Origin of the sequence: Amycolatopsis sp. NPDC051373 (assembly GCF_040689465.1) — a bacterium.
Lineage (GTDB): Bacteria > Actinomycetota > Actinomycetes > Mycobacteriales > Pseudonocardiaceae > Amycolatopsis.
This window is the reverse complement of record NZ_JBFBAE010000006.1, coordinates 346,503-400,562: the sequence shown is the minus strand read 5'-3', so window position 1 is coordinate 400,562 and position 54,060 is coordinate 346,503. Positions and strand designations below refer to the sequence as shown.

General features: G+C 69.1%; 50 protein-coding genes and 4 tRNA genes (1 of these 54 cut by a window edge). 37 read left to right on the top strand and 17 right to left on the bottom strand.

Annotated elements, in window-relative coordinates; genetic code table 11:
• Nucleotides 1-93 precede the first annotated feature (93 nt).
• From AB0383_RS14445 to AB0383_RS14435, 3 genes are read right to left on the bottom strand one after another with little or no spacing between them, the layout of a single operon-like run.
• On the bottom strand, nt 94-966 hold the full coding sequence (locus AB0383_RS14445; protein ID WP_364183536.1) for an LLM class F420-dependent oxidoreductase: 873 nt from the start codon (nt 964-966) through the stop codon (nt 94-96).
• Nucleotides 963-1,838: an LLM class F420-dependent oxidoreductase gene (locus AB0383_RS14440; protein WP_364183535.1), complete on the bottom strand. Its 876-nt coding sequence runs from the start codon at nt 1,836-1,838 to the stop codon at nt 963-965. The genes AB0383_RS14445 and AB0383_RS14440 overlap by 4 nt, the downstream gene beginning before the upstream one ends.
• Nucleotides 1,839-1,877: 39 nt before the next feature.
• Nucleotides 1,878-2,846 carry a YncE family protein gene (locus AB0383_RS14435; protein WP_364183532.1) on the bottom strand — a complete coding sequence of 323 codons (969 nt, stop codon included), beginning with the start codon at nt 2,844-2,846 and terminating at the stop codon, nt 1,878-1,880.
• Nucleotides 2,847-2,989: 143 nt separating this feature from the next.
• Here AB0383_RS14435 and htpX point away from each other — a divergent pair, with 143 nt between their 5' ends.
• A complete protein-coding gene (htpX, locus tag AB0383_RS14430; RefSeq protein WP_366187365.1) occupies nt 2,990-3,838 on the top strand; it encodes a zinc metalloprotease HtpX in 849 nt (282 codons plus the stop codon).
• A gap of 12 nt (nt 3,839-3,850) precedes the next feature.
• On the opposite strand, the gene rfbA is transcribed toward htpX, so the two are convergent.
• Nucleotides 3,851-4,735: a glucose-1-phosphate thymidylyltransferase RfbA gene (gene rfbA / locus AB0383_RS14425; RefSeq protein WP_364183526.1), complete on the bottom strand. Its 885-nt coding sequence runs from the start codon at nt 4,733-4,735 to the stop codon at nt 3,851-3,853.
• A gap of 42 nt (nt 4,736-4,777) precedes the next feature.
• Nucleotides 4,778-5,926 carry a sialidase family protein gene (locus AB0383_RS14420; RefSeq protein WP_366187362.1) on the bottom strand — a complete coding sequence of 383 codons (1,149 nt, stop codon included), beginning with the start codon at nt 5,924-5,926 and terminating at the stop codon, nt 4,778-4,780.
• Nucleotides 5,927-6,142: 216 nt separating this feature from the next.
• Between AB0383_RS14420 and AB0383_RS14415 the strand changes: the two genes are divergently transcribed.
• Together AB0383_RS14415 and AB0383_RS14410 are read left to right on the top strand one after the other, a co-directional pair.
• The gene (locus tag AB0383_RS14415; RefSeq protein WP_366187360.1) at nt 6,143-6,841 is read left to right on the top strand and encodes a hypothetical protein; all 699 of its coding nucleotides are present in this window, start codon (nt 6,143-6,145) and stop codon (nt 6,839-6,841) included.
• A 109-nt stretch (nt 6,842-6,950) separates the two neighbouring features.
• On the top strand, nt 6,951-7,202 hold the full coding sequence (locus AB0383_RS14410) for a hypothetical protein (RefSeq protein ID WP_366187358.1): 252 nt from the start codon (nt 6,951-6,953) through the stop codon (nt 7,200-7,202).
• A gap of 279 nt (nt 7,203-7,481) precedes the next feature.
• Here the strand turns inward: AB0383_RS14410 and AB0383_RS14405 are convergent, their stop codons facing one another.
• Nucleotides 7,482-7,973 (bottom strand): YajQ family cyclic di-GMP-binding protein, encoded by a 492-nt coding sequence (locus tag AB0383_RS14405; protein WP_326568029.1) that lies wholly within the window; start codon nt 7,971-7,973, stop codon nt 7,482-7,484.
• Nucleotides 7,974-8,100: 127 nt separating this feature from the next.
• Here AB0383_RS14405 and AB0383_RS14400 point away from each other — a divergent pair.
• Nucleotides 8,101-8,182 (top strand) — tRNA-Tyr (locus AB0383_RS14400).
• A 44-nt stretch (nt 8,183-8,226) separates the two neighbouring features.
• On the opposite strand, the gene AB0383_RS14395 is transcribed toward AB0383_RS14400, so the two are convergent.
• Nucleotides 8,227-8,655, bottom strand: coding sequence for a TIGR03667 family PPOX class F420-dependent oxidoreductase (locus AB0383_RS14395; RefSeq protein ID WP_364183518.1), 429 nt, complete (start codon nt 8,653-8,655; stop codon nt 8,227-8,229).
• 111 nt (nt 8,656-8,766) lie between these two features.
• On the opposite strand from AB0383_RS14395, the gene AB0383_RS14390 reads away from it, so the two are divergent.
• From AB0383_RS14390 to AB0383_RS14380, 3 genes are all read left to right on the top strand, one after another.
• Nucleotides 8,767-9,147, top strand: coding sequence for a hypothetical protein (locus tag AB0383_RS14390; RefSeq protein WP_366187355.1), 381 nt, complete (start codon nt 8,767-8,769; stop codon nt 9,145-9,147).
• 27 nt (nt 9,148-9,174) lie between these two features.
• A complete protein-coding gene (locus AB0383_RS14385; RefSeq protein ID WP_366187353.1) occupies nt 9,175-9,828 on the top strand; it encodes a hypothetical protein in 654 nt (217 codons plus the stop codon).
• Between the two features lie 424 nt (nt 9,829-10,252).
• Nucleotides 10,253-10,537, top strand: coding sequence for an MSMEG_0570 family nitrogen starvation response protein (locus AB0383_RS14380; RefSeq protein WP_366187351.1), 285 nt, complete (start codon nt 10,253-10,255; stop codon nt 10,535-10,537).
• Between the two features lie 51 nt (nt 10,538-10,588).
• On the opposite strand, the gene lon is transcribed toward AB0383_RS14380, so the two are convergent.
• The 4 genes from lon to AB0383_RS14360 form a co-directional block, all read right to left on the bottom strand.
• Nucleotides 10,589-12,991: an endopeptidase La gene (lon, locus tag AB0383_RS14375; protein WP_364183505.1), complete on the bottom strand. Its 2,403-nt coding sequence runs from the start codon at nt 12,989-12,991 to the stop codon at nt 10,589-10,591.
• 121 nt (nt 12,992-13,112) lie between these two features.
• A complete protein-coding gene (locus tag AB0383_RS14370) occupies nt 13,113-13,949 on the bottom strand; it encodes an SAM-dependent methyltransferase (RefSeq protein ID WP_366187348.1) in 837 nt (278 codons plus the stop codon).
• The gene (locus tag AB0383_RS14365; protein ID WP_366187346.1) at nt 13,946-14,794 is read right to left on the bottom strand and encodes an SAM-dependent methyltransferase; all 849 of its coding nucleotides are present in this window, start codon (nt 14,792-14,794) and stop codon (nt 13,946-13,948) included. The genes AB0383_RS14370 and AB0383_RS14365 overlap by 4 nt, the downstream gene beginning before the upstream one ends.
• A 119-nt stretch (nt 14,795-14,913) precedes the next feature.
• Nucleotides 14,914-15,852 (bottom strand): GNAT family N-acetyltransferase, encoded by a 939-nt coding sequence (locus AB0383_RS14360; protein ID WP_364183497.1) that lies wholly within the window; start codon nt 15,850-15,852, stop codon nt 14,914-14,916.
• Nucleotides 15,853-16,104: 252 nt separating this feature from the next.
• Between AB0383_RS14360 and AB0383_RS14355 the strand changes: the two genes are divergently transcribed.
• From AB0383_RS14355 to AB0383_RS14330, 6 genes are all read left to right on the top strand, one after another.
• Complete coding sequence (locus tag AB0383_RS14355) at nt 16,105-18,738, top strand: EAL domain-containing protein (RefSeq protein ID WP_366187344.1); 2,634 nt, start codon at nt 16,105-16,107, stop codon at nt 18,736-18,738.
• A gap of 79 nt (nt 18,739-18,817) precedes the next feature.
• Nucleotides 18,818-18,890 (top strand) — tRNA-Thr (locus AB0383_RS14350).
• A gap of 51 nt (nt 18,891-18,941) precedes the next feature.
• Nucleotides 18,942-19,014 (top strand) — tRNA-Met (locus tag AB0383_RS14345).
• A gap of 48 nt (nt 19,015-19,062) precedes the next feature.
• Nucleotides 19,063-19,227 (top strand): 50S ribosomal protein L33, encoded by a 165-nt coding sequence (gene rpmG, locus AB0383_RS14340; protein WP_091293539.1) that lies wholly within the window; start codon nt 19,063-19,065, stop codon nt 19,225-19,227.
• A 145-nt stretch (nt 19,228-19,372) separates the two neighbouring features.
• Nucleotides 19,373-19,822, top strand: a complete 450-nt coding sequence (locus AB0383_RS14335) for a MaoC family dehydratase N-terminal domain-containing protein (RefSeq protein ID WP_366187341.1) — start codon at nt 19,373-19,375, stop codon at nt 19,820-19,822.
• A complete protein-coding gene (locus AB0383_RS14330) occupies nt 19,819-20,217 on the top strand; it encodes a MaoC family dehydratase (RefSeq protein ID WP_366187339.1) in 399 nt (132 codons plus the stop codon). The genes AB0383_RS14335 and AB0383_RS14330 overlap by 4 nt, the downstream gene beginning before the upstream one ends.
• A gap of 3 nt (nt 20,218-20,220) precedes the next feature.
• Here the strand turns inward: AB0383_RS14330 and AB0383_RS14325 are convergent, their stop codons facing one another.
• Both AB0383_RS14325 and AB0383_RS14320 read right to left on the bottom strand, forming a co-directional pair.
• The gene (locus AB0383_RS14325) at nt 20,221-21,123 is read right to left on the bottom strand and encodes an SGNH/GDSL hydrolase family protein (protein WP_366187337.1); all 903 of its coding nucleotides are present in this window, start codon (nt 21,121-21,123) and stop codon (nt 20,221-20,223) included.
• A gap of 58 nt (nt 21,124-21,181) precedes the next feature.
• Nucleotides 21,182-22,087 (bottom strand): TIGR03619 family F420-dependent LLM class oxidoreductase, encoded by a 906-nt coding sequence (locus tag AB0383_RS14320; RefSeq protein ID WP_364183482.1) that lies wholly within the window; start codon nt 22,085-22,087, stop codon nt 21,182-21,184.
• A 459-nt stretch (nt 22,088-22,546) separates the two neighbouring features.
• Between AB0383_RS14320 and AB0383_RS14315 the strand changes: the two genes are divergently transcribed.
• The 6 genes from AB0383_RS14315 to AB0383_RS14290 all read left to right on the top strand — a co-directional run bounded on the left by AB0383_RS14315 (nt 22,547) and on the right by AB0383_RS14290 (nt 26,376).
• Nucleotides 22,547-22,619 (top strand) — tRNA-Trp (locus AB0383_RS14315).
• Between the two features lie 32 nt (nt 22,620-22,651).
• Entirely contained in the window at nt 22,652-23,086 is a 435-nt protein-coding gene (gene secE, locus AB0383_RS14310) for a preprotein translocase subunit SecE (protein ID WP_220246048.1), read from the top strand.
• A gap of 79 nt (nt 23,087-23,165) precedes the next feature.
• Nucleotides 23,166-24,065 carry a transcription termination/antitermination protein NusG gene (nusG, locus tag AB0383_RS14305; protein ID WP_366187334.1) on the top strand — a complete coding sequence of 300 codons (900 nt, stop codon included), beginning with the start codon at nt 23,166-23,168 and terminating at the stop codon, nt 24,063-24,065.
• Between the two features lie 80 nt (nt 24,066-24,145).
• The gene (gene rplK, locus AB0383_RS14300) at nt 24,146-24,580 is read left to right on the top strand and encodes a 50S ribosomal protein L11 (RefSeq protein WP_366187332.1); all 435 of its coding nucleotides are present in this window, start codon (nt 24,146-24,148) and stop codon (nt 24,578-24,580) included.
• Between the two features lie 193 nt (nt 24,581-24,773).
• Complete coding sequence (gene rplA / locus AB0383_RS14295) at nt 24,774-25,493, top strand: 50S ribosomal protein L1 (protein ID WP_364183473.1); 720 nt, start codon at nt 24,774-24,776, stop codon at nt 25,491-25,493.
• A 70-nt stretch (nt 25,494-25,563) separates the two neighbouring features.
• A complete protein-coding gene (locus AB0383_RS14290; protein WP_364183470.1) occupies nt 25,564-26,376 on the top strand; it encodes an alpha/beta hydrolase in 813 nt (270 codons plus the stop codon).
• On the opposite strand, the gene AB0383_RS14285 is transcribed toward AB0383_RS14290, so the two are convergent.
• A complete protein-coding gene (locus AB0383_RS14285) occupies nt 26,328-27,515 on the bottom strand; it encodes a CoA transferase (protein ID WP_366187329.1) in 1,188 nt (395 codons plus the stop codon). The two genes, AB0383_RS14290 and AB0383_RS14285, sit on opposite strands and share 49 nt — an antisense overlap.
• 82 nt (nt 27,516-27,597) lie before the next feature.
• On the opposite strand from AB0383_RS14285, the gene AB0383_RS14280 reads away from it, so the two are divergent.
• Entirely contained in the window at nt 27,598-28,347 is a 750-nt protein-coding gene (locus AB0383_RS14280) for a helix-turn-helix domain-containing protein (protein WP_366187326.1), read from the top strand.
• Here AB0383_RS14280 and AB0383_RS14275 read toward each other — a convergent pair.
• On the bottom strand, nt 28,274-29,113 hold the full coding sequence (locus AB0383_RS14275; protein ID WP_366187324.1) for a hypothetical protein: 840 nt from the start codon (nt 29,111-29,113) through the stop codon (nt 28,274-28,276). The genes AB0383_RS14280 and AB0383_RS14275 overlap by 74 nt on opposite strands.
• A gap of 630 nt (nt 29,114-29,743) precedes the next feature.
• Here AB0383_RS14275 and rplJ point away from each other — a divergent pair.
• The 14 genes from rplJ (at nt 29,744) to AB0383_RS14205 (ending at nt 42,790) form a co-directional block, all read left to right on the top strand.
• Nucleotides 29,744-30,298 carry a 50S ribosomal protein L10 gene (gene rplJ / locus AB0383_RS14270; protein ID WP_364183458.1) on the top strand — a complete coding sequence of 185 codons (555 nt, stop codon included), beginning with the start codon at nt 29,744-29,746 and terminating at the stop codon, nt 30,296-30,298.
• A 49-nt stretch (nt 30,299-30,347) separates the two neighbouring features.
• Nucleotides 30,348-30,734: a 50S ribosomal protein L7/L12 gene (gene rplL, locus AB0383_RS14265; protein WP_364183455.1), complete on the top strand. Its 387-nt coding sequence runs from the start codon at nt 30,348-30,350 to the stop codon at nt 30,732-30,734.
• Nucleotides 30,735-30,998: 264 nt separating this feature from the next.
• Nucleotides 30,999-31,133 (top strand): hypothetical protein, encoded by a 135-nt coding sequence (locus tag AB0383_RS14260; protein ID WP_255638634.1) that lies wholly within the window; start codon nt 30,999-31,001, stop codon nt 31,131-31,133.
• Complete coding sequence (locus AB0383_RS14255) at nt 31,133-32,338, top strand: ATP-binding cassette domain-containing protein (RefSeq protein ID WP_364183451.1); 1,206 nt, start codon at nt 31,133-31,135, stop codon at nt 32,336-32,338. Before AB0383_RS14260 ends, AB0383_RS14255 begins: the two co-directional genes overlap by 1 nt.
• Before the next feature lie 41 nt (nt 32,339-32,379).
• Complete coding sequence (locus tag AB0383_RS14250) at nt 32,380-33,132, top strand: ABC transporter permease (protein ID WP_326838172.1); 753 nt, start codon at nt 32,380-32,382, stop codon at nt 33,130-33,132.
• A 1-nt stretch (nt 33,133) separates the two neighbouring features.
• Nucleotides 33,134-33,970, top strand: coding sequence for an ABC transporter permease (locus AB0383_RS14245; RefSeq protein ID WP_360597583.1), 837 nt, complete (start codon nt 33,134-33,136; stop codon nt 33,968-33,970).
• A complete protein-coding gene (locus tag AB0383_RS14240) occupies nt 33,967-35,325 on the top strand; it encodes an MCE family protein (RefSeq protein WP_364183449.1) in 1,359 nt (452 codons plus the stop codon). The genes AB0383_RS14245 and AB0383_RS14240 overlap by 4 nt, the downstream gene beginning before the upstream one ends.
• Nucleotides 35,322-36,353, top strand: a complete 1,032-nt coding sequence (locus AB0383_RS14235; RefSeq protein ID WP_366187320.1) for an MCE family protein — start codon at nt 35,322-35,324, stop codon at nt 36,351-36,353. Before AB0383_RS14240 ends, AB0383_RS14235 begins: the two co-directional genes overlap by 4 nt.
• A complete protein-coding gene (locus tag AB0383_RS14230; RefSeq protein ID WP_366187318.1) occupies nt 36,350-37,336 on the top strand; it encodes an MCE family protein in 987 nt (328 codons plus the stop codon). The genes AB0383_RS14235 and AB0383_RS14230 overlap by 4 nt, the downstream gene beginning before the upstream one ends.
• Entirely contained in the window at nt 37,333-38,511 is a 1,179-nt protein-coding gene (locus tag AB0383_RS14225; RefSeq protein WP_366187316.1) for an MCE family protein, read from the top strand. The genes AB0383_RS14230 and AB0383_RS14225 overlap by 4 nt, the downstream gene beginning before the upstream one ends.
• 2 nt (nt 38,512-38,513) lie before the next feature.
• A complete protein-coding gene (locus tag AB0383_RS14220; RefSeq protein ID WP_366187314.1) occupies nt 38,514-39,725 on the top strand; it encodes an MCE family protein in 1,212 nt (403 codons plus the stop codon).
• Complete coding sequence (locus AB0383_RS14215; protein WP_366187312.1) at nt 39,725-40,990, top strand: MlaD family protein; 1,266 nt, start codon at nt 39,725-39,727, stop codon at nt 40,988-40,990. The genes AB0383_RS14220 and AB0383_RS14215 overlap by 1 nt, the downstream gene beginning before the upstream one ends.
• A 46-nt stretch (nt 40,991-41,036) precedes the next feature.
• On the top strand, nt 41,037-41,669 hold the full coding sequence (locus tag AB0383_RS14210; protein WP_364183435.1) for a hypothetical protein: 633 nt from the start codon (nt 41,037-41,039) through the stop codon (nt 41,667-41,669).
• A gap of 26 nt (nt 41,670-41,695) precedes the next feature.
• Nucleotides 41,696-42,790: a hypothetical protein gene (locus tag AB0383_RS14205; RefSeq protein WP_364183432.1), complete on the top strand. Its 1,095-nt coding sequence runs from the start codon at nt 41,696-41,698 to the stop codon at nt 42,788-42,790.
• Between the two features lie 64 nt (nt 42,791-42,854).
• Here the strand turns inward: AB0383_RS14205 and AB0383_RS14200 are convergent, their stop codons facing one another.
• Complete coding sequence (locus AB0383_RS14200; protein ID WP_366187309.1) at nt 42,855-43,439, bottom strand: chorismate mutase; 585 nt, start codon at nt 43,437-43,439, stop codon at nt 42,855-42,857.
• A gap of 1,440 nt (nt 43,440-44,879) precedes the next feature.
• Here AB0383_RS14200 and AB0383_RS14195 point away from each other — a divergent pair.
• The 3 genes from AB0383_RS14195 (at nt 44,880) to AB0383_RS14185 (ending at nt 53,185) form a co-directional block, all read left to right on the top strand.
• Entirely contained in the window at nt 44,880-48,383 is a 3,504-nt protein-coding gene (locus tag AB0383_RS14195) for a DNA-directed RNA polymerase subunit beta (RefSeq protein WP_364183426.1), read from the top strand.
• Between the two features lie 89 nt (nt 48,384-48,472).
• Entirely contained in the window at nt 48,473-52,384 is a 3,912-nt protein-coding gene (locus AB0383_RS14190) for a DNA-directed RNA polymerase subunit beta' (protein WP_364183423.1), read from the top strand.
• A 162-nt stretch (nt 52,385-52,546) separates the two neighbouring features.
• Nucleotides 52,547-53,185: a zinc ribbon domain-containing protein gene (locus AB0383_RS14185; protein WP_366187306.1), complete on the top strand. Its 639-nt coding sequence runs from the start codon at nt 52,547-52,549 to the stop codon at nt 53,183-53,185.
• Nucleotides 53,186-53,196: 11 nt separating this feature from the next.
• On the opposite strand, the gene AB0383_RS14180 is transcribed toward AB0383_RS14185, so the two are convergent.
• Nucleotides 53,197-54,060: the 3' portion of a hypothetical protein gene (locus AB0383_RS14180; protein ID WP_366187304.1), read on the bottom strand. The gene runs 636 nt beyond the window's last position; only the last 864 of its 1,500 coding nucleotides appear in the window; its start codon lies off the right edge, out of view; the stop codon is at nt 53,197-53,199.

The following is a 54,060-nucleotide window of genomic DNA, read 5'->3' as shown; positions in this document are numbered from 1 at the left end:
CGGTCGCGGCGGCGGCCGCCCGAGCCCGGGAGCTTTCATCCCAACCCCCCACCACCCCCGCGCCTCGGCGGAGCCGAGGCCGAAGACACAGCTCTAGAGCTTCTCCGCCACTGGGATGACGTCGGTGCCGAACTTCTCGATCACCCGCGGATCGGGCACACCCGGGATCCACCCCATGGCGGCGTGGACGCCGAGCTCGGCGAGCTGCCCCAGCTCGTCGAGGAGCTGCCCGGTCTTCTCACCGTTCTCGCCGATGTCGAGCCACAGCGCGACGGTTTTGGTGATCTCGTCGTAGTCGCGGCCGACGGCGTCGCAGTGCTGCTTGAGCACGTCGAGCTTGTGCGGCAGGTCCGGGCCGGGGAAGAGGTTGCAGAGGTCGGCGTACTGCGCGACGAACCGCAGCGTCTTCTTCTCGCCGCTTCCGCCGATGAGGATCGGCGGGTGGGGGCGTTGCAGCGACTGCGGCGAGTTGAGCAGGCGCTCGGCCTCGAAGTGCTTGCCGGAGAACGCGGCGTCGCCGTCGGCCCACATCTGCAGGACGTAGCGCAGGGCGTCTTCCAGCTGTTCGAAGCGCTCCTTGAGTGGCGGGAACGGGAAGCCGAGGCCCTTCGCTTCCTCCTCGTTCCAGCCGGCGCCGATGCCGAGGATCGCGCGGCCGCCGGAGAGCACGTCGAGGGTCGTGACGGCTTTCGCGAGCAGGCCCGGGTGTCGGTAGATCACGCCGCTGACCAGCGTGAGCAGCTTGACCCGCGAAGTGTGCGCGGCGAGGAACCCGAGCGTCGTGTATGCCTCCAGCATTTCGCGCTCGGGCGGGCCGTAGCGCGAGATCTGGAAGAAGTGGTCCATGACCGACAGGTACTCGAACCCGGCCTCGTCCACGGCTTCGGCCACCGTGGCGAGGTCGGGCCCGAGTGCCGCCGGACTGTTCGGCCAGGTCAGCTGGGGCAGGTGCAATCCCAGTTTCATGCGAGCTTCTCGACCTCCGGGATGACGTCCTTCGCGAACTTCTCGATCACGGACACGTCCGGCAGCGTCGGGATGCTGCCGATCGCCGCGTGGAAGCCCAGGCCGTGCAGGCGTTCCAGCTCCGCCAGGAGCTCGCCCGTCTTCTCGCCGTCGGGGCCGATGTCGAGGGTGTGGTAGACGGTCTTGGTGATCTCGTCGTAGTCGCGGCCCTCGTTCTCGCAGTGCTGCTTGAGCACGTCGAGCTTGTGCTCCAGGTCGGGGGTGTTGAAGATGTTGCACGCGTCGCCGTACTTGGCGACGAAGCGCAGCGTCTTCTTCTCACCGCCGCCGCCGATCATGATCGGGGGGTGGGGGCGCGTGATCGGCTGGGGCGAGTTGAGCAGGCGCTCGGCCTCGAAGTGCTTGCTGGAGAAAGCGGCGTCGCCCTCGCCCCACATCTGCAGGATGTACTGCAGGTTCTCCTCGAGCAGTTCGAAGCGCTCCGCGGTGGACGGGAACGGGAAGCCGAGGCCCTTCGACTCCTCCTCGTTCCAGCCGGCGCCGATGCCGAGCACCGCGCGGCCGCCGGAGAGCACGTCGAGGGTCGTGATGGCCTTCGCGAGCAGGCCCGGGTGGCGGTAGATCACGCCGGTGATCACCGTGAGCAGCTTCGCGCGCTCGGTGTGCGCCGCGAGGAAGCCCAGCGCGGTGTACGCCTCGAGCATCTCGTTCTCGCTCGGTCCGACGCCGCGGATCTGGAAGAAGTGGTCCATCACCGCGAGGTACTCGAAGCCGGCCTGGTCGGCCGAGCGCGCGACGGAGGCGAGGTCGGTGCCGAGCTTCGAGGGACCTTCTGGCCAGGTGAAATTGGGGATCTGCAGTCCGAGTTTCATATGACCGAACGTATACCTGGAGTTACACCAGGTGCGGCGTCAGAAATTGCGGATGACGGATACGGTTCCGTGCAAGGGATCCGTCACGTAAACAGCGCGCGAACGCTGGTCGACGGCCACGTCGCCCGGGTTCACGCCGAGACTCAGCTCGCCCGTCAGCACGCCGGCTTTGCCGTCCACGCGGGACAGTCCGTTCTGGCCGCCGTTGGTGTAGATCGTGTCGGTGCCTTGGTGCACGGCGATCGCCGAAGCTTCACTTCGCAGCAACACGGTCTTGCTCTGCTTGCGGGTCACGGCGTCCACAATGGACATGTGGTGGATCGCCGAGTTGGCCACGAACACGGTGCCGCTCGCCTCGTGCACCACCACACCCGTGGGCGACGCGCCGACCCCGGCGCTGCTCGTGAACTTGCCGGCGTCGATGTCGTACACCTCGACCGAATCGGTGGTCGGGCTCGTGCAATAGGCGACGCGCCGCCCGGTGTCGAGCGCGATCCCCGCGAGGCTCGGCTTCGGCGCCGCCACGATCCGCTGCGTGGTGAGGCTCAGCGTGTCGAGGATGGCGAGCGTCCCCAAGGTGTCGCTCACCGCGTAGACCTTGTTCGCCGCCGAGTCCACGGCGAGCGACGACGCGCCGGCGCCGGCGCCGACCACGCTCATCGTCTGGTGGCTGAGCGCGTCGAGCGCGATCACCGTGCCGCCCGGCGGGTTGGCCACGTACACGCGGTTGGCAGCCGAGTCCACGGCGACGTCGCTCGGCTTGCCGCCGACCGTGATGATCGTGGTCACGCGCCCCGCGGCCGGGTCGATCACGGCGACGGAGCCGGAGTTCGAGTCGGTCACGTACACCAGGCCCGTGACCGGGTTCACCGCGACGGCCGTGAGCGCCCCGCCGACGTCGACGACGCTCACCTGCTCCGCCCAGGCGGTCCCGGCCAGCGCGGCGGTGGCCACCCCCGCCGTGGCCAGGGCGAACAGCCCTCGTCGGCTCAGTTCGGGACCGTGCATCGCCCACCTCCGCCGAGGATGATCACCTGGGAAAACTTTCCCGACCCTAACCCGCCAATGGATCATGCGAAGGAACTTCGGTTCGCCCGATCGCGTTGTTTCCGGTGAGTAATCACCCCTGAGAGCGGACGGAGGCGAGCCGCGTGCACAAGCACCAGAACGGGCTGAAGACGGCGTTGCTGCTCGGCCTGCTGTCGGCGATCATCATCGCGATCAGCAGCCTCTTCGGCCGCGGCGCGCTGATCATCGGCCTGGTGCTGGCCCTCGCGGTCAACGCGTATGCCTACTTCAACTCCGAGAAGCTTGCTCTGCGTGCGATGCGCGCGCGGCCCGTGTCGGAGGTCGAGCAGCCCGCGATGTACCGCATCGTGCGCGAGCTGGCCACCACCGCGCGCCAGCCGATGCCCGCCCTCTACCTCAGCCCGACGGTCGCGCCCAACGCGTTCGCCACCGGCCGCAGCCCGCAGCACGCCGCCGTGTGCTGCACCACCGGCATCCTCGACCTGCTCAACGAGCGCGAGCTACGAGCGGTCCTCGGCCACGAGCTGTCGCACGTCTACAACCGGGATATTTTGATCTCCTGCGTCGCCGGCGCGCTCGCCAGCGTCATCAGCGTGCTCGCCAACCTGGCCTTCTTCTTCGGTGGCAACAGCCGCGACGGCAACCCGTTCGTGTCCCTGCTGCTCGTCCTCGTCGGTCCCATCGCGGCGTCGGTGATCAAGCTCGCCGTCAGCCGCTCCCGCGAATACCAGGCGGACGCCTCGGGCGCCGAGCTCACGGGCGATCCGCTCGCCCTGGCCTCGGCCCTGCGCAAACTGGAGGCGGGCACGCGCGCGGCGCCTCTGGCCCCCGAACCGGCGGTCGTCTCGCAGTCCCACCTGATGATCGCCAACCCGTTCCGCCCGGGCGCCGGCCTGTCGAAGCTGTTCTCCACGCACCCGCCGATCGAGGACCGCATCCGCCGCCTGGAAGCGATGGCGCGGGGCTTCTGAGCGGCGCGCCCACTACGCCCCGGTCGCGCCCAACGACTGCGCCACACTCATCACATAATCCCCATACCCCGACTTCGCCAGCTTCGTCCCCAGCGCATAACACTCGTCCGCGCTGATGAAGCCCATGCGCGCCGCGATCTCCTCCAGGCAGGCGATGCGCACCCCGGTGCGGTGTTCCAGCACCTGTACGAACTGCCCAGCCTCCAGCAGCGAGTCGTGCGTGCCCGTGTCGAGCCAGGCGAAGCCGCGGCTGAGCTCGATGAGGGTGGCGCGGCCTTCGCTCAGGTAGGTGAGGTTGACGTCCGTGATCTCCAGCTCGCCGCGGTGCGACGGCTTCAGCGCGCGCGAGATGTCGACGACCCCGTTGTCGTAGAAGTACAGCCCGGTGATCGCGTTGTTGGAGCGCGCCTTCACCGGCTTCTCCTCGATCGACACGAGCTTGCCGGACCCGTCGATCTCGCCGACGCCGTAGCGCTCGGGGTCCTTGACGCGGTATCCGAACAGCACGCAGCCGTCGAGGTCGGTCGACGCGTCCTGCAGAGTGCGCGAGAAGCCCTGGCCGTAGAAGATGTTGTCGCCCAGGACGAGGGCAACGGAGTCGTCGCCCACGAAGTCGGCGCCGATGACGAAGGCCTCGGCCAGACCGTTGGGGCTGGGTTGCTCGGCGAAGCTGAACGACAGCCCGAACTGGCTGCCGTCACCCAGCAGGCGCCGGAAGTTCGGCAGGTCGGCGGGCGTGGAGATCACCAGGATCTCGCGGATGCCGGCCAGCATGAGCACCGAGATCGGGTAGTAGATCATCGGCTTGTCGTAGACCGGCAGCAGCTGCTTCGACACGGCCTGCGTGATCGGGTGCAGGCGCGTCCCGCTGCCCCCCGCCAGCACGATGCCCTTCATCCGTCTCCTCACTCGTGGCGTTCACCGTCTCGAGTGAGTGTGTCAGCCCATCGGACCTTTGCCGAAGTAGGCCTTGCAGCCGAGGTTGTACTCGGTCGCGACCTCCAGCACGCCCTTGCCACCGTCGACCGGAAGGAGCGTGGATGAGTAGTTGGGGCAGAAGTTGTTGTAGATGCCGGTGATGAGGATGGGGGCCGGCAACGGGTACCAATTGCCGGCGCCGAGGTTGTCGTTGGCGAGCAGGGTCTGGCCGTTGCCGGCCACGGGCGTGCCCTTGGCGTTGGTGTAGATCTGCCCGACCATCACGAGCCGCACGCCGTTCGGCCCGCCGGGGAAGAGCGTGACGGTCTGCGCGTGCTGGAAGTAGTTGCCGCTGGCCGTGTTCACCCGCGTGCCCGGATCGGCCGGATCGCCCCAGTTCGCGCCGTCCGCGGAGATCTTGTAGTACGGGTCGCAGTAGCGGTCGCCGTAGTTGCAGATCTCGTAGCTGAACCAGTACCGGCCGTCGGGCAGGCGCCGGATGATCGGCATGCCCGGGCGGACGCGGTCGGGCGGGATGGCCAGCGTGAGCTGCTTGGTGCCCCAGTGGATCCCGTCGGTGGACGCGACTCGGTTGAGCACCTGTGCGTACTTCGGGGCTTGAGTCTCGTCGGCGTAGTGCAGCCACAGCGTGCCGCCGGCGTCGACGGTGAACTCGGGTTCCCAGATGCCGTCGTGGTTGTGCGAAACCGCGGCCTCGGACAGGTACGTCCAGCGCTTGCCGCCGTCGGAGCTGGCCCAGACCTTGATGCCGATGCGCCGCTGGGCGCCCGCGTCCTGCCGGTAGCTGGCGGCCCACAGCACGGTGCCCGCCCGCAGCCGGCCGACGCGTTGGGGCAGCTCGTAGAGGGTGCCGCAGCATTCGCCGAGCTTGCCATCGGGGTCGCGGATCTCGCCGATCTTGTGGAAGCTCGCGCCCTCGTCGGTGCTCTCCATGATGGGCGTGAACTTGCCGCCGCCGTCCTCACTCGTGAGCGACGCGAGGATGTGCCCCTTGCCGAACGGCGAGTACTGCAGCCGGATCAGCCGCGCGTACGAGCCGTACCCCGGCACCAGCTGCTGCTTGTCGACCACGGCCGACGCGGGCGTGAGCCCTGCGGCCAGCACCACCAGTGACGTGAGGAAGGCGATCACGGGTGTCCAACGGCGCATCGGCGAACCTCTCTCGCGGGCGGGCCGCGCGATTACACCACGCAACCGCGTGCGTACCGGCCCGCTTTGCGGCGCTTCCGCAGGTCAGCCCGAGGACTCCACCCGGTCGAGGGGTTTGACCCGCCCGATCGGGTGCCAGGTGGAGGTAACGGATCGTCAAAGGGTGACGAAAGATCACATGAGAGCCGCGCGGCGGCTCACGAGGGGGAATGTGTGATGACGCGCGTCCGCGGGCGTGTTGCGGTGCTGCTGCTCGCGGGCCTGGTCACGGCCTCGTGCAGCGTCCAGCCGTCCGGGCGCGGGGTGATCCTCGGGTCGCTGGGTCTCGACGCGCCTTCGTCGACTTCGGTCGCGCCGCCCCCGCCCCCGCCCCCGCCCCCGCGTCGCCTGGAAGCCCCGACGGAAACCCACACCGGCAAGGGCGACGCCACGGTTCAGTTGTCGTGGCCCACCGACGTCCCCGGCTACCTCACCTTCGACTGCCCGCGCTGCGACTCCAACATCTTCGTCCACACCGACGGCGACGAGAATTCGCTCATCAACGCCATCGGCGCGTACCACGGCACGGTCTGGTTCAACGTCACCGAAGGCCGCGACCCCTCCCGCACCCTCACGATCACCGCGAACTACTCGTGGACCGCCACCCTCTCCGACCACCGCACCCTCCCCGCCGTCACGGCGGGCAAGCCCTACGCCGGCAAGGGCGACGCTGTGCTGGTGCTCCCCGCGGGCGTCACCCACGCGACCTTCAAGACCGGCTCACGGGGCAACTCCGCCGTCTGGGTCCAGAGCGGCGGCACCATGGACCTCGCGGTCAACGAGATCGGCGCCACCACGTCGGATTTCCCCGTGCCGGGCCGGACGCTGGTGGAGGTCCAGGCGTACGAGGGCCAGTGGACGTTCACGGCGTCGTGAAGGAGTTGCCACAGCGGGAAGCTGCCGCGGAGATGGCGTGGCTTTCCTCACGCAGCGAGCGAGAGGCGGCCCTCGGTTACCACCCCGACGGCTGGCCGGCCTGCACGCGATGTACGAGCAGCCGGACCTACCCGCCGAACTCTCCGCCGACGACGTGCACCGGCAGCAGATCGCCAACGGCCGCGCCGAGCCCCTCGAACTGCCCGGCATCACCCTCGACGCCGGCGCGGACAGCACCGGCATCCCCTTCGGCTTCACCGAAACACCGCGCGAGGGCTGGACGCGACTCACCTGGCGGACGCTCACCGAGCGCCTCGGCCGTCGGCTGGGGGAGGGGATGACCTACCCAGCAGCCACCTGATCCGCGCGTTCAAATCCCGCTACGGCCAAACTCCGACACAGTTCGTCAGGTCCGCTAAGCGGCAGTGACGTCGGCCGCCGGTCTGGTCGTCCCGGTCACCGCAGAACCCGGCACGACGTCACCGTCCTCGGGCGTCGGCGTAGGGGCGTCTCGCCGCGGCTGCCGGCGGTCCGCACTGGCGATTCCTCAGCGACAGCCCGGAGTCGCTCGCCGTCAACGCGCTACGCCACCAGCGCGGACGTTGAGGCGGGCACCCTGCGACCGGATGCCCGCGGCGCCTCAGCGGTAGTTCGTGAACTGCAACGCGATCTCGAAGTCCTTGCCCTTCAGCAACGCGATCACATCCTGCAGCTGGTCCTTCTTCTTGCCCGACACCCGCAACTGGTCGCCCTGGATCTGGGCCTGGACGCCCTTCGGGCCTTCGTCGCGGATGAACTTGGCGATCTGCTTCGCCTTGTCCGACGCGATGCCCTGCAGGATCTTGCCGCCGATCTTGTAGATCTTGCCGGACAGCGCGGGCTCGCCGGCCTCGAACGCCTTCAGCGAGATGTTGCGCTTGATCAGCTTCTCCTTGAAGACCTCCACAGCGGCGAGCGCCCGCTCCTCGGTCTCCGACTCGATCGTGAGCGCTTCCTCACCGGACCACTCGATGCTCGTGCCGGTGCCCCGGAAGTCGAACCGGGTGCCCAGCTCCTTGCTCGCCTGGTTCAGGGCGTTGTCCACCTCCTGGCGGTCGACCTTGCTCACCACGTCGAAAGAGGGATCCGCCACGTGTCCTCACACCTCGTACTCGCTCGTCAGGGGCCACCAGCCTAGCCCCTGCCACCTGGTGGGGTCCCCGGTTGATCGGCGCGTCGGACCGTTGGGTATCCTTCTACGCGGCCGGTCACCCGGCCATGGCAGGTTACCCAAGCGGCCAAAGGGATCTGACTGTAAATCAGACGGCTCAGCCTTCGGGGGTTCGAATCCCTCACCTGCCACACCGAAAAGCTCTCGCGATTCACTCGCGGGGGCTTCTTTCGTGTCAGGCGGCGCGCACCTTCGTCGGCGTCACCACCAGGGCGACGGAGAACAGCGCTGCGAAATCCTCCGGCGTGCCGAACAGCGCACCGATGCGTTCGGCGTACTTCGCCACGTACGCGGAGTTGCGGTCGGCCGGTGGTTCGTCGGCCGCGAGGCGGGCGGTGCCTTCGACGCGGACGACGTTGCGGCCGATGTCCGTGACGTCCAGGCCCAGGCTGACGCGCGGGTTGGCCGCGACGTTGCGCAGCTTCTGCCCGGTCGGTCGGCTGTACAGCAGTAACGTGCCGTCCTCGCGCGCGAGGAACCACACCGGCACGCTGACCGGCTGTCCGTCCGGACGGACCGTGGTGAGCCAGGCCATCAGGTTCTGCTGCAACCGGGCCTCGACGCGGGTGCGGTCGGCGTCCGGCAGGTGTGACGTGAGTTTCACAGCGATCCTTCCCCAGTGTTGCCGTGACGATAGGGCTCGGGTCCGACAATTTCGGGTGATCAACGGCCGGACCAGCGGATTCGCCGCCACCCGGATGGCAGACTCCCCGACATGGGCGAGGTCATCGGGTTCCACCCGTTCCGCAGCAGCTTCCCCGGACCGCCGCCGGGCTGGCACGAGGCCCACGCCGGCGCCCTGGACGAGTTCGACCACCTCATGATCTACGTGTGCCGCGCGGCGGTGCCGTCCGACGTGGACGTCGAGGACCCCACGTACGAGGCCTGGGACGACTGGGACGTCCAGGCCCTCATCGACGCCCTCGGCGGCCAGGCGCGGCTCGACGAGCTACTCCTCGACCCCGCCACCGCGCCCGCCCTGCTCGCCCGCCTGCCGGAGACGCTGGAGCGCCACCGCCAGGTCGTGATCGACATCGACATCTACTACGCCCTCACCAAGCTCGCTTCGATGCTCGGCCGCGTCGAGGCGACGTAAGCTCGACGCGACTGGGGAGGACTGCTGATGAGTTTCGATCTTGCCGTCTGGTTCGCGCCCGCGGAGGTCACCGCCACCGAGGCGAAGGCACGTTACGACCAGCTCGTCGACGCCGAACCCGGCGACGTGAAGCACCCGCAGGTCGCCGCGTTCTACCGCGAGCTCACGGTGCGCTACCCGGAGCTGGTCGACGACTTCGAGAACTCACCGTGGGCCGCCGGCCTGGACTTGACCGAAGCCGCGGTCGTCATGCCCATCACCTCGCCGCACGCCGAGGTCGCCCGCTTCGTCCTTGCGCTGGCGCGACGCCACGGCCTCGTCGCGTACGACCCGCAAAGCGGCGAAGTGCGCAACCCGGGCGTGCTCACCCTGACCTCGGCTGACGGCTCCCGCGCCGAAAATCCCGACGCCGCCACCATCCGCACCACGCTGCAACGCCTTTCAGCCACCAACTGGCACGCCGTCCTCGAACGCGGCGACGCCTACGTCCAGGTCGGCCAAGGCCAACACGCGGGCGCCTCCGAAGGCCACTACGCCCTCGAACACCGCGACGGCTCCCCGGACCGCCACTACCGCACCGACGTCCCCTCCCTCGAAGACGTCGCCACGGCCTTCCTCGCCTTCGCCACCCACGACGACACCTGGCGCGCCCGCTTCGAGTGGCGCAAGCTCGACTTCTGATGGCCTACGGCCTGGAGGCCGTCATCTCGACGGTCGCCGTCTTTAGCGGACTCCCCGGGGACCGGTGATCGTCCGGCTCGGACAAGGCCTTTCACTCGTCCCGGTCACCAAGGACTACGCCGCCTCGGTCGCGACCCCGAAGCCCCTGAGCTAGCGCCGTTCCTGGAACTCCCTCGCGGTTTCGAATTGGTCCTGGCCCGCTGCTCATCGGCCGGCCCCATCGCCTACGTCGAAGTGGAGCTCTTCGGCGGCGACGGCCCGAGCACCGCCCAGGTGTGGGAATCGGGGGCCGTCGTCTTCGGCCGGCAGCGGTTCACCGAGCATTGGGCTCGCCGAGCGCTATGTCCCTGCTCACACCCCCGCTGTCGCGCAACATCAGCGAAACGTCAGTGGTGTCCACTCGCGGCAACAGCGAGGAGGACCCATGCCCGAGGTCGTGTTCCGAGTGCGCTGGCCGGATTCCTCGGTGCAGCGGTGCTATTCACCGTCCACTGTGGTCGAAGAGCACTTCGCCGCGGGTGAGGGTTACCCGGTCGCCGAGTTCGTCGAGCGCTCGAGGGCGGCGTTGACGCTCGCGTCGGAGCGGGTGCTCGCGCGGTTCGGGTTCGCGTGCTCGCGGGCCGCTGCCCAGCTCGCCGATATCGAGCGGCGCGCCGGTGCCTTCGGAGACGAGAGTGCGCGGGTCGTGGTGGAGGCTTTCGAAAAGTGAAAGGCCCCCGTTCCCGAGGGAACGAGGGCCTTCCGTCTGTCTGCAAGCGACTCATGCAGCCTGCGGAATCTCCGACGAAGCAGGCGTCAACGCCAGCTCCAGCACCTCGCCGACATTCGCCACAGCGTGGACATCCAGCTGCGACAACACCTCGGCGGGCACGTCGTCCAGGTCCGGCTCGTTGCGCTGAGGGATGATCACCGTCTTCATCCCGGCCCGGTGCGCGGCGAGCAGCTTCTGCTTCACCCCACCGATCGGCAGCACGCGGCCGGTCAATGAGACCTCACCGGTCATCGCCACATCCGCGCGAACCACGCGGCCGGACAGGAGCGAAGCCAGAGCCGTCGTCATGGTGACGCCGGCCGAGGGGCCGTCCTTCGGCACCGCGCCCGCGGGGACGTGGACGTGGATGCCGCGGTCCTTCAGGTCGCTGACGGGCAGCTCGAGCTCCGCGCCGTGCGAGCGCAGGTACGACAGGGCGATCTGCACCGACTCCTTCATCACGTCACCGAGCTGGCCGGTGAGCTGAAGGCCCGTCGAGCCGCTCTCCGGGTCGGCCAGCGACGCCTCGATGTAGAGCACGTCACCGCCCGCGCCGGTCACCGCCAGGCCCGTCGCGACGCCCGGGATGGACGTGCGCTGGGTCGAGGTGGGCAGGGACGACTCCGGCACGTGACGCGGGCGGCCCAGGTACGTCTCCAGGTCCGCGGCGTCCAAGGACACCGGCAGCGAAACGGAGTCCAGGGCCACCTTCGTCGCGATCTTGCGCAGCAGCTTGGCGATCGTCCGGTTCACGTCGCGCACGCCCGCCTCGCGGGTGTACTCGGCGGCGATCCGGCTGAACGCCGCGTCGGTGATCACCACGTCGCCGGTCGTGAGGCCGGCGCGCTCCAGCTCGCGCGGGAGCAGGTGGTCACGGGCGATCGTCACCTTCTCGTGCTCGGTGTAGCCGTCGAGCGTGACGAGCTCCATGCGGTCGAGCAGCGGGCCGGGGATGGTCTCCAGCGCGTTGGCCGTCGCGAGGAACACGACGTCGGACAGGTCGAGCTCCACCTCGAGGTAGTGGTCGCGGAACGTGTGGTTCTGTTCCGGGTCCAGCACCTCCAGCAGGGCGGCCGTCGGGTCGCCGCGGTAGTCGGCGCCGACCTTGTCGATCTCGTCGAGCAGCACGACCGGGTTCATCGAGCCGGCCTCCTTGATGGCCCGCACGATGCGGCCCGGCAGCGCGCCGACGTAGGTGCGACGGTGCCCGCGGATCTCCGCCTCGTCCCGGATGCCACCGAGGGCGACGCGCACGAACTTGCGTCCCATGGCCTTCGCCACGGATTCGCCGAGCGACGTCTTGCCGACCCCGGGAGGGCCCGCGAGGGCGAGCACGGCACCCGAACGGCGTCCGCCGACCGGGCCGAGCCCCGACTCCGCGCGACGCTTGCGCACGGCCAAGTACTCGATGATGCGTTCCTTGACGTCGTCGAGGCCCGCGTGGTCCGCGTCGAGCACGGCGCGCGCGGCGGCGATGTCGTAGACGTCCTCGGTGCGCTCGTTCCACGGCAGCTCCAGCACCGTGTCGAGCCAGGTCCGGATCCAGCCGCCCTCGGGCGACTGCTCGGAGGTGCGCTCCAGCTTGTCGACCTCGGCCAGCGCGGCCTTCTTCACGTTGTCGGGCAGGTCGGCGGCCTCGACGCGGGCGCGGTAGTCGTCGTCCTTGTCGGAACCGTCGAGCTCACCGAGCTCCTTGCGGATCGCCTCGAGCTGGCGGCGCAGCAGGAATTCCTTCTGCTGCTTGTCCATGCCCTCCTGGACGTCCTTGCGGATGGTGTCGGTCACCTCCAGCTCGGCGAGGTACTCCTTGCTCCACTCCATGGCCTTCTCGAGCCGCTTGCTCACGTCGAGCGTGGTCAGCAGTTCGAGCTTCTGCTCCGTGGCCAGGTACGGCGCGTTGCCGGACAGGTCGGCGACCGCGGAGGGCTCCTCGACCTGCTGGACGGCGTCGATCATCTGCCAGCCACCGCGCTGCTGGAGCAGCGAGATGACCACGGCCTTGTACTCCGACGCGAGCTGCGTCGAGCGGTCGTCGGTGAACTCGGTGGCCTCGTCGGCGTGGATCCAGCGCGCGGCGCCGGGACCGTCCGCGATGCGGCCCACCACGGCGCGGCCGGTGCCGCGCAGCAGAACGGCGGCCTTGCCGCCGGGAACCCGGCCGATGCGCTCGACGGTGGCGACCGTGCCGATCTCGGCGTACTCGCCGTGGATGCGGGGGACGATCAGCACTTCGGCCTTGGTGGCCGCGCCGGAGCGGATGCCGGGGAACGACGCCGTCGCGGGCGTCTTGGCCTGAGCGGACTCCACTGCGCCCCGGGTCTCGGCGTCGGTGAGGTCGAGCGGGACCACCATGCCCGGCAGCACGACGTCGTCATCGAGCGGGAGAACGGGCAGGAGGCGGGGATCTGACATGTGCACTCCTCGATTAGTTGAGTCTGCCTTGCTCAACTATCCGTGGGGCGGGTTTGTTTCCCGGGGAGTGTTCGCTGGCAGCGATCACGCTCCCGCGCTGGTCAGAGCACTGTGGGCCCCGTCACGGCTTCCCCGCGACCCCGCTCCAGGCGAACGGCCGCGTCTCCGCTTCCAGCGCCGACACCGGCCGGTCCGGCCGCCAGTCCGGCAGCGCGGACAGCCCCGGCACCAGCAGGGGCCAGCCGCCGAACCACGGCAGGATCTCGGCGTCGGAGCGGAGGTAGGCGGGGTTGGACGTGTCGCGGTAGGCGTCGATGAACGCCTTCACCTCGGCCGCGCGCTCCGGCGGCGCATCGTCGCGGCACGTGCCGTGCGTCACGGCCAGCCACGAGCCGGGGGCGAGCTTCGCGGGGTAGGCCGCCATGAGCCCGTCAGGGTCGTCGTCGGGGCCGATGAAGTGCAGCACAGTGATCCTCAGCAGACACACCGGTTCGGACCAGTCCACGAGCCGCCGCGTGGTCTCGTCGGCGAAGAGGGCCTTCGGATCGCGGATGTCGCGCTGCACTAGGCCGGCCCAGTCGCCCGCGTGCTCGCGTTCGAGGATCACGCGCGAGTGCGCGGCGGCCACCGGCTCGTAGTCCACGTACACCACGGTCGCGTGCTCGTCCTCGGGTAGCCGCTCGCGCACGATCTCGTGGACGTTCCCCGCCGTCGGCACGCCCGAGCCGAGGTCCACGAACTGCCGGATCCCGGCGTCGAGCGCCGCCCGCACCACGCGGTTCATGAACGCCCGGTTCTGCCGCGAGATGGGCCGGATCAGCGGCCACACCTTCTCCACGCGCCGGCCGAACTCGCGGTCGACGGCCCAGTTCTGCGAACCACCGAGGTACCAGTCGTAGACGCGCGCGGCCGACGGCTTCTCGACGTCCACCCCGGCCGGCGCGTCCGGCGCGGTCACGGCTTCTCCGCGACCCCGCACCACGCGAACGGTCTGGCCTCGGCCTCCACCGCGTTCAGCTCACGCTCCGGCCGCCAGTCCGGCAGGTGCACGATCCCGGGCTCCAGCAACGGCCAGCCACCGAAGAACGGCACGATGTCGTCGCGATCGCGCATCCAGACGGGGTTGCTGGTCTTGCGGTACTGCTCTACGAACCAGCGCAGGCCTTCGAGCGCCGGGCCGTCGCCGTCGCCCTCGCTCATCTGCGAGATGGACAGCCAGCTGCCCGGCGCGAGCGCGTCGCGGTAGGCCTTGACGAGGCCCTCGGGGTCGTCGTCCGGGCCGACGAAGTGCAGCACCGCCATCATCAGCAGGCACACGGGTTTGCCGAAGTCGATGAACTCGCGCGTGGTCGGCGAGTGCAGCACGGCCTTGGGATCGCGCATGTCGGCCTGCAGGATGCCGGCCCAGTCGGTGGCGGCTTCTTCCTCGAGGATCAGCGTCGCGTGGGCCACGGCCACCGGCTCGTAGTCCACGTACAACACGGTCGCGCGGTCGTCGTCGCCCAGCTCGGCCTCGATGACCTCGTGGACGTTTCCGGCCGTCGGCACCCCCGAGCCGAGATCGATGAACTGCCGGATCCCCGCCTTGAGCGCGGCGCGCACCGTGCGGTTCATGAACTCGCGATTCTGCTTCGCGCCCGGCCGCACCAGCGGCCACTGCTGCTCCACACGCCGGCCGAACTCGCGGTCGACGGCCCAGTTCTGCGTGCCGCCGAGGTACCAGTCGTAGATCCGCGCCGCCGAGGGCTTCTCGGTGTCCACGCCCTCGGGTGCCTTCGGCGCGGCCGCCGGATGCTCGCTCACGTCGGAACTCCCCTCGTCGCGGAACGCCAAGCCTAGCGATCAACGACGACGATCTTCGAACGCACCGAGGCGGCCGAAGTCCGCGCCTCGGCGGGCACGGCTCGGCGACCAACGTCAGATCAGCGCACCGCCGGCCTCCGCTGCCACCCCGTCCACAACGGCCGGTACCCCTGCGTGTACCAAAATGGCGTGGACCGCGGGTTCGTCACCGCCGTGTGCAGCAGCACGACATCCGCTCCGGCCTCGTCGAAAACCTGGTGTGCGTGCGCCGCGAGCGCCGTACCCACACCGGCCGACCGCGCCGCCTCCGCGACCGCCAGCGAAGACAGGTATCCGATCCGCGAAGCGGCCACGCGGTGCTGGATCCACGCCGTCTCGTCGGGCATCTGCAGCACGGCCAGGCCGAGCGCCTGCCCGTACAGCTCGGCGATCCACACCTGCGGCTCCGGCCGCTCCAGCAACCTCAGGAGCTCCTTGCCCACGAGCTCGTCGATGCCCGGTCGCACGGTCACGCGGCCGAACTGCGCGTCGTAGCGCTGGAGCTCGAGCATGAGGTGCACGGCGGTGTCGAGGTCGTCCGGCGTGGCGTGGCGGATGCAGACGCCGGGGGTCGTCGTGGGGCCCGAGGCGGCCATGCGCTGGGCCGGGCGGACGGCGATCACGCCGACGGGGGCGAAGCCGTGGCGCAGCATTTCGGTCACGCCGGCGGTGTCACGGCTGGGCCGGGAGACCACGGCCGCGCACTCGGGATCCCCCGGACGGGCGATGGTCGACAGGTGTTCATCCCATCGAGTGAGCAACGCGTCGAGGCCGGCGGCGGGGTCCGGACCAGTGAGCTGGACCTCGAGCCGGTGCTCGGTCAGGGCCCGCCAGATGGACTGGGAGCTGTCGGGGCCGAGCTCGGTGCTGGTGGCCAGACCGGCGGCCCTCGAGTCCCCGACCTGCGCTGACAGGAGGGTGGCGTCGTCGTGGACTTCGAAGGGGAGGGGCGCGGGGAGCAGCGCGTCCACCGTGGCGATCCGCGCCGCGTGCCCGGTGGCTGTCACGTCGTTGTGCATGTACTTCATTGTCGCCCCGCAGGACTCGGCAGAACCCCTGAACACACCCCACAGCGTCAGATCAGGCACGAACGGGGAGTTTCACTCCTTGGTCCACGCTGGTCAGCGCCACAAGCCCATTGTTAACCCTGGGGTGATCTCCTACTGTCTCGAAAGGGACACGGGTACGCCCTCCGGGGTACGGTATGGCCCTTGTCCACACCTGACGTCACTGACGAGCGCGACCGGTGGGCAGCCGGGAAGGAAGGTCGGATGCCGGACAGCAACGGCAGGCCTGATGCCGCCCCAGCGGCGAAACAGGCCAAGGGGGGCGCCGTTTCCGGGACCTTCACCGAGGCCCGCACGGACGAACGCCGGTTCCGCATATACACCTTCGCCGTTCTCGGCCTGGGTCTGATCACCGCGTTCGCGGTTGGTTCCTGGTTACCTTTTCACGGCTCGGCCAAACTCTGGTGGATCGGACCAGTGCTGGCGCTCGCGTTCCTGCTCGCCGAACAGCTGGGCATCAACGTCGACGTCCGAAGCGGCATTTCGTGGACGATCTCGTTCACAGAAATTCCGCTGGTAATCGGTTTCTTCGTCGCTCCGTTCGAGGTCGTGCTGGCCGCGCACCTCGTCGCGGGCATCGGCACGCTGCTGGCCCGCAAGGTCGCCGGTCGCGTCCTCTACAACGCGGGCGCGTTCCTGCTCGAGATCACCGGCGCGTTCGCCGTCGCCGGGCTCGTGAAGCAGGCCGTGGGCGGCGGCGAGGCCATGCCGTGGGTCGCCGCTTTGGCGGGCACGCTCACCGCGCCGCTGGTCAGCACCCTGCTGGCGCTGGCCGCCGTCCGCGTGCTGCGCCGCCGCATGCGCGTCAGCACCGCGATCCGCCTCACCGGCCGCATTCTCGTGGTGGGCTTCGTGAACGCGTCGGTGGGCCTGAGCGGCTACCTCGTGATCGCGAACACCCCGCAGGCCTGGCCGTTGGTGCTGGCCGTGTTCCTCGGGCTGACCGCGCTGTACTGGGCCTACTCCGACCTGCTGCGTGAGCAGCGGGACATGGAGGCGCTGTCCGACGTGAGCCTCATGGTCGCGCGCTCGGGCCAGCAGGCCGCCGCGCGTCCGGCCGGGCGCGCCGACGAGCTCGTGGGCGGCGTCGACGTGCGCGAGTGGGCCACGATCGCCGAGCGGATCAAGGACCAGCTGGCCGCCGGCCGCGTCGTGCTGCGGCTGCGCCTGGAAGCCAAGGACACCATGCGCGTGGTCGTGGCCGGCGACGAGCTGCCGCCCGTCGACCCGAATGCCGACGACCCGCTGCAGCGCCTGCCCGGCGCCCACGTGCGCCACTTCCGCATCACCGAAGCCAACCCCGACGTCCGCGCGGCGCTGCTCAACCGCGGCGCGCAGGAGGCGCTCGTGGTGCCGCTGCGCAGCGCCAACCAGCTGCTCGGCGTCGTCGAGGCCCACGACCGGCTCTCTCGCTGGCGCGGCTTCGGCAAGTACGACGTGCAGCTCCTCGGCACGATGGCCAGCCACCTCGCGACGTCGCTGGACAACCGGCGCCTGCTCGCGACCCTGCGTCACGACGCCTACCACGACCCGCTCACCGGCCACCTCAACCGGCCGGGCTTCCAGCAGGTCGCCAAGGAGCCGCTGCGCGACTTCGCCAACGCCGTGGTGCTGCGCATCGACCTCGACGTCTTCTCGACCGTCAGCGACGCCCTGGGCTACTCGTGGGCCGACCGCATGGTGATCGCCGCCGGCCGCCGGATCCGCGACGCGCTGGGCCCGGACGTGCCGCTCGCCCGCCTGGAGGGCGCGTCCTTCGCGGCTCTGCTCGTGGGCTGCACGCCGGGAAACGCCCACGCCGCGGCTGAACGTCTGCGCGTGCAGCTCTCGGCGCCCTACCCCGTCGACCGGCTTTCGGTCGAGGCCAACGCGATGATCGGCTACGCCACCACCTCCACCGAGGACGGCGGCGAGCCCGTGGACGTCGACGGCCTGCTGCAGCGCGCCGACGTCGCCGTCCGTGCGACTCGCGGCGGTGAAGAGGTGCGTGGCTACGTGCCGAGCATGGGCCAGATCTTCCTGCGCCGCTTCCAGATGGTGACGCAGTTCCGGCAGTCGCTGGAGGACGGGCACGTGTCCGTGCACTACCAGCCGAAGATCACGCTGCCGAACCGTCAGGTGCAGGGCGTCGAGGCGCTCGTGCGCTGGGTGCACCCGGAGTTCGGCCGGCTCGGCCCCGACGAGTTCGTGCCCGCCATCGAGGCGGCCGGCCTCATCGGCGTGCTGACGTCGTTCGTGCTCGAAGCCTCGCTCAAGCGCGTGCGCAAGTGGCTCGACGAGGGCCTGCGCATCTCCGCGGCCGTGAACCTGTCCGTGCGCAACCTGGCGGACGAGGACTTCCCGGCGAAGGTCCAGCGCGAGCTGGAGCGCTACGACGTGCCGCCCGAGCTGCTCACGTTCGAGCTCACCGAGTCCGGCGTGATGTCCGACCCGCAGAAGGCCCTGCCGATCCTGCGGGAGCTGCACTCGCTGGGCATCGTGCTGGCCGTGGACGACTTCGGCACGGGCTACTCGTCGCTCGCGTACCTGCGGCAGCTGCCGGTCGACCAGGTGAAGATCGACAAGAGCTTCGTGCTCGGCATGGGCACCGATCTCGGTGACCTCGCCGTGGTGCGCTCGATCGTCGAGCTGGGTCACTCGCTGGGCCTCACGGTGGTCGCGGAGGGAGTCGAGGAGGACGTCGCGCGCGACCAGCTTGAGGCGATGGGGTGTGACGTTGCCCAGGGGTACCTGATCTCGCGTCCGCTGCCCGAGGACCGTCTGGAGGCGTGGCTGCAGGCCCGCACGGCGCGCTCTCCGGGGCGGCACTCGGAGACGGTGCTGACGCTGCTGACCTGAGGTTTTTCGTTAAGGGGACCCCTCATGCACGGCCGGGTGAACCCCCTTGGTAATCTTTTCAAGCCCTCGCAAGAGGCAGGCCCCTTTAGCTCAGTCGGCAGAGCGTCTCCATGGTAAGGAGAAGGTCTACGGTTCGATTCCGTAAAGGGGCTCTCGGCCTCTAGCCGCGTCACGCTCGCGTGTCGCGGCTTGGGTCATGTAGGGGCGGTGTAGCTCAGTTGGCAGAGCAAGCGGCTCATAATCGCTGTGTCGCCGGTTCAAGTCCGGCCACCGCTACGCGGTAATCACCGGGCTGGCCCCGGTAATGAGAGAGAAGGAAACGCTGTGGCTTCCACCGACGTGCGACCCAAGATCACGCTGGCGTGCGAGGAGTGCAAGCACCGCAACTACATCACCAAGAAGAACCGGCGCAACGACCCGGACCGCTTGGAGATGAAGAAGTTCTGCCCGAACTGCGGTACGCACCGGACTCACAAAGAGACCCGCTGACGTTAGCGGTTCTCGTCCAGCTTCGAACAGCCGTCCCGGCCCAGCGCCGAGGCGGCTTTTCGCTGTTCAGGGACGGTTGGGGGCCAGTTCGGGGACCGTCCGGGGACCTCCCGGACGACCGGCTCGGGTCGGCTAGCCTCAGCGGGTGCCTTTGGACCAGTCGTTCGCGGGGCGAAGCTACCCGCCCGCCGGAAAGTACGCGGTGAGCCGCGAGAAGATCCTTGAGTTCGCCGAGGCGATCGGGGACCCCAACCCGATCTACCGCGACCTGGAGGCGGCCCGCGCGGCCGGTTTCCCGGACGTGCTCGCGCCGCCGACGTTCCTCACGCTCCTGAACCTGCCCAAGGTCAACGGGATCGTGGCCGACCCGGAGCTCGGGCTCGACTACTCGCGCATGGTCCACGGCGACCAGGGCTTCACCTACGAGCGTCCTGTGCACGCGGGCGACGTGCTGGAGATCGGCGCGACCATCGAGAACATCATGGCCCGCGCCGGCAACGACTTCATCAACGTCAGCGCCCGGATCACCGACGCCGACGGCAAGCTGGTCTGCACCACCCGCGCGCAGCTCGTGGTGCGAGGGGAGGACGCGTGAACGTCGGCGACGAACTGCCCTCGCTGCAGGTGCGCGTCACGCGCGAGCAGCTGGTCCGCTACGCGGGCGCCGCGCTGGACTTCAACCCGATCCACTGGAACGAGCGCTTCGCCAAGGAAGTCGGCCTGCCCGACGTGATCGCCCACGGCATGCTCACCATGGCGCTGGCCGGCCGCGTCGTCAGCGACTGGCTCGGCGACCCCTCGCGCCTGCTGGACTTCAGCGCCCGCTTCACCCGCCCCGTGGCGGTCCCCGACGACGCCGAGGGCGCCCTCGTGGAGATGACGGGCAAGGTCGGCGCGATCTCGGAAGACGGCGTCGCCCGCGTGGACCTGGTCGTGAAGTTCGACGGCAAGACCGTGCTGGGCAAGCCGCAGGCGCTCGTCCGCGCTTAACGCTCAGCTCACCACCGACTCGACGGCCGTCGCCATCCCCGCTTCACCCCGCGCATTGGGGTGCAGCGGGGCCGCGGCCGACGTCGGCACCAGGCCCTCGACCCAGCGCGTGCCCGAGCTGGTGCACACGTCGTGGCCCTTGCTCGGCCCGGCCGTGTCGGCGTAGCCCGCGTCGTGGGTTTTGGCCTGCTCTTCGAGCACGTCGTTGAGGTGCTTCAACGAGTCACGCAGGTACGCGACATCGCCGGAGCCGACGGGGATCGCGGGCCAGCAGCCGTCGCCGTCGGGCAGTACCGTGGGGTAGCCGACCACGACCACGCGGGCCTTCGGGGCCTTGGCGTGGATCTGGTCGAGCACGGCGCCGAGCTTGCCCGCCACGGCGTCGATGCGATCGGAGAGCTGGTCGTGCCCGCCCGCGGTGAGCCGGTCGTGGCAGGGCGCGGCGTCGCGGTGCGAGGTGGCGCAGCTGGGCGCCAGGGAAATGAACCCGACGTCGTTGCCCCCGATGCCCAGGGTCACGAGCGTGGTCGCCGACGTCACGGAGTCCAGCTGCGGCGGGTTCGTGCCGTTGTGGGTCGACTGGGAGCCCGTCAGGTCCGCCGTGGTGGCGCCGCTGCAGCTGACGTCCACGAACTGTGCGGGCTTGATCTTCGCGGCCACCAGGTGCGGATAGTTGTTGTCCGAACGGTCGCAGCCCGCGAGTGTGCCCGCCGCCTTCCCGGTGCGCGGCGCCGAGGTGTACGAGTCGCCCAGCGCCACGTAGCGGCCGGTGCCGCCCCCGGTGTCGGCGCCGGCCGGCGGCTCGGTCGACGACCCGTGCTTCGACTTGTAGTACCCCACCCCGAGCAGCGCGACCACGACCACCAGGATCAGCAAGCCGCATCCGCCGCTCTTCTTCACCGCCACCTGATCGTTTCTACCGGTCCGCGACCCCGCGTGACGACGGGTATCCGGGTGAGACCCCCTACCGGTCCACGGCGGCGCGCAGCTGGTCGGCCAGCTCCAGCGCGTGCTCGACCCCGTCGGCGATGTAGTGCAGGTCCACGAACGCCTCGGTGAACCCCTCGTCGGCGGCACCCTTCAGCGCCGACGCGAGGTCGGTCACCGTCACCACGGGCGTGCCTTCGCGCGGGTTGACGCGCAGCGGACGCCGTAGCGTCGCCGGGTCGCGGCCGGCTTCGGTGGCGGCGTCGGCGATCACCGCCCACATCCGGTGCAGGTACTGCGGGGGCAACAGTGTCGGGAGCCAGCCGTCGGCGCTCGTGCCGACGCGGCGCAGGGCTCGTTCGGACATGCCGCCGAGCAGGATCGGCGGGTGCGGGTTCTGCGTGGGCCGCAGCCCGACGTGGGACTCGGGGATCCGCCAGCGCTCGCCGTCGTGGCCCGCGGGGTCGGCGGTCCAGAGCGTGCGCAGGACCTGGATCAGCTCGTCGAGGCGCCCGCCGCGCCCGGCCCACGGCACGCCGGCGGCGGTGTACTCGTCGCGCAGCCAGCCGAGGCCGAACCCGGCGTCGAGACGGCCACCGGAGAGCAGGTCGAGCGACGTGAGCGTCCGGGCGAGCAGCACGGGCGCATAGACGGGCGCCGAGAGCGTGCTCATGCCCAGCCGCGCGGTCTTCGTGGCGCCGGCGGCGGCCGTCAGCGCGACGAACGGGTCGACGAAGTGGATGAACTCCGGCGGGTACGGCCGCTCCGGTGTCCCGCCTCCCGGGTACAGGTCCGAGGGCTCGAGCGGGGTGAGCACGCGGTCACCTACCCACAGCGAAGCGTAGCCGAGCTCTTCGGCCGCGGCGGCGAATCCGGCGATGGCAGTGGGGTCGGCGAGCTTGCCGTACTGCGGCAGGGCGAGTCCGAGTCGCAACGCGGTCACCGGGCCTCCTCGGGGACGACTTTTCTTGCGGGACAACGAAGATCGCGCGCCGAACCGGGGACCTCGCTGGGGATCACCGGATTCTCGGCCGAGGCGTCGGAATTTCCCCGGTGCGGCAAGGTTTTCCGGCGGCTTCCGAAGTGCCTCGCGAGTACGGGATGAACGACCGCGGAATCCGCGTTGACCACCGTGCGGAGGGTTGTTTCCCGATTAATCGCGGACGGGCGCATGCGGCCATCCTGGCACGGCTCGGTGGCGCCCGCCGGTCACGTTCCCGGCGCGCTGGAGCAGGGAATCGGGGGGTCGGTGCGGCGGCACCCGACCAACGAGGGGGGCGCGGTTGCGGGCCTCGATCCGGCTTGCCGTAGACTTCGGAACTCGGAACGCACTACGGTCATCCCCGCCGGATGGTGGGGACGATGGAATGCGTCCTCCGGAGCCTGGGTGACCAGGCTCCACAGGGGTGTAGCTCAATTGGCAGAGCAGCGGTCTCCAAAACCGCAGGTTGCAGGTTCAAGTCCTGTCACCCCTGCGTACGGGTACTGGTGGAGCGGAGGAGTGGTCGTGAGCGACAGCGACGCCAGCGGCGAGCACGAGCAGGACGAGTCGGGCAAGAAGCCCGGGGTCGAGTCCCGCCCGGCGACCGCCGCGGCTCGGCGTGAACGCCGCGCTTCCGCCCGCCCGTCCGGCAAGTCCGAGGCGCGTTCGGGCGGCACGAGGCCGTCCGGCAAGGCAGGCGACAAGGTCGCGAAGCCCGCCGACGCCAAGGGCGCGCCGACCCCGAAGCGGGACCAGAAGCCGAAGAAGGCGTCGCCCTTCGCGCGGATCATGCGGTTCGTCCGCGAGGTCTGGGCGGAGCTGCGCAAGGTCATCTGGCCCAACCGCAAGCAGATGGTCACCTACACCGCGGTCGTGCTGGTGTTCGTGGTGTTCATGGTGGCCCTCGTGAGCGGCCTCGACCTGGCCTTCAAGCAGGTCATCGGGCTGGTCTTCGGCTGAGGCCGGAGGCGCGCGCCACCGTGCGCCGCGCGGGCCGGCCTGCCCGAGCCCGGCAAGTGATCAACTGAGAGGACGGAACGTGACCTCCGACAACGGCACAGAGGCCGGTCGCGACCTGACCGAGCTTTCCGACGAGCAGGTGCACGCGGCACTCGGCGACGAGGAGTCCGCTCACCTCGAGCCCGTCGAGGTGCCCGACGCCGGCGAAGAGGTCGACGCAGCCGTCGAAGACAGCGCTGACGAGAGCGCCGACGACGAAGCCGACACCGAGGCTGACGACGCCGAAGCGGCTGACGACACTGCGGCTGACGACGCCGTGGCCGGCGAAGCCGCCGAGTCCGAGCCGGCCGCCGAGTCCGACGACCCCGTCGCCGCGCTGCGCGCCGAGCTGATGGCCGCGCCGGGCGAGTGGTACGTCGTGCACAGCTACGCCGGGTACGAGAACAAGGTCAAGACCAACCTCGAGACCCGTACCACGACGCTGGACGTCGAGGACTACATCTTCCAGATCGAGGTTCCGACCGAAGAGGTCACCGAGATCAAGAACGGCCAGCGCAAGCAGGTGCAGCGCAAGGTGCTGCCCGGTTACATCCTGGTCCGGATGGATCTGAACGACGCCTCGTGGAGCGCGGTGCGCAACACACCGGGCGTCACCGGGTTCGTCGGCGCGACCTCGCGCCCGTCGCCGCTTACCGTGGACGAGGTGCTGAAGTTCCTCGCGCCGCAGGTCGAGAAGGAAGCCCCGGCGAAGGCCGGCAAGGGCGAGGCCGCCGCGGCGTCGACGCCGTCCGGTGGCGGCGCTGTCGAGGTCGACTTCGAGATCGGCGAGTCGGTCACCGTCATGGACGGCCCGTTCGCCACGCTGCCCGCGACGATCTCCGAGGTCAACGTCGACGGACAGAAGCTGAAGGTCCTGGTGTCGATCTTCGGCCGGGAGACCCCGGTCGAGCTCTCGTTCACCCAGGTCTCCAAGATCTGACGGTCGGGAATACCGACCGGCAGTCCCCGCGTACTGGCAGGTGTGCGGGGGACTCACGTCAGTAAGAAGGACACAAGGTAATGCCACCCAAGAAGAAGAAGCTTGCGGCGATCATCAAGCTGCAGATCAAGGCCGGTGCGGCCAACCCCGCGCCGCCGGTCGGCCCGGCGCTGGGCCAGCACGGCGTCAACATCATGGAGTTCTGCAAGGCCTACAACGCCGCGACCGAGTCGCAGCGCGGGGACGTCGTCCCGGTCGAGATCTCCGTGTACGAAGACCGGTCGTTCGACTTCAAGCTGAAGACGCCGCCGGCCGCCAGGCTGCTGCTCAAGGCCGCGGGCGTGGAGAAGGGCTCCGGCGAGCCGCACAAGACCAAGGTTGCCAAGGTCACCTGGGACCAGGTTCGCGAGATCGCCAAGACCAAGGAGACCGACCTCAACGCCCACGACATCGACCAGGCGGCGAAGATCATCGCCGGCACCGCCCGCTCCATGGGCATCACGGTCGGGGATTGATACCCGCGAGATCGCGTCGGTTTCTGGACTGAGCGATTTCGACCGGCCCCACGGGCCGGGCGAAATCGGGAGGGAAGAAATCGACTCAAGGCGATCTCGCTGCCTCGACTGAGTCGAGGCAGACAACACCGTGGGAGAGCCAGTGCTGGCTCTGACACCACACTGATCCGTTTTCGAAGTTAAGGACAGAAGCATGACCAAGCACAGCAAGGCTTACCGCCAGGCTGCGGAGCTCGTCGACAAGGAGCGTCTCTACGCTCCGCTCGAGGCCGCGAAGCTGGCGAAGGAGACCTCCAAGACCAAGATGGACGCGACCGTCGAGGTCGCGATGCGTCTCGGTGTCGATCCGCGCAAGGCCGACCAGATGGTCCGCGGCACCGTGAACCTGCCGCACGGTACCGGTAAGACCGCTCGCGTCATCGTCTTCGCCGTCGGCGACAAGGCCGCCGAGGCCGAGGCCGCCGGTGCGGACGCGGTCGGCACGGACGAGCTGATCGAGCGCATCCAGGGTGGCTGGCTCGACTTCGACGCCGCCATCGCGACGCCGGACCAGATGGCCAAGGTGGGCCGCATCGCCCGCATCCTCGGCCCGCGTGGCCTGATGCCGAACCCGAAGACCGGCACGGTGACCCCCGCGGTCACGAAGGCTGTGCAGGACATCAAGGGCGGTAAGATCAACTTCCGCGTCGACAAGCAGGCCAACCTGCACCTCGTGATCGGCAAGGCGTCGTTCGACACCGAGAAGCTGGTGGAGAACTACGCGGCCGCGCTGGACGAGATCCTGCGGGCCAAGCCGTCGTCGGCGAAGGGCCGCTACGTCAAGAAGATCACCTTCACCACCACGATGGGCCCGGGCATCCCGGTCGACCCGCTGCGGACGCGCAACCTCCTCAGCGAGGACGCGGCCGTCTGAGTCGCACATCACGCGAAAGGGCGGTCACGCAATGTGCGTGGCCGCCCTTTTTTCGTGTCTCATGGACACTATGCCGACGACGACGTTCACCGCTCCCGATGGGCTCCGCCTGAACTACACGGTGTGGGAGGGCGACGGACGGCACCGTCGCCCCGTCGTGCTCCAGCACGGCTTCGCGGCCGACGCGCAGGTGAACTGGGTCGGCACCGGTGTTGTGCGCACCCTGGTCGAAGCCGGGTTCACCGTGATCGGTCTCGACGCCCGCGGCCACGGCGCGTCGGACAAACCCCACGACCCGGCCTGCTACGGCCAGGACGTGATGGCCCGCGACGTGTCCGCTCTGCTCGACGAGCTGGGCCTCGACGAGGTCTCCCTCGCCGGCTACTCGATGGGCGCGATCGTCGCCCTCATCGTGGCCACCAACGACAAACGCGTGCGCTGCCTGGCCACCGGCGGCATCGGCGCGGGCATCATCGACTTCGGCGGCGTCGACACGCGCGTGGTCGAGCCCGAACAGCTCGCCGACGGCCTGCTCGCCGACGACCACGCCGACGTCCCCGCCCAGGTCCGCCCCTTCCGCCGCCTCGCCCGCCGCACGGGCGGCGACGTCGACGCCCTGGCCGCCGTCCTGCGCGCCTCGCGCCGCACGTCCATCCCCCTGACCGAGATCACCGTCCCCACGCTGATCCTCGCCGGCGAACGCGACCAGCTCGCGGCCCAGCCCGAGCGCCTCGCCATCGGCATCGCGGGCGCCCGCCTCGTCCGCGTCCCGGGCGACCACATGACGGCCGTCGCGGACCCCGCGTTCGCCCTGGCACTGGCCGACTTCTTCGCCTACTCCGACACAGGGGAGACGAGGTTCGCGATCTCCTCGCCGGCGTAACCGAGCTCCGCGAGCAGCTCGCTCGTGTGCTCACCGCGCGCGGGCGTGTGGCGGCGCACTGACGCCGGCGTGTCCGACAGGATCATCGGCGGCCCGACCTGGCGGTACGTGCCCTCCGTCGGGTGCTCGGCGAGCGAGACGAGGCCGCTGCCCGTGTAGTACGGATCGGTCTCCACGTCTTCCAGCTCCAGTACCGGTGCGAACGGGATGGACAGCTCGGCGCAGATCTTCTGCCACTGCGCCGTGGTCCTTTCGACGGAGACCTTGCCGATCTCGTCGTACAGCTCGCCGTAGTGCTTGGCGCGGCTGGCGGGGTCGCCGAACCGCGGGTCGGTTGCGAGGTCTTCGCGGCCGGCGGCGCGGAAGAAGTCGGCGATGTTCTTCTCGGTGTAGGGCAGGACGCAGGCCCAGCCGTCGGCCGTCCGCACGGCCTGGAGGCCCTCGGTCATCGACCGGTTGAAGCCCATCGCCCCGATCGCGGGCTCGAACGTGTGGCCCGCGAGGTGCTCGACGAGGTTGAACGCCAGCATCGTGTCGGCCATCGGCACCTCCACCCGCTGGCCGCGGCCGGTCGTGCGCTGGTGCACCACGGCGGCGAGCACGGAGTAGACGATGGTGAGCGCGCACAGCTTGTCGGCGAGGATCGTCGGCGCGTAGGTGGGTTTGCCGGTCGCGCGGCGCATCAGGTCGGCCATGCCGGAGGACGCCTGCACGATCTCGTCGTAGGCCGCGAGGCCTGCGCGGTCGGAGTCGGTGCGGAAGCCCTGGGCGTTGCAGTAGACGAGCCGCGGGTTGAGCTCCGCGAGCTGCTCGTAGTCCAGGCCGAGGCGCTGCAGCGCGCCGGGGCGCATGTTGGTCACCAGCACGTCGGCGGACTTCACCAGGCGCAGGAAGGCCTCGTGGCCCGCGGCCGACTTGAGGTCGAGCTCGACGCTGCGCTTGTTGCGGTTGACGTTGAGCGCGAGCGCGCCCATGCCGTCGTGGCGCTGGGGGTGGGTGTGGCGGGTGCTGTCGCCCGCGGGGGACTCGACCTTGACCACGTCGGCCCCGAGGTCGCCCATGATCTGGGTGGCGTAGGGGCCCATGACCACGGACGACAGGTCGATCACGCGGATGCCGTGCAGGGCGCCTTCGGTCACTTCGTGCCTCCTTGATCGATAGCCTCTCCCCTTAAGTTAGGTAGCCTAAGTAATCTACGCAATGTGATACTCTATTACCTATATGGGTAACCGCCAGCATCACCGCACGGTAGATCGCATTGCCGCGATCCTGGAGGCGGTCGCGAACAGTGCTTCGGGGCTGACGCTCACCCAACTCGCGGCGCGGCTCGACGCGCCCGTGTCGTCGGTGCAGAAGCTGGTGAACGGCCTCGCCGCCGTCGGCTACCTCGACGAGCAGGATCGGCACTTCGTGCTCGGGCCGGCGCCGCACGTGCTCACGGTGCGCTCCGGCCGGGTGCCGGTGCGGTCGGTGTCGCACGAGTCGCTGGTCGAGCTGAGTGTGGCCGCCGGGTGCGCGGCGCTGCTCGCGGTGCAAGTGGGCGACAACGCGGTGTACGTCGACTGGGCCGGCACGGACGAGCCGTTCGACTACGCGCTCTCCCGGTCCCTTCGCTCCGCGCTCCCGCGTACGGCGGCTGGGCGCGTGTTACTCGCTTCGCTGCCGGAGGCTGACCGCCGTGCGGTGGTGGCGCAGGAGCCCGACACCCGCGAGGGCGTCGATCTCCTCGCGGAGGCGGCGGAGATCCGGGCGCGGGGCTACGCCGTGGTCGACTCCGGGCACGCGATGGAGACGATGGCCGCGGTGGCCGTGCCCGTCACGGAGGCGGGGCGCGTGGTGGCGGCCGCGGCGCTGGCCGCACCGTCCGAAGTGGTCGCTGCGCGGCTGCCGGACCTGGTCAGGTCGTTGGGGGAGTGGAGTTCGAGGCTGACGGGGGCCCGCACTTCTCCGGACCCGGCGAGTGGCCCGTGATCAGCCACTGACCTTTGTCCACTTGGGACACGGTGAACACGCCGAGCGCCGGGCCGCCGGAGATGGTGTAGTCGCACGAGTCGATGGTCACCACGCCCGCGGCCGGGGCGCCGGAGACGTACGAGGGCAGCGATTCGGCGTAGTCGTTCTCGTTGGTGACCTGCGCGTGCAGCTTCTCGACGGCCACCTTGCAGTCCGGCTGGCCGACGTCCTGGGCGAACTTGGTCTGGACGGGCTCGTCGAACCGGCCGCACGCGTCTTCGACCCGGCCCTGCGCGATGTTGTGGTAGACGAAGCGGACGGCCTCGTACGGGTTCGTCGAGAAGATGTGGTTCGTGTGGTAGGTCCCGCCGCCCTCGGCCGCGATCTGGGCGGAGGACTTGCCGTCGTCGCTGGGGAAGTAGTGGCGGTAGGCCCACGTGGCGGCGATACCGAGGATCACCAGCACGATCACCCACCCCAGGATCTTCCCGCCGAGGCGCTTGAGCCAGCGGGGGACCGGGCGGCGACGGCGGGGTTCCTCGTACGGTGCGAGCGCTCCCGGCGGCCCCGGAGGTGCGGGTGGCTGCCAGCCCGGCTGGGTCTGCGGCTGGCGGGAGCCCGCGGGGACCAGACCGGCGTCAGGCGTCGGGGCGGGCTGGTTGCCTTGCTGGGCTTGGGTGAAGCGGAGGTAGTCCTGGAACTGCTGGAACTGGCGGAACTGTTCCAGCTGCGCGGCATCCAGCGGTGGCTGCTCGGGCGCCTGGGGCTGGGACGGCTGGGGCAAGGCGGGAAGGTGCGCGGACTCCGCGGAACCCGGCGGCAAGCTGTTCTGCTGCCCGGACGGCTGTGGCAGCGGGGAGCCCTGCGCCGGAGTCAGGCCGTGCTGAGCGGACCCGGCCGGCGGTGAACCCGACGGCAACCGCGGAACCCCAGGCATCGGAGGCTGCTCCGAACCCGGCCACTGCCCGGAACCAGGCTGCCCGGATGGCTGCGGCAACCCGCCCGGAACCGGTTGCGTGCTGTCGGCCGGTCGGGGGCCGGCGCCGGTCGGGTTGTCCGGCTGTCCGTGATCACGCTGCTCCGCCACGTCACCAATGATGCCCGCTCGCCGTCGAATCCCCGAGTCCGGGCGGCTTGTCGCTGGTCAGGCAGGGGGGTGGGCGAAAGGCTGGAAAGCCCTCACGTATAGTTCATGACGGTTCTACCGAAGACCGCTGGTTTTCCGGGTGCTCCACGGCGCTCGGAACGAAGGTCCCGCGAGATGAGCGGGCGGCCCGCGCAGGAGGAACGAGGTTCGGCTCTCCCCCAGGGAAACGCCGTGTAACGCCCCGTGCTGACTGCGCGTGGGCGTTTTTTCGTCTCAGAAGGCTCTCGAAGGACCAGTGGAATCCACTAGCCAAGAGAGGAGGCGACCATGGCGAAGCCCGACAAGGTGGCGGCCGTCGCCGAGATCGCGGAGAGTTTCCGCACCAGCTCGGCCACTGTCGTTACCCAGTACACCGGCCTCTCCGTGTCCCAGCTGTCCCAGCTGCGCCGCGCTCTCGGCACCAGTGCCAAGTACCGGGTCGCGAAGAACACCCTCGTCAAGCGTGCCGCCGAAGACGCGGGCGTGACGGGGCTCGAGGACCTGTTCGTCGGCGCGACCGCCATCGCCTTCGTCGAGGGTGAAGCTGTCGACGCCGCCAAGGCGCTTCGCGACTTCGCGAAGGACAACAACGCGCTTGTGATCAAGGGCGGCTACATGGACGGCAAAGCGCTGTCCGTGGACGAGATCAACAAGATCGCCGATCTCGACAGCCGCGAGGTCCTGCTCGCCAAGGCGGCGGGCGCGTTCAAGGCGAAGCTGTCCCAGGCCGCCGCGCTGTTCCAGGCGCCGGCGTCCCAGGTCGCCCGCCTGGCTGCCGCGCTGGAGGAGAAGCAGCGCAACGCCGCCGGTACCGAAGCAGCCGAAGCACCCGCCGAGAGCTGAACCACCCCCACCCCGAACGCCTAGTTCGTTTTTCTGAGAGGAAGCCATCATGGCGAAGCTGAGCACCGCCGAGCTGATCGACGCCTTCAAGGAGCTGACCCTCCTCGAGCTGTCCGAGTTCGTGAAGGAGTTCGAGGACACCTTCGACGTCACCGCCGCCGCCCCGGCCGCCGTCGCCGTCGCCGGCCCCGTGGGTGCCGCCCCGGCCGCCGCCGAGGAGCAGGACGAGTTCGACGTCGTCCTCGAGGGCGCCGGCGACAAGAAGATCCAGGTCATCAAGGTCGTCCGCGAGGTCGTCTCGGGCCTGGGCCTGAAGGAGGCCAAGGAGCTGGTCGAGGCCGCTCCCAAGGCCCTCCTGGAGAAGGTCGACAAGGAGGCCGCCGAGGCCGCCAAGGAGAAGCTCGAGGCCGCGGGCGCCAAGATCACCATCAAGTGATCCCGGGCGCGTAAGCGCCTACCGCACCACCTCGTGAAGGGGCGGGCATCCACTCGGATGCCCGCCCCTTTCTCGTTCGCCGACCCCGGCGACCGACTGATCACCGCTCGTGTCCGATTCGCCCGGTCGGACCAGCCGTAACCCGATCGTTGGGCCATCTGGATCTGCGCCACTGGGTGACGTGCACTACCGTGCTGCCAGCGGTCACCGGACAAGGCCACGAACGGGTGAGGTGCTCACCGGCCTCGCCAGGCCGGAAAACTGGTGAGTAACCTGTTCGCACTCAGCTCGTTGCACCTGGTTGACGCGGAGATCGCGGCGCGCATCGGCGCGGGCTCCGCTGCCAGTCGCGGCGGGGCGGCGGTGCGCGACGACGCGGAACAGCTCCTGGAGGTGTGATGGGCGCCGAGGTGGTCATCGAAGGTCTGACGAAGTCCTTCGGAAGGCAGACCATCTGGCGGGACGTGACGCTGACGCTGCCCCCGGGTGAGGTGTCCGCGATGCTCGGCCCGTCGGGAACCGGCAAGTCGGTGTTCCTCAAGTCCATGATCGGCCTGCTGAAGCCCGACAAGGGCCGCTGCGTGATCAACGGCGTGGACATCGTCACGTGTTCCGAGCACAAGCTCTACGAGATCCGGAAGCTTTTCGGCGTCCTGTTTCAGGACGGCGCGCTGTTCGGTTCGATGAACCTCTACGACAACGTCGCCTTCCCGCTGCGGGAGCACACCAAGAAGTCCGAGTCGGAAATCCGCCGCATCGTCCAGGAAAAGCTGGAGATGACGGGTCTGGCCGGTGCGGACAAGAAGCTGCCCGGCGAGATCTCCGGCGGTATGCGCAAGCGAGCGGGTCTCGCGCGGGCGCTGGTGCTCGACCCGCAGATCATCCTGGTCGACGAGCCGGACTCCGGTCTGGACCCCGTGCGCACCGCGTACATCTCGCAGCTGCTCATCGACCTCAACACGCAGATCGACGCGACGATCCTCATCGTCTCCCACAACATCAACCTCGCGCGGACCGTGCCCGACAACCTGGGCATGCTGTTCCGCAAGGAGCTCGTGATGTTCGGCCCCCGCGAGGTGCTGCTCACGAGCGACGAGCCCGTGGTCGAGCAGTTCCTCAACGGCCGCAAGCGCGGCCCCATCGGGATGTCCGAGGAGAAGGACACCGCCACGATGGCGCGCGAGGAGGCCGAAGCCGCCGCGGGGCACTCCGACGGCTCGCCCGACGAGGACATCCGCGGCGTCGTCCCGCAGATGCAGCCCAGCCCCGGCCTGCCGGAGCGCGCGGGCGCCCGCCGCCGGATGGACCGCGTGATGCGGATCCTCCACACGCTCCCGCCGGCCGCGCAGGAGGGCATCATCGAATCCCTCAGCCCGGAGGAGCAGCGGCACTACAACGTGCACGCCGCCCACGCGCCGGCCCGTCGCCCGGGCCCCGAGGACACGCAGCAGATCCCCCGGATCTCCGACCGTGGCCCCGTGCCGAACCAGCACCAGGGCCAGCTGCCCGCCGACCAAGTCGCCCGGATCCCCGGCGGCTCCGGCCCGCAAGGGCCAGGCGGCGGCTACTTCGGTCCCGGCGGCAACGGGCCGGGTGGCGCGTGAGCTCGAACGCAGCACCGGCGAGGAAAATCCCCGGGCACGGCATGCTCCGCGAGACCGGGAACCTGTTCGCCCTCGGTCTCGACATCATCCGCGGCATCTTCCAGCGCCCGTTCCAGCTGCGGGAGTTCATCCAGCAGGCCTGGTTCGTCGCCAGCGTCACGATCCTGCCGACGGCGCTCGTCGCGATCCCGTTCGGCGCGGTCATCTCGCTGCAGTTCGGTGCGCTCGCCCGCCAGCTCGGCGCGCAGTCCTACACCGGCGCCGGCTCCGTGCTCGCCACGGTGCAGCAGGCCAGCCCGCTCGTCACGGCGCTGCTGGTGGCCGGCGCAGGAGGAAGTGCCGTCTGCGCTGATATTGGCGCCCGCACCATCCGCGAGGAGATCGACGCGATGGAGGTGCTGGGCGTCTCCGCGGTCCAGCGCCTGATCGTGCCGCGCACGCTCGCGATGATGCTCGTCGCGCTCTTGCTCAACGGCATGGTCAGCGTCATCGGCGTGCTCGGCGGTTACTTCTTCAACGTCGTGCTCCAGGGCGGCACACCCGGCGCTTACCTGGCGAGTTTTTCCGCGCTGGCGCAGCTGCCCGACCTCTGGGTCGGTGAGCTCAAGGCCCTGATCTTCGGCTTCATCGCCGCGGTCGTGGCCGCGTACCGTGGCCTGCACCCCAGCGGCGGCCCGAAGGGCGTGGGCGACGCGGTGAACCAGTCGGTGGTCATCACGTTCCTGCTGCTCTTCGTCGTGAACTTCGTGATCACGCTGATCTACCTGCAGATCGTGCCCGGAAAGCTGGACTGACATGACGTTCATCTCGGGTGCCAAGCGCGTCGCCCACCGTCCACTGGAGACTCTGGACACCCTGGGCGACCAGATGTCCTTCTACGGCCGCGCGCTGCTGTGGACGCCGCGCACGCTGCGCCGCTACATGAAGGAAGTCCTGCGACTGCTCGCCGAGGTGAGCTTCGGCTCCGGCTCGCTCGCGGTCATCGGCGGCACAGTCGGCGTGATGGTCGGCCTCACGCTGTTCACCGGTGTTCTCGTGGGCCTGCAGGGCTACTCGGCCCTGAACTCCATCGGCACCTCGGCGTTCACCGGCTTCCTCACCGCGTTCTTCAACACCCGCGAGATCGCCCCGCTGGTCGCCGGCCTTGCCTTGAGTGCCACGGTCGGCGCCGGTTTCACCGCGCAGCTGGGCGCCATGCGGATCTCCGAGGAGATCGACGCGCTGGAAGTCATGGGCGTGCCGAGCCTGCCGTACCTGGTGACCACGCGGATCATCGCCGGGTTCGTGGCCGTGATCCCGCTTTACATCATCGGCCTGCTGAGCTCTTACCTCGCCTCACGCCTGGTGGTCATCTACATCTACGGCCAGTCAGCGGGTACCTACGACCACTACTTCGACCTTTTCCTACCACCGCAAGACGTTCTGTACTCGTTCATCAAGGTGCTGATCTTCAGCGTCTTGATCATTCTTTCGCACTGCTACTTCGGCTACCGCGCCTCCGGTGGGCCGGCCGGCGTGGGCGTGGCCGTGGGCCGCGCGGTTCGCCTTTCCATCGTCACGGTTTCGATCGTGAACTTCTTCATCGGTTTCGCCATCTGGGGAACCGACGTCACGGTGAGGATTGCGGGATGATCGCAGGCGGGGTGGGCGGGCCGGTGGCAACGCTGCGGCGCAGGCTCCTGGGCCTGCTGCTCGTGGCGCTGCTCGTGGGAGGTGTGGCCCTGAGCATCGCCTTGTACAACAAGGCGTTCACCAAGTTCGTCACGGTGAAGCTGGAAGCCGACAGCATCGGCAACCAGCTGCTGGAGCAGTCGGACGTGAAGGTGCGCGGCCTGATCGTGGGGTCGGTCAAGACCATCGCGGCCACCACCGACGGGGCCGAGCTCACGCTGGACCTCCAGCCGGACTACGTGAAGCTGATTCCGGAGAACGTCTCGGCGCGCTTCCTGCCCAAGACGCTCTTCGGCGAGCGCTACGTCTCGCTCGAGATCCCGAAGAACCCGTCGGCCAAGACGCTCGCCGACGGCGACGTCATCCCGCAGGACCGCACCTCCGGCGCGATCGAGCTGGAGCAGGCGCTGGAGCACCTGATGCCGGTGCTCCAGGCGGTGCAGCCGCAGAAGCTCTCGAGCACGCTCACCGCGATCTCCACCGCGCTGCAGGGCCGGGGCAAGCCGCTCGGCGAGACGCTCTCGCAGCTCGGCGACTACATCGGCAAGCTGAACCCGCACGAGCCGCAGCTGCAGCACAACCTCAAGGCACTGGCGGACTTCTCCGACAACTTGAGCGCCTCGGCGCCGGACCTGGTGCAGAGCCTCGACAACCTGAGCACGACCACCCGCACCGTGGTGGACGAGCAGCAGAACCTCGCGAGCCTCTACAGCAACCTGACCGCGGCTTCGCAGGACCTGCAGTCGTTCCTGGAAGCCAACTCCCAGAACATCATCAGCCTCGCCGACACCGCGCGGCCCACGGCCGAGCTGCTCGCCAAGTACGCGCCGGAGTACCCGTGCGTGATCGGGCAGATGGCGAAGCTCGTGCCGGTGGTCGACAAGGCGCTGGGCAAGGGCACGAACCAGCCCGGCCTGCACGCGACGATCGAGGTGGTCGTGAACCGCGGTCCCTACAAGGCGGGTCAGGACGAGCCGCGGTTCGAGGACAAGCGCGGCCCGCGCTGCTACGACCTCAAGAACCTGCCGAACCCGTTCCCGCAGGAGCCGCCGGACGGCGCGTTCAAGGACGGCACCAAGCCCACCCCGGGGTCGAAGTCCCACGGCCAGGGCCTCAACCCGGCCAACTTCCTCTCCGACGCCGCGGGTCTCGGCGGCGGCACGAGCGGCGGTGACCCGGCGTACTCGGGCGCGGAGAACGACTTCCTCGGCCAGCTCGTGGCCCCGCAGGTCGGGATGTCCGAAGGTGACTTCCCCGGCTGGGGCTCGCTGCTCGTCGGCCCGCTCTATCGGGGTGCGGAGGTGACGGTGAAGTGAGGGGACTGGCTGCACCGCTGATCAAGCTGTCGATCTTCGTGGTGATCACCGTGCTGTTCACCGCCGTGCTCGGCATCAGCATCGCGAACATCAACACGACCAGCACCAAGGACTACTCGGCGCGCTTCACCGATGCGACGCTGCTGCTCAACGGCGACGACGTCCGCATCGCCGGCGTCCGCGTGGGCACGGTGAAGGACGTGAAGATCGTCGACAAGCGCCAGGCGCAGGTCGACTTCGAGGTCGACGCCGGGCGGCAGCTGCCGGCGGGTGTCACCGCGCAGATCAAGTTCCGCAACCTCGTCGGCCAGCGCTACCTCTCCCTCGGCGAGGGCACCGACACCTCCGGCAAGACGCTGCCCCCGGGCGGCTCGATCCCGCTCGAGCGCACCACGCCGGCGCTGGACCTGACCGAGCTGTTCAACGGGTTCAAGCCGCTGTTCACCGCGCTGAACCCCGACGACGTCAACAAGCTCTCCTACGAGGTCATCCAGGTCCTGCAGGGCGAGGGCGGCACCGTCGAGAGCCTGCTGTCGCACACCGCATCGCTGGCCACCACGATCGCCGACAAGGACAAGGTGATCGGTGAGGTCATCGACAACCTCAACTCGGTGCTCGACACGGTCAACGCGCACACGCCGCAGCTGAGCGACCTGATCGTGAAGCTGCAGCAGCTGGTGTCCGGCCTGGCCGCCGACCGCAAGCCCATCGGCGACGCGATCGACAGCCTCGGCAACCTGGCCCAGACCACCGCCGGCCTGCTCGGCGACGCGCGCCAGCCGCTGAAGGACGACATCAGCGCGCTGGGTGACCTGACCACCAAGCTCAACAAGAACGAGCCGACGCTGGAGCACTTCATCCAGTTCCTGCCGCAGAAGGTGAGCGCGCTGACCCGCACCGCCGACTACGGCTCCTGGTTCAACTTCTACGCGTGCGAGGTCAAGGGGACCATTGCCCTGCCGCCGCTGATCAACAAGCCTCTCGACGCCACTGTGCTGCCGTCGACCCGGGATAGGTGCAGCGGATGAAGTCCTTCCAGAAGCGCAACCCCGTCCCGATCGCGCTGGTCGGGCTCGCGGTGCTCGTGCTCGGCTTCGTCGCCGCGCTCAACTCCGACGACCTGCCGGTCATCGGCGGCGGCACGACCTACAGCGCCGAGTTCTCCGAGGCCGCCGGGCTCACGACCGACAACGACGTGCGCGTCGCCGGCGTGAAGGTCGGCAAGGTCTCCGAGATCAAGCTCGACGGCGCCAGCGTGAAGGTGTCGTTCAAGGTCAAGGACGCCTGGCTCGGCGACAAGACCTCGGCCGCGATCAAGATCAAGACGCTGCTGGGTCAGAAGTACCTGTCGCTCGACCCGCAGGGCGTCGGCACGCTCAACCCGGGCCAGCCGATCCCGCGCGACCGCACGATGTCGCCCTACGACGTGCTCGACGCGTTTCGCGGCCTCTCGCAGACCGTCGACGACATCAACACCGACCAGCTCGCGAAGAGCTTCGACACCATCACGCAGACCTTCGCCAACACGCCCGAGGACGTGAAGGGCGCGCTCTCGGGCCTGTCGAAGCTCTCTGACACCATCGCCTCGCGCGACGCGCAGCTGTCGAACCTGCTGGCCAACACCCGCGAGGTGTCGCAGACGCTGGTCGACCGCGACGCCGAGGTGCAGAAGCTGATCACCGACGGCAACCAGCTGCTCGACGAGATCTCCAAGCGCGAGCAGGCCATCACCGCGCTACTCGACGGCTCCAAGGAGCTCGCCACTCAGCTGCAGGGCCTCGTCGACGACAACGACAAGCAGCTCGACCCCGTGCTCACACAGCTCGACCAGCTGACGTCGATGCTGCAGCGCAACCAGGACTCGCTCGCGCAGGGCATCGCGAAGTTCGCCCCGTTCGTGCGCGTGTTCACCAACACCATCGGCACCGGGCACTGGTTCGACAACTACATCTGCGGTCTGGTGGCGCCCTCGTTCGGGCCGATCAACCAAGAGGGGTGCTACACGAAATGAGTGACACCCGGTTCGGCCAGTCGCTCCTGCGCGGCGCGTCCATCGCCGTCGTCCTCGCGCTCGTCATCGCGGGCGGCATCTGGTGGACGCTCAAGGACGCGGGGCGCAACCACCTCACCGCGTACTTCTCCGGCGCTGTCGGCCTCTACGAGGGCAACAGCGTGCGGATGCTCGGCGTCGACCTCGGCACGGTCACCAAGGTCCAGCCCATGGGCAACCAGGTGCGCGTGGACTTCGAGTACGACCGTTCGGTGCCGGTGCCCGCCGACGCGAAGGCGCTGATCGTCTCGCCGTCGCTGGTCAGCGACCGCTACATCCAGCTCGCGCCCGCGTACACCGGCGGCCCGAAGATCTCCGACGGCGCCGTGATCCCGCTCAACCGCACCGAGGTGCCGCTCGAGGTCGACCAGCTCGCCGCGAGCCTCGCGAAGGTGAGCGAGACCCTCGGCCCCAACGGTGCCAACAAGAACGGCTCGCTCTCGGACCTGCTCAACACCGTCGCGAAGAACGTGGACGGCAACGGCCAGGCCCTGCACGACACGATCGCCAAACTCGGCCAGGCGTCCGGCACGCTCGCCGGCAACAAGGACGACCTGTTCCAGACCGTGCAGAACCTCGGCCAGTTCTCGCAGACACTGGTCAACAGCGACAGCCAGGTGCGCCAGTTCGAGAGCCAGCTCGCCGACGTGAGCGGGTACCTGGCGGGGGAGAAGGATGACCTCGCCGCCACGGTGCAGCAGCTGAGCACCACGCTGCAGTCGGTGCAGGGCTTCATCGAGCAGAACCGCGGCCGGCTCAAGTCCAATGTGGACAAGCTGGCCAGCGTCACCAAGGTGCTCGTGGACCAGCGTAGCGCGCTGTCGGAGATCCTCGACGTGGCGCCGGTGGCGCTGTCGAACCTCGTCAACGTCTACAACGGCTCCGCGGGCACGCTCGACGCGCGGCCGAACCTCAACGAGCTCACGCAGCCGCCGCTGGTGATGGTCTGCAACCTGCTCAAGGAGACGCCCGACGCGCTCAAGCTGCTCGGTGACACGTGCGGTTCGATCGCCGGTGTGGTCGACGGCGCGGTGCCGCTGCCGTCCACCGCGCAGGTCCTGCAGTCACTGCAGAACGGCAAGCTGCCGCCACTGCCGCTCCCGCTCGCGGGCCAGGTCTACGGGACGGGGAGCTGAGCATGAAGCGCCTCCAGAGGTTCGCCGCCGCCGGCGTGGTCACCACGGTGTCCGCGCTGGTGCTGTCCGGCTGCGGGTTCACCGGCATCTACGACGTGCCGCTGCCCGGTGGCGCCGACCTCGGCAGCCACCCGTACAAGGTCAAGGTGCAGTTCTCCGACGTCCTCGACCTCGTGCCGCAGGCCGGTGTGAAGGTCAACGAGGTGCCCGTCGGCCAGGTCGAGTCCGTGGGGCTCACCCCCGACGGCTGGCACGCCGAGGTCACCGTGGAGATCAACGGCGACGTGAAGCTGCCGGCCAACGCGCTGGCCAACGTGAAGCAGTCGAGCCTGCTCGGCGAGAAGTACGTGGAGCTCTCCTCGCCCGGCGACGGGCAGGCGCAGGGCACGCTCGCGAACAACGCCACGATCCCGCTCGCGCGCACTGGCCGCGACGTCGAGGTCGAAGAGGTGCTCGGCGCGCTGTCGCTGCTGCTCAACGGTGGTGGCGTCGAGCAGCTCAACACCATCACCAAGGAGCTCAACAACGCGACGGCGGGCAAGGAGCCCGACATCAAGGCGTTGCTGGACAACGCCAACGAGCTCGTGACGAACCTCGACGAGCAGTCGCGCAACATCACCCGCGCGCTCGACGGGCTCGACCGGCTGTCGATGACGCTCAAGGACCAGAAGGACAAGCTGGTGGGCGCCGTCGACAACCTCGGCCCCGGCATCGGCGTGCTGGAGCAGCAGCGCGGCCAGCTCGTGACCATGCTCAACGCGCTGAACAACCTCTCCGGCGTCGCCACCGACACGGTGAACAAGAGCAAGGCGGACCTCGTGGCCGACCTCAAGGCCCTCACGCCGACGTTGCAGAAGCTCGGCGAGGCGGGCAACGACCTGCCGCAGGCGCTGCAGATCCTGCTGACCTTCCCGTTCACCGATCAGGCCTACAACGACGTGAAGGGTGACTACTTCAACCTCTTCGCGAAGGTCGACCTGAACCTCAAGGACGTCATCGACAACCTGGGCCGCAGCCGGGACAACCCGCTGTCGAACCTGCTGCCGGTGCCGGGCCTGACCGGGGGCACGCAGGGCGACCAGCCGCCGCTGCTACCGCTCGGGGGCCAGTCGGGGTCGAACGCGAAGCCGAACTCGACCGGTGGCCAGGGTGGCGGCAAGCCACAGGGCGGGCTGTCCGGGCTCTTCGGGATCCTCTCGGGAGGTGCGGGCTGATGTTGCTGCGCAAGACGAAGTTCCAGCTCGTCGCCTTCGCGATCATCTCGGTCGTGGCGCTCGTCTACGCCCTGGTCCGCTTCGCCGGCCTCGGCTCGGTGTTCGGCGACAGCGGCTACACGGTGAAGCTGCAGCTCAACGAGTCGGGCGGCATCTTCACCAACGCCGAGGTGACCTACCGCGGCTTCAACATCGGGCGCGTCGGCCAGCTGCGGCTCACGCAGACCGGCCTGGAGGCCGACCTCAACATCGACCCGTCGGCGCCGCAGGTGCCCGCGGACCTCGACGCCGTGGTCGCCAACCGCTCGGCCGTGGGTGAGCAGTACGTGGACCTGCGGCCGAAGAACGACAAGGGCCCGTTCCTCGCGGGCGGCTCGGTGATCCCGGCGTCGAAGACCACCGTGCCGGTCAGCACCGATCGGCTGCTGTCGGACCTCGACTCGCTCGCGGCCTCCGTGCCCACCGACTCGCTGCGCACCGTCGTGGACGAGTCCTACGACGCGTTCCGCGGCACCGGCGGAGACCTGCAGCAGCTGCTCGACACCGCGCAGAGCTTCACGGCCACGGCCCAGCAGTACCTGCCGCAGACCGTGCAGCTGCTCGACGCCGGCGGCCAGGCGCTGGACACGCAGAACTACGAGGCGTCGAACTTCGCGGACTTCTCCAAGAACCTCAACGAGCTCACCGGCACGCTGAAGAACTCCGACGGCGACCTGCGCAAGCTCATCGGCATCACGCCGCAGGTCGCGGCACAGATCGACCAGGTCGTCAACGAGACCGGGCCGGGCCTGGGCGCGCTGACGGCGAACCTGCTGACCACGGCCAACGTCACCGTGACCCGCCTCGACGGCATCGAGCAGGGCCTGGTGACCTACCCGGCGCTGGCCGGCGCGGCCTCCAGCGTGGCGCCGGGCGACGGCACCGCCCACCTCGGGCTCGTGCTCGACCTGTTCAACCCGCCGGCCTGCACGAAGGGCTACCTGCCCTACAGCCAGTACCGCACGGGCGCCGACACGTCACCGCGGCCGGCCGACGACAATGTGTACTGTGCCGAGCCCAAGGGCAGCCCCATCAACGTCCGCGGCTCGCAGAACGCGCCGTACGGCGGGGCCCCGGTCGCGCCGTCGCAGGCCGACGTGGACGCCAACGCGGGCCGTCCGGCCCAGGAACTGCAGGACATGCGCGATGCCGCCGTGCCGGGCGTAGCCGGAAGCCCGGGTGTCTCGTTGAACAGCCTGGGAGCGCTGCTCGGTCTCGCCGGCTGAGCCGCGTGGGCGTGGATTCGATGACCGTTACCTACCCTGGAGTGATATGAGTTCCGAACAGGCCGCCGCCGAGGAAGGGGTGACCTCGTCGCCGCCGGAAGCCCCGGCTTCCGCTTCGGAGACTGCTTCGACCGGTGCCGCCTCGCCGGCCAAGCGGTCCCTGCCGGGCTCGCCGCGCGTGTGGCTCTTCGGCGCCGGGGCGTTCGCGCTCGCCGCCTTCGTGGTCGCGGTGGTCTTCGGGATCATGTGGTGGGTCGCGGGCACGGGGGAGAACGCGGCCCTGGCGCAGTCGCGTGACGACGTCGTGAAGGCGGGCGCCAACGCCGTGAAGGCCTACACCGAGGTGGACTACCAGAACCTCGACGCCGTCTTCGCCCGCCAGAAGTCCGTGTCCGACGACGACATGGCCAAGCAGATCGACCAGCTGAAGCCCACCTACGGCAAGGCGCTGACCGACGCGAAGACGAAGGTCACCACGACCGTGCAGGACATCGCGGTCGAGGAGCTCGACGACCACGAGGGCAAGGCCAGCTTCCTGGCCGCCATCACCACCGACGTCACCCAGGGCGCGCAGAGCTCCTCGAAGGCGCTGCGCCTGGAGGTCTCGATGACCCGCGTCGGGAACGACTGGAAGCTGTCCGGCATCGACAACGTCCCCCTCGTCGCCTCCGGCCAGTAGCTTCACCGCAGAACGGAGTTCTCCTAGTGCCTCCCTCCCGCCGCCAGCCGCCCCGCAGCAGCACCCCGCCGGCCCGTCGGCCGAGGGTCGCCGGGCTGCGCAAGCCGTCGAGCGCGGACGGCGCACCTGCGTCCACCGACGAGCGGCCGACACCTGCTCCGGCTCCCGCCGCGGCCAAGCCGCGCCCGCGTCCGGCGGTGCCGCGGACCGGCCCGCTGACCAGCGCGGATCCGTCCGAGGTCACCCAGGAGATCCGGTTCCCGAGGAGCGCGGGGATCTCGCGGTCGCGGGGGCTGGCCACGGAGGACCCCGAGGACGCCGCCGACGTGGACACCGCGGCCGCGGTCGAGGACGAAGCCGAGGTCGACGCCCTCACCGGCGAGGCCGTCGCCGCTCCCGAGGAAACCGACGAGACAGTCCGCGCGGCTCCGCGCCGCAAGCGCCGGGACTCGGGTCGCGCGAAGCCCGTGGACGTCGACGAGGCCGAGCAGGAGGCCGCCGGCGCGCCCGCCGTGCCGCCGCCGTGGGCGAGGCAGCAGCCGCGCCAGGACCGCACGGTCGTGCTGACCGTCGTGCTGCTCGTGGTGGGCCTGGTGTTCGCCGCGGGCGCGGTGTTCTTCAAGCTCGGCTTCGACGACGCCTCCGACTCCACGAGCAACACCGCGCTGCTGGACGTCGCGAAGACCGCGCAGGTCAAGGACCAGGTGTCCAAGGCCACCGAGGCCCTGTTCTCCTACGACTACAACAACATCAAGAAGACCGAGGACGCCGCCAACGGCCTGCTCGCCAACGACAGCGTCAAGGCCAAGTACAACTCGCTCATGGGCGAGGTCAAACGCCTCGCGCCGCAGCAGAAGATGGTGGTGACCTGCAAGGTCACCCGCAGCGCCGTGATCATGCTCAACGGCGACCTCGCGCGCGTGATGGTGTTCGTGGACCAGACCTCCACGCGCGCCGACACCAAGCAGACCACGGCCGGCTCGGCCCAGCTGCACGTCGACGCGCAGCTGCAGGGCGACACGTGGAAGATCACCGACCTCGACACGTACAAGGCCCCAGCGCCGCCCGCGGCCAAGGCGCCCACCTCCTCGGCCCCGGCCTCGCCGCCGCCGTCGAAGTAAGTCGAAGCCGAAGGCCCGGTGCCCGCTTGAGCGGGTGCCGGGCCTCTTGCTTTCGTTCAGAGCCTCAGCAGAGGGACTGCAGGGCCGTGCGCAACGCGGTGCGGTGCAACTCGTCGAGGTGGTCGACGACGTCAGCCGAGATCTGCGCCTCGAGCACGTCCACCCGGCACGGCGCGCCGGGCTCGCGGACGTCGTTCGTGGCCACCAGTTCGGTCAGCAGCGACGTCGTCAGCTCGTCCAGCTCGGCGCGGATCTCGGCGAGGTCCGGGCGTGTGGTGGGCGCCTGGTCGGGGTGCGCGGTCCAGCGGTCGAACAGCCCGCGCTGCACGACCTTGCTCGCGGTGATCTGGTCGGAGAAGAACGCCGCCGTACGCTCGGGGTCCAGGCCCAGCGCGAACGCGCGCGTGCGCACCGAGGCGAGCTCCTGCTCCTCGCGCGCCGGGTCGTCGATGGGCTTGTCGGTGCCGAACTTCGACGCGGCCACGCGATCACCCATCCGCAGGCGCTCGACCACGAGGTCGGCGAGCGGCCCGAGCCGGCCGAACGCGTGGCCCGCGGTGCCGGCGGTGTCTGTGGCGGTCTTTCCGGATGCGGCCATGGCCTGAGTGCCTCCGACGGTGAGTGCGGCCAGCGCGACGGCGAGGATCACGGTGGAGCGGCGCAGTCTCGTTCCCGAACATGAGCACTCCGTCGTGGGCCGGCGACCAGGATCGGATCTGATTTTAGCGGTGGGGAATTCACGAAACCCGGACAATCTCGCCGGATGGACACGCAATCGTGCCGATGCCGGATTTGTCTGCCCGGACGTACCGCGGCACTCGGCCTCGCGGGTCACGGCGGCCTCCGGCGGTAGTTGCGACAGCACCGCCACCCTGGCTGCTCGGGTGATCACGGCGCGTTCGGCGAGTGAACCGGCGGTCCAGCTCATCGCGAACGATCGCCCGCAACGCCGTGTCGGCGGCCGCTCCGAGACCGTGGGTCGGCACGCCGGCCTGCTCCCGACCCGGGGCTGCCGGGGCGTGATCATCGGCGTGGGGTTGCCTGTTGGAGACCCGAAACGGCTCCCCGTCGAGCAAACCCCCGCCCTCCCCTCGGGGGGCGTCCCCATCCCAGTCTATCGGCCCCTGACCTCGAAAAATGCCCGGAACAAAATCTGTGGACAACCCCGGAGTCGGCCGGGTGGCCTGTGGACAAGCCGAGCTGCCTGTGGCGGGCCGAGTTGCCGGTGGACAAGCCCCGAGTCAGCCGGGTGCCTGTGGGCAAGCCGAGTTGCCTGTGGCGCGCCGGACTTCCTGTGGCGGGTCAACCTGCCCGTGACACAAGGCACCCGCGCGCCCCTCGGCCGGGCACCGCACCGGCCCATTTGGGTCGTGGAATCAGCCCCCGAACCCCCCGGACCACCCCGAGCAGACCGCCATGAGCAGCCCGACCTAGCAGCCCGCCACGAGTAGCCCGACCCGAGTAGCCCGACCTGAGCAGCCCGACCCGAACAGCCCTCCCTTCGGACCACCCCGAACATTTCACCCCTCGGACCGCCCCGAACAGGCCTCCACCGACCCCTCAGCCGCGATCCACGCGACGCCCTGCGGCCGACTGGACCCCTCGCCCCACGACCCCTGTTCGTGACGCAGAACACCGTTTGAAACCCTCCCCGAACCACTGCCAGACCACGATTCCGCAGGTACCGGCGGGTAACCGGGATGATCATCCCGCTTGTCACCCTCCGCATGCCCCGGTCGACGCTGCGCCAACCGGTCGGACCCCCGAGTGGCATCTTGACTCGAAGGCGTCGTGGGTTCAGGCTTACTGCCAACGGTCACGGCCGGGAGCGCGAACCTTGCGGGAGGGACGCAGAACCCGGGCAGGCCGGAGGCATTGCTACAACGCCGCGAGGCAGGCTGGGCCCCATCGGGAGCGCCCCCTGGACAGACCGCGTCGTTCGGGCTAGACTGCCTCTTTGCGCTGCCCTCTTTCAGGCTGCCCGGAGCCGGTAGTTAGGATAGTGGGCACACGGCACCCCTGACAGTCCGCGACGGCACCTGTTGCCATTGCGGCTGCTCACCGCTCATTGTCCCCGGAAGGACGCATCTTGGCAGTCTCTCCCGCGAACCAGGCCACTGCTGCGACCACCTCGGCTGTATCCCGCTCGGAGTCCACGGGTATCCCCGGCGCGCCCAAGCGGGTCTCTTTCGCAAAGATTCGCGAGCCCCTCAACACCCCCAACCTGCTGGACGTGCAGCTCCAGTCGTTCCAGTGGTTCACCGGCGACGAGGCGTGGTTCGAGCGCCGCGTCAACGAAGGTGACGAGAACCCGGTCGGCGGCCTGGAGGAGGTCCTCAACGAGATCTCCCCGATCGAGGACTTCTCCGGTTCCATGTCGCTGTCCTTCTCCGCTCCGCGCTTCGACGAGGTCAAGGCCTCGATCGAGGAGTGCAAGGACAAGGACATGACCTACGCGGCCCCGCTGTTCGTCACGGCGGAGTTCGTCAACAACAACACCGGTGAGATCAAGAGCCAGACGGTCTTCCTCGGCGACTTCCCGGTGATGACGGACAAGGGCACCTTCATCATCAACGGCACCGAGCGGGTCGTCGTGTCCCAGCTCGTGCGTTCTCCGGGCGTGTACTTCGACAGCAGTGTCGACAAGACGACCGACAAGGACGTCTTCAGCGTTCGGGTGATCCCGAGCCGCGGCGCGTGGCTCGAGTTCGACGTCGACAAGCGCGACACCGTCGGCGTGCGCATCGACCGCAAGCGCCGCCAGCCAGTCACCGTGCTGCTGAAGGCGCTGGGCTGGACCACCGAGGCGATCCGCGAGCGCTTCTCCTTCTCGGAGACGCTGCTGGCGACGCTCGAGAAGGACCACACCGCCGGCACCGACGAGGCGCTGCTCGACATCTACCGCAAGCTCCGTCCGGGCGAGCCGCCCACGAAGGAGAGCGCGCAGACGCTGCTGGAGAACCTGTTCTTCAAGCCGAAGCGCTACGACCTGGCCAAGGTCGGTCGTTACAAGGTCAACAAGAAGCTCGGTCTCGACACCCCGTACGACACGGGCACGCTGACCGAAGAGGACATCGTCTCGGCCATCGAGTACCTGGTCCGGCTCCACGCCGGCGAGGACAAGATGACCAGCGTGTCGAACGTCGAGGTGCCGGTCGAGACCGACGACATCGACCACTTCGGCAACCGCCGCCTGCGCACGGTGGGTGAGCTGATCCAGAACCAGATCCGGGTCGGCCTCTCCCGCACCGAGCGCGTCGTGCGCGAGCGCATGACCACGCAGGACGTCGAGGCGATCACGCCGCAGACCCTGATCAACATCCGCCCCATCGGCGCGGCGATCAAGGAGTTCTTCGGCACCTCGCAGCTGTCGCAGTTCATGGACCAGAACAACCCGCTGTCGGGCCTGACCCACAAGCGCCGCCTCTCGGCGCTGGGCCCCGGTGGTCTGTCCCGTGAGCGCGCCGGCATGGAGGTCCGCGACGTCCACCCGTCGCACTACGGCCGCATGTGCCCGATCGAGACGCCGGAAGGCCCGAACATCGGCCTGATCGGTTCGCTCTGCTCGTACGCGCGGGTCAACCCGTTCGGTTTCATCGAGACCCCGTACCGCAAGGTCGTCGAGGGCCAGGTCACCGACCAGGTCGACTACCTCACGGCCGACGAGGAAGACCGCTTCGTCAAGGCGCAGGCCAACGCGCCGCTGACCGAAGACAGCCACTTCGTCGAGAACAAGGTCCTGGGTCGCCGCAAGGGCGGCGAGGTCGAGCTGATCGACCCGCTCGAGATCGACTACATGGACGTGTCGCCGCGGCAGATGGTCTCCGTCGCCACCGCGATGATCCCGTTCCTGGAGCACGACGACGCGAACCGCGCGCTGATGGGCGCGAACATGCAGCGCCAGGCCGTGCCGCTGCTGCGCAACCAGGCCCCGTACGTGGGCACGGGTGTGGAGCTGCGCGCCGCGGTCGACGCCGGTGACGTCCTCGTGGCCGAGCAGGCCGGCGTGGTCGAGGAGCTGTCCGCGGACATCATCACGATCATGCACGACGACGGCACGCGGAAGAGCTACGGACTGTACAAGTTCCGCCGCTCCAACCACGGCACGTGCTTCAACCACCGCCCGATCGTCGACGAGGGTGACCGCGTCGAAAAGGGCCAGGTCATCGCCGACGGCCCGTCCACCGAGAACGGTGAGATGGCGCTGGGCAAGAACCTGCTCGTGGCGGTCATGCCGTGGGAGGGCCACAACTACGAGGACGCGATCATCCTCTCCGAGCGCCTGGTGCAGGACGACGTGCTCACGTCGATCCACATCGAGGAGCACGAGATCGACGCCCGCGACACCAAGCTGGGCGCCGAGGAGATCACCCGGGACATCCCGAACGTCTCCGAGGAGGTGCTCGCCGACCTCGACGAGCGCGGCATCATCCGCATCGGTGCCGAGGTCCGCGACGGCGACATCCTGGTCGGCAAGGTCACGCCGAAGGGCGAGACGGAGCTGACGCCGGAAGAGCGCCTGCTGCGCGCGATCTTCGGTGAGAAGGCCCGCGAAGTCCGCGACACCTCGCTGAAGGTGCCGCACGGCGAGACCGGCAAGGTCATCGGCATCCGCGTGTTCTCGCGCGAGGACGACGACGAGCTGCCCCCGGGCGTCAACGAGCTGGTCCGCGTCTACGTGGCCCAGAAGCGCAAGATCCAGCCGGGCGACAAGCTCGCCGGCCGCCACGGCAACAAGGGCGTCATCGGCAAGATCCTGCCCGCCGAGGACATGCCCTTCATGGAGGACGGCACGCCGGTCGACATCATCCTGAACACCCACGGTGTTCCGCGACGGATGAACATCGGCCAGATCCTCGAGCTGCACCTGGGCTGGCTGGCCTCGCAGGGCTGGACGATCGAGGGCAACCCGAGCTGGGCGGCCAACCTGTCCGAGGAGCTCTACGACGTCGCGCCGAACACGAACACCGCCACCCCGGTGTTCGACGGCGCGAAGGAAGAGGAGCTCACCGGGCTGCTGGGCTCGACCAAGCCGAACCGCGACGGCGAGCGCATGGTCAAGGAGAACGGCAAGGCCACGCTGTTCGACGGCCGCTCCGGCGAGCCGTACCCGTACCCGGTGTCCGTCGGCTACATGTACATCCTGAAGCTGCACCACCTGGTCGACGACAAGATCCACGCCCGCTCCACCGGTCCGTACTCGATGATCACGCAGCAGCCGCTGGGTGGTAAGGCGCAGTTCGGTGGCCAGCGCTTCGGTGAGATGGAGTGCTGGGCGATGCAGGCGTACGGCGCTGCCTACACGCTGCAGGAGCTGCTCACGATCAAGTCGGACGACGTGGTCGGCCGCGTGAAGGTGTACGAGGCCATCGTCAAGGGGGAGAACATCCCCGAGCCGGGTATCCCGGAGTCGTTCAAGGTGCTCCTGAAGGAGCTCCAGTCGCTGTGCCTGAACGTCGAGGTGCTTTCCAGCGACGGTGCGGCCATCGAGATGCGCGACTCCGACGACGAGGACCTCGAGCGCGCCGCGGCCAACCTCGGCATCAACCTGTCCCGCAACGAGTCGCCCTCGGTGGACGACGTCGTGCACTGATCGCGTGCTGAGCCGGGACCTGCCTCCCGTGGGTCCCGGCTCGCCCGCCAATTCCTCTAGTCGATACAACCCCAAGGGGATGCAAAGACGTGCTGGACGTCAATTTCTTCGATGAGCTCCGCATCGGTCTTGCCACCGCAGATGACATCCGTCAGTGGTCGTACGGCGAGGTCAAGAAGCCGGAGACCATCAACTACCGGACTCTCAAGCCTGAGAAGGACGGTCTCTTCTGCGAGAAGATCTTCGGTCCGACCCGGGACTGGGAGTGCTACTGCGGCAAGTACAAGCGCGTCCGCTTCAAGGGCATCATCTGTGAGCGCTGCGGCGTCGAGGTGACTCGCGCCAAGGTGCGCCGTGAGCGGATGGGCCACATCGAGCTGGCCGCGCCCGTCACCCACATCTGGTACTTCAAGGGTGTTCCCTCCCGCCTGGGCTACCTGCTGGACCTGGCGCCGAAGGACCTCGAGAAGATCATCTACTTCGCGGCCTACGTCATCACGGGCGTGAACGCGGAGCTGCGCCACAACGACCTGCCGACCCTCGAGAACGAGATCGGCGTCGAGCGCAAGAACCTCGAGACGAAGCGTGACGCGGACATCGAGGCTCGCGCGCAGAAGCTGGAAGCCGACCTGGCCGAGCTGGAGGCGGAGGGCGCCAAGTCCGACGTGCGCCGCAAGGTCAAGGAAGGCGGCGAGCGCGAGATGCGTCAGCTGCGCGACCGCGCCGGCCGCGAGCTCGACCGCCTCGAGGAGGTCTGGACCACCTTCACGAAGCTCGACGCGCGTCAGCTGATCGCCGACGAGCTGCTCTACCGCGAGCTGGTCGACCGCTACGGCGAGTACTTCACCGGCGGCATGGGCGCGGAGGCCATCCAGAAGCTGGCCGCCGAGTTCGACGTCGCGGCCGAGGCCGACAACCTGCGCGACACCATCCGCAACGGCAAGGGCCAGAAGAAGCTGCGCGCGCTCAAGCGCCTCAAGGTCGTGGCCGCCTTCCAGGCGACCGGCAACGACCCGCGCGGCATGGTGCTCGACGCCGTGCCGGTCATCCCGCCGGACCTGCGCCCGATGGTGCAGCTCGACGGTGGCCGGTTCGCGACGTCGGACCTGAACGACCTGTACCGCCGCGTGATCAACCGCAACAACCGCCTCAAGCGACTGATCGACCTCGGCGCGCCCGAGATCATCGTGAACAACGAGAAGCGGATGCTGCAGGAGGCCGTCGACGCGCTGTTCGACAACGGCCGCCGCGGTCGTCCCGTCACCGGCCCGGGCAACCGGCCGCTGAAGTCGCTGTCCGACCTGCTCAAGGGCAAGCAGGGCCGGTTCCGCCAGAACCTGCTCGGCAAGCGCGTGGACTACTCGGGCCGTTCGGTCATCATCGTCGGCCCGCAGCTGAAGCTGCACCAGTGCGGTCTGCCGAAGGACATGGCGCTCGAGCTGTTCAAGCCGTTCGTCATGAAGCGGCTGGTCGACCTGAACCACGCTCAGAACATCAAGTCCGCCAAGCGGATGGTGGAGCGTTCGCGCCCGCAGGTGTGGGACGTGCTCGAAGAGGTCATCACCGGTCACCCGGTGATGCTGAACCGCGCGCCGACCCTGCACCGCCTCGGCATCCAGGCCTTCGAGCCGCAGCTGGTGGAAGGCAAGGCCATCCAGCTGCACCCGCTGGTCTGCGAGGCGTTCAACGCGGACTTCGACGGTGACCAGATGGCGGTGCACCTGCCGCTGTCGGCCGAGGCGCAGGCCGAGGCCCGGATCCTGATGCTGTCGGCGAACAACATCCTGTCGCCGGCGTCGGGCCGCCCGCTCGCCATGCCGCGTCTGGACATGGTCACGGGCCTGTTCCACCTGACTCGCCTCAACGAGAAGGCCGAGGGCGCGGGCAACGCGTACTCGTCGCCGGCCGAGGCGATCATGGCGTACGACCGCAAGGCGCTGAGCCTGCACGCTCCCATCAAGATCCGCGTCACGGACCGCCAGCCGGCCAAGGCCGACGAAGCGCGGCTCGCCGAGGCGGGCTGGGAGCCGGGCAAGATGTGGCTGGCCGAGACGACGCTGGGTCGCGTGCTGTTCAACGACCTGCTGCCGGCGGACTACCCGTTCGTGAACGAGCCGATGCCGAAGAAGCGTCAGGCCGCGATCGTGAACGACCTCGCCGAGCGGTACTCGATGACGCAGGTGGCGCAGACGCTGGACAAGCTCAAGGACGCCGGCTTCTACTGGGCGACCCGCTCGGGCGTCACGGTGGCCATCTCCGACGTGCTCGTGCCCGAGGGCAAGAAGGCCATTCTCGACGAGTACGAGGGCAAGGCCGACCAGGTCGAGAAGCGGTACCAGCGTGGTCAGCTGTCCCACACCGAGCGCAACAACGAGCTCGTCAAGGTGTGGACGCAGGCCACCGAAGAGGTCCACAAGATCATGGAGACGGCGCTGCCGGACGACAACCCGATCGCCATGATCGTGAAGTCGGGCGCGGCGGGCAACATGACGCAGGTCCGGTCGCTGGCCGGCATGCGTGGCCTCGTGTCGAACCCGAAGGGTGAGTACATCCCGCGTCCGATCAAGGCCAACTTCCGTGAAGGCCTGTCGGTGGCGGAGTACTTCATCGCGACGCACGGTGCCCGGAAGGGTCTGGCGGACACGGCTCTCCGTACCGCCGACTCGGGTTACCTGACCCGTCGTCTGGTGGACGTCTCGCAGGACGTCATCGTTCGCGAGGTCGACTGCGGCACCACGCGCGGCATCATGATGGTCGTCGGCGAGGACGTCGGCGACGGCAAGGTCCTGCGCGACCAGCACGTGGAGACCAGTGTGTACGCGCGGAACCTCGCGACGGACGCGGTGGACGCCAAGGGCAACGTCGTGCTCAACGCGGGCGACGACGTGGGCGACCCGGCCATCGAGAAGCTGCTCTCCAGCGGCATCTCGAAGGTCAAGGTCCGCTCGGTCCTCACCTGTGAGTCGGCGGTCGGTGTGTGTGCGACCTGCTACGGCCGTTCGATGGCGACGGGTCAGCTCGTCGACGTCGGCGAGGCCGTCGGCATCGTCGCCGCCCAGTCGATCGGTGAGCCGGGTACGCAGCTGACGATGCGTACGTTCCACCAGGGTGGTGTCGCCGGTGACGACATCACGACCGGTCTGCCCCGTGTGACCGAGCTCTTCGAGGCCCGTGTCCCGAAGGGCAAGGCGCCGATCGCGGACGTCGACGGCCGCGTGCGGATCGAGGAGAGCGAGCGGTTCTGGAAGATCACCCTGATCCCGGACGACGGGTCGGAGGAGATCGTCTTCGACAAGCTGTCCAAGCGGCAGCGGCTCGCCAACACCCCGAACGGCCCGCTGGGCGACGGTGACCACGTCAACGTCGGGCAGCAGCTGCTCGAGGGCACGCCCGACCCGCACGAGGTGCTCCGCGTGATGGGCCCGCGTGAGGCGCAGATGCACCTCACCGACGAGGTCCAGAAGGTGTACCGCGCGCAGGGTGTGTCGATCCACGACAAGCACATCGAGGTCATCGTGCGGCAGATGCTGCGCCGCGTGACGGTCATCGACTCGGGTGGCACGGACTTCCTGCCGGGCGAGCTGCCCGAGCGGACCAAGTTCGAGGCGCGCAACCGGTCGACGGTCTCCGAAGGCGGCGAGCCGGCTTCGGGTCGTCCGGTGCTGATGGGCATCACGAAGGCCTCGCTGACCACGGACTCGTGGCTGTCGGCGGCCTCGTTCCAGGAGACCACGCGTGTCCTGACCGACGCGGCCATCAACGGCCGTTCGGACCGGCTCGTGGGCCTCAAGGAGAACGTGATCATCGGTAAGCTGATCCCGGCCGGTACTGGCATCAACAAGTACCGGAACATCCAGGTCCAGCCGACCGAGGAGGCCCGGGTCGCGGCTTACGCGATCCCGTCCTACGACGACGGCTACTACACCCCGGACGTGTTCGGTTCGGGCACCGGTGCCGCTGTTCCGCTGGACGACTACGACTTCGGCCGCGACTTCCGCTGACCGGCTCGTAGCCAGTAGCTGAGAAGGCCCCCGTTCCCGGGTTTCCGGGCGGGGGCCTTCTTCGTGGCCTGGTTTCAGCTGAGATGGATGCGCTCGGTAGTCCTGTTGTTGTCGGCACTTCTACGGTCCCCGCGCCGGTGGCGGCGACCTACCGTGGCGGCCGTGGCTGACGTCGTGCCGTTCACGGACAACTTCTCGGATATCTCCAACACCCAGGGCTACCAGTTCGAGTTCCGCTGTGAACGCTGCGGGAACGGCTACCGGTCGGCCTTCCAGCGCGACGCGGTCGAAACGGGCCGCGGAGTCCTGCGTGCGGTGGGCTCGTTCTTCGGCGGCAAGCTGCAGGACCTGAGCTACTCGGCCGACCAATGGCGTTACGACCGCGCCACGAACTCCTCGGCGAAGGACCGCGCGCTAGCGGCCGCGGTCAAGGAGATCTCGCCGAGCTTCCGTCAGTGCCGGGGTTGCAGCGACTGGATGTGCGCCGAGCAGTGCTGGAACACCGAGATCGGGCAGTGCCTGCGGTGCTCGCCGAGCGTCGCGGAGGAGATCTCGCGCGCCCAGGCCTCCGCGCAGCGCGACCAGATCCGGGACCGCGCCCGCGACCGCGACTGGACTCGCGACCTCGACCTGGACACCCGCGCCCACCTCACCTGCCCCAGCTGCGGCGTGAAGGCCGAGGGCGGCAAGTTCTGCGCCTCCTGCGGCTCGTCCCTGGCCCCCACCGTCCACTGCACCGAATGCGGCAAGCCCTCCACCGCCGGCGCCGTCTTCTGCGGCGACTGCGGCACGCGGTTGTAGCGGCGCGGTCGCTACGAGACGGCCGCTTCCTGGGTCTTGCGCAGCTTCCTGACGTGTCTGGGCGGCCTCGGTCGGTAAGTGGCCTTCGCGAGCAATGCGCCCGCGAGAAGCGGCAGCAGGGCGACGAGGAACACGTAGATCGCCGCGAGGCTGCTTTCCAGGACCGGGTGCCACCAGATCGGGCCGATCTCCACGTCGAGCACATCGCCCTTGGCGGGCAGCGGGTCGATCCATTGGGTCGACACGTCGTGGGTCGTGCCGTCGAGCACGTACCGGCCGCGGACCCAGTCGTTGCTGCCGGTGCAGCCGGCACTCCTGGAGGAGCAGGTGCCGGCGTAGCCCTTATGCGCTTCGAGAACAGTCAGCTGAGTCTGGGGCGACCCGTCCACCAGCGCGGCCAGGGAGTTCAGGACGGGCAGCAGCCCGAGCAGCACCAGTGCCAGCGCGATGACCGTGCGCGTGGTCAGAGAAACCGAGGTGACCGGCTGCCGGTCCGCCGCCTCGCGGAAGCGGTTGACCGGCGTCCGCAGGAACCCGCCGCGACCGCCGTTCCAGGAGTTGTAACTCGTGTCGGACCCGGCGGCGATCGCGGCGAACGCCTTGTCCCCGGCCCACACCTCCCACACCGGCGCGGGCACGACCGCGGCCAGCATCGCGAGCCGGCGGGAGTTGCCGAACATGCGGTCCTCGGTGAGGGCGCCCGACTCGGTGGTCCACATCGCGTCGCCGTGGAAGGCCACCGAATGCACGCGGAACCACAGGTCGTTCAGCATGAAAGCGCGCACGTCGTCGGTCAGGGCGGCCGCGGCGAACTCGGGGTCCGAGGTCGTCACGGTGAACCGGCGGTCGAACTCGGCGTCGACCTCGAAGCTGTC

Bases quoted from the DNA above. Each gene is read 5' to 3' on its own strand.
- AB0383_RS14290 (WP_364183470.1), top strand. From the start codon at position 25,564: ATGCCGACGACGACGTTCACCGCTCCCGATGGGCTCCGCCTGAACTAC.
- lon (WP_364183505.1), bottom strand. From the start codon at position 12,991: ATGTCAGATCCCCGCCTCCTGCCCGTTCTCCCGCTCGATGACGACGTC.
- AB0383_RS14250 (WP_326838172.1), top strand. From the start codon at position 32,380: ATGCTCCGCGAGACCGGGAACCTGTTCGCCCTCGGTCTCGACATCATC.
- AB0383_RS14390 (WP_366187355.1), top strand. From the start codon at position 8,767: ATGGGCGAGGTCATCGGGTTCCACCCGTTCCGCAGCAGCTTCCCCGGA.
- AB0383_RS14240 (WP_364183449.1), top strand. From the start codon at position 33,967: ATGATCGCAGGCGGGGTGGGCGGGCCGGTGGCAACGCTGCGGCGCAGG.
- rplA (WP_364183473.1), top strand. From the start codon at position 24,774: ATGACCAAGCACAGCAAGGCTTACCGCCAGGCTGCGGAGCTCGTCGAC.
- AB0383_RS14440 (WP_364183535.1), bottom strand. From the start codon at position 1,838: ATGAAACTCGGACTGCAGATCCCCAATTTCACCTGGCCAGAAGGTCCC.
- AB0383_RS14445 (WP_364183536.1), bottom strand. From the start codon at position 966: ATGAAACTGGGATTGCACCTGCCCCAGCTGACCTGGCCGAACAGTCCG.
- rplJ (WP_364183458.1), top strand. From the start codon at position 29,744: ATGGCGAAGCCCGACAAGGTGGCGGCCGTCGCCGAGATCGCGGAGAGT.
- AB0383_RS14435 (WP_364183532.1), bottom strand. From the start codon at position 2,846: ATGCACGGTCCCGAACTGAGCCGACGAGGGCTGTTCGCCCTGGCCACG.
- AB0383_RS14380 (WP_366187351.1), top strand. From the start codon at position 10,253: ATGCCCGAGGTCGTGTTCCGAGTGCGCTGGCCGGATTCCTCGGTGCAG.
- rplK (WP_366187332.1), top strand. From the start codon at position 24,146: ATGCCACCCAAGAAGAAGAAGCTTGCGGCGATCATCAAGCTGCAGATC.
- AB0383_RS14410 (WP_366187358.1), top strand. From the start codon at position 6,951: ATGTACGAGCAGCCGGACCTACCCGCCGAACTCTCCGCCGACGACGTG.
- AB0383_RS14280 (WP_366187326.1), top strand. From the start codon at position 27,598: ATGGGTAACCGCCAGCATCACCGCACGGTAGATCGCATTGCCGCGATC.
- AB0383_RS14385 (WP_366187353.1), top strand. From the start codon at position 9,175: ATGAGTTTCGATCTTGCCGTCTGGTTCGCGCCCGCGGAGGTCACCGCC.
- rfbA (WP_364183526.1), bottom strand. From the start codon at position 4,735: ATGAAGGGCATCGTGCTGGCGGGGGGCAGCGGGACGCGCCTGCACCCG.
- AB0383_RS14245 (WP_360597583.1), top strand. From the start codon at position 33,134: ATGACGTTCATCTCGGGTGCCAAGCGCGTCGCCCACCGTCCACTGGAG.
- AB0383_RS14255 (WP_364183451.1), top strand. From the start codon at position 31,133: ATGGGCGCCGAGGTGGTCATCGAAGGTCTGACGAAGTCCTTCGGAAGG.
- AB0383_RS14360 (WP_364183497.1), bottom strand. From the start codon at position 15,852: ATGCACAACGACGTGACAGCCACCGGGCACGCGGCGCGGATCGCCACG.
- AB0383_RS14355 (WP_366187344.1), top strand. From the start codon at position 16,105: ATGCCGGACAGCAACGGCAGGCCTGATGCCGCCCCAGCGGCGAAACAG.
- AB0383_RS14220 (WP_366187314.1), top strand. From the start codon at position 38,514: ATGAAGCGCCTCCAGAGGTTCGCCGCCGCCGGCGTGGTCACCACGGTG.
- AB0383_RS14210 (WP_364183435.1), top strand. From the start codon at position 41,037: ATGAGTTCCGAACAGGCCGCCGCCGAGGAAGGGGTGACCTCGTCGCCG.
- AB0383_RS14215 (WP_366187312.1), top strand. From the start codon at position 39,725: ATGTTGCTGCGCAAGACGAAGTTCCAGCTCGTCGCCTTCGCGATCATC.
- AB0383_RS14420 (WP_366187362.1), bottom strand. From the start codon at position 5,926: ATGCGCCGTTGGACACCCGTGATCGCCTTCCTCACGTCACTGGTGGTG.
- rplL (WP_364183455.1), top strand. From the start codon at position 30,348: ATGGCGAAGCTGAGCACCGCCGAGCTGATCGACGCCTTCAAGGAGCTG.
- AB0383_RS14230 (WP_366187318.1), top strand. From the start codon at position 36,350: ATGAAGTCCTTCCAGAAGCGCAACCCCGTCCCGATCGCGCTGGTCGGG.
- AB0383_RS14225 (WP_366187316.1), top strand. From the start codon at position 37,333: ATGAGTGACACCCGGTTCGGCCAGTCGCTCCTGCGCGGCGCGTCCATC.
- AB0383_RS14415 (WP_366187360.1), top strand. From the start codon at position 6,143: ATGACGCGCGTCCGCGGGCGTGTTGCGGTGCTGCTGCTCGCGGGCCTG.